Below are 57,671 nucleotides of genomic sequence, written 5' to 3'. Positions count from 1 at the left end.
TGGCTTCCGGTTTCAAAATTGTCCTTTTACTGACGCTCGTCAGCGCTTATGGTATGCTGGCCAGTTTCTCCTGGCAAGGCTATAAACTGGTTTCCATCAGTTTTTCAACCCTTTTTATGGTTGTGACTTTTCGTTTTACCTACCTCGTATTTCATGGAGATCTATTAAAAAACCGTGTAAGTGAAACGGCTTATATCCTCCTCCGGGGAAGCCTGATCTTATTATGTCTTTCAGCGCTGGGGCCATTCGCCTTGGCCCCTTTGGCTGCATCGGGGCTTAAAAATACACCGTACTACCAGGACGCTATCTACTTTTACCTGCATTTCCAAATGAACGGGTTTATGTTACTGGCAGTTTTGGGACTATTGGCTGCTGCTTTACCGGTCAAGCCATTAGGAAGACGATCAAGGCGATGGCTATATCTTTTTGTCTTTTCCGCGATACCGCTTTATTTTATTTTTACCTTATGGAGCAAAACCGGTAAAGTTAGCTGGATATTGGCTTGTTCGGGCGCGGGCTTGAATCTGGTCAGCTGGCTGGCGCTCTGTCTTAATTTCAAAACGCTATGGCGCGATTTGTCTTTTATAGAACGAGCGGCTGTCATAGGCCTGACTTTCAAATGTATTTTTCAGTTATTTGTCTGTATTCCCGCTATCGGTGATTGGACTTTTCTCAATCGTAACCTAATCATTGGTTACATCCATTTGCTTACCCTGGGAATAATCATGCCGCTGCTGATCGGGCAATTGGTAAGAAAAGGCATAATCTGGTCCTGTAAATTAATTACCATCGTTAACATCCTCTATGTCATCCTCGTGGTGGCCTACCTCTGCGTGCTCTTTATCCAACCCTTGTTAGCGCTGTTTTCCATCACAATCCCATCTTACCAATTCCTGTTATTTTTACTTTGCCTTTCCTTTCTTCCGGTCGGCATTTTATTGTTTTTAAAGACGAAAAGCAACGTCTAAGAGCCAGATGTGATGAGAATCACTTTTTTAATAAACAATAAAAGATAAATTTGTCTTTTATTATTCAACAATTTAGAAAATGGAAATATTAGACATTCTGGACGTTACCGTGATCGAACCACGGTTTAAACATCCAAAGATTTTTGACAAGTTCGATTCATTGTTAGCCGGCGAGGCTTTTATTATTCACAATGACCATGATCCTAAACCTTTGTACTATCAGCTCTTAGCCGAAAGAGGCCAGGTATTCATTTGGGATTACCTGGAAAGCGGGCCGGAAGTATGGCAGGTAAAGATCGCCAAAAAGACCGAAGCGGAACACACGGAAACCATCGGAGAGATCGTGGCTAAAGATTATCGTAAAGCGCAGATCTTTAAAAACATGGGCATCGACTTTTGCTGTGGCGGTAAAAAAACCATCGCTGAAGTTTGCGAGAAAAAAGGGATCAGCCCTGAGGAAGTAGAGCGCCAGTTAGCGGCCGTTAATGGTGAAGAAGCCACCACCAGCGAAAACGATTTTCAGAACTGGGACCTGGGCTTCCTGAGTGAGTATATTATCAATACCCACCATCGTTATGTACGCGAGAATACGGCTTTCATCCTGGAGATAGCGCAAAAAGTGGCCCGCGTCCATGGCGAAAGGCATCCTGAACTTATCCAGGTAGCCCAGTTATTCGAACGGATCGGGAACGACCTGACCCTGCACATGGTCAAAGAGGAAAAAATACTGTTCCCTTTTATCAAAGAACTGGCGCAGGTTTATAACTCAGGCGGTATGCTACCTTCTGCAAACTTTGGAAAGATCTCCGTACCGATACAGATCATGGAGTCTGAACATGAGCAGGTAGGCGGCGATTTTGAAACCATAAGAACAATCACTTCAAATTACCAGTTGCCTGTGGACGCCTGCAGTTCTTATACCATCCTGTTCAAGAAATTGGAAGAATATGAAAACGATCTGCATCGTCACGTCCATTTGGAAAGCAATATCCTGTTCCCAAAAGCCATTCAGCTTGAAAAGGAGTTATCTTAAAGGATAATTATATATTTAGGTTTGTAAAATCAACAGCACAAAAAATGATACTATCCAAATCATGTGAATACGCCATTAGGGCGACGGTTTATGTCGCACTTAAAAGCAGAAAGAATGAAAAGACAGGCATCATCGAAGTTGCTGAAGCAATTGGCTCGCCCATGCATTTTACAGGCAAGATATTGCAAACGCTCGTCCGAAAGAAGATCCTTTCATCGGCAAAGGGTCCTACCGGTGGTTTTTATGTTGAAAATGGACAGGACCTTTTCCTTATCGACATTGTACGGGCCATCGATGGCAATGGCCTATTCACCTCTTGTGTACTTGGGTTAGAGAAGTGTTCAGAAACACAGCCCTGCCCAATGCATGAACAGGTCAAACCCATCCGGGATCTGTTAATGACCGAGTTCAGCAAGAAGCCGGTTACCGAGCTGGTCGAAGAGTTCCGGCAGCATAAATACTTTTTGAAATAAAAAAATTTGACTCAATAAAAGACATTTTTATCTTTTATTAAAAACATGATATAAACTATATATTATAAAAGTAAAACTTAATAAGATATGGCTTGTTCCTGGCTTTAAATATGATTTAAATCATATTTAAAGCCAAGGGCGGTCACTTCTAAGCCCACTACTTCCTCCTACTTTTATCGTACTTAAAAAACCAAAAATGAAAAATTTAAAGACCTTACTTCTGACGCTGCTTGTAGCAGGTATGAGCTTTTTATATGCGTGTGGTCCGTCAAACGGCGACTCCGCGACTGAAAGCACTTCGGCAACGACGCCGGCGGCAACCGCAGACATCGACCCGGCGGCTAAAAGTGATAGTAAAGGTGTCGGCAGGTTTACTGATGTAAAACTGGTTGCTATCGATCCAGCAATGGCCGACAAAGGCCTGGTCGTTTTCAATGCGAAATGCGGAGCCTGTCATAAAATGACCGACCAGAAGATTGTTGGCCCCGGTCTGTTGGGCGTTACCAAAAGGCGCACACCGGAATGGATCATGAACCAGATTACCAACCCTGTAGAAATGGAAGCGAAAGATCCGGTTGGCAAAGCGTTGCTTGAAAAACACCTGACCCAAATGACGTTCCAGAATGTAACGGATGACGAAACCCGTCAGATCCTGGAATACTTTAGACAAACTGATAGCAAATAACATTTAAACTCTTACCGATTATGAAATTTTCACCTTATAAATTACTGGTACCTGCACTGGCTTTGTTGGCAGGCGTTACCATTTATGGCTGTAAACCGGGAAAAGCCGGCTCATCAGTCGATGCCGATGCAGCGCAGAAAGTATACGTAGCCCCGGGTAAATACGATGAAGTATATGCCTTTTTATCAGGCGGGTTTAGCGGGCAGGTTGCTGCTTATGGGATCCCTTCCGGCCGTTTATTAAAAGTAATTCCGGTTTTCTCGCAAAACGCTGAAAACGGATATGGCTATTCGGAAGAGACAAAACCGATGCTGAATACTTCACACGGCTTCGTTCCCTGGGATGATTCTCACCATCCGGAGCTTTCGAAAACAAACGGCGAGGACGATGGCCGATGGCTATTCATTAACGGGAACAACACCCCGCGTATAGCCAGGATTAATCTTGCTACTTTTAAAACGGTAGAAATACTTGAATTGCCCAATATCGGTGGAAATCACGCTTCTCCGTTTTGTACAGAAAACACAGAGTACGTAGTGGGTAACACCCGTTTTAGCGAGCCTCTTGATAATAGTAACGGCGATGTGCCTATTGACAGCTACAAGAAAAATTTCAAAGGAGCTGTATCTTTTGTTAAGGTTGATAAGGATAAGGGAGCCATGAATCTTGCATTCCAGTTGATTGTACCTCCATTTAACTATGACCTGGCGCACGCGGGTAAAGGTACCTCACATGATTGGATATTTTTTACTTGTTACAATACAGAACAAGCAAACACGCTATTAGAGGTAAATGCGAGTCAGCGGGACAAAGATTTTATAATGGCAGTGAACTGGAAAAAGGCGGAAGAATTAATAGCCACGGGAAAGGGTACTAAAATAACTGCCAAATATGCGCACAACGTCTATAACGAAAATAGCCATACCGCCACTTCCACTATTGAAACGGCAACCCAAACGCTTGACGTTACCAAATTTCCCGGCTTGGTTTATTATATGCCTTGCCCCAAATCTCCACATGGTGTGGATGTGAGCCCTGATGGTTTAAGCATTGTTGCCAGCGGCAAGCTCGCGGCGATTATTCCTGTTTTCTCCTACCAAAAAATGTTGGACGCAATTGATAAAAAACAATTTGATGGTATGATTGCCGGCAACATACCGGTATTAAAATATGAATCAGTTCTTCGTGGGGAGGTTAAAAAACCGGGGTTAGGCCCATTACACACTGAGTTTGATGATAAAGGCTTTGCCTATACCACGATGTTCGTTTCTTCAGAGGTTGTAAAATGGAAAGTTGATAACCTTGAAATTATTGACAGGATACCGTCTTATTATTCTCCGGGCCACTTGTCAATTGTCGGCGGAGATTCAAAAAAGCCGTTTGGTAAATACCTGCTTTCACTAAACAAAATTACCAAAGACAGGTACCTGCCAACCGGCCCGGAATTGGCCCAGGCTTGTCAGCTCATTGATATTACAGGGAACAAAATGAAGCTCTTGCTTGATTTTCCGACTATTGGCGAACCGCATTACGCGCAAATGATCCCTGCGGAAAAAATCCTTAAAAACCAGGTAAAATTCTTCAAGCTGGAGGAAAATAAAAACGCTTATGTAACTAAATCCGAAAAAGACACCAGGGTAGTCAGGAATGGCAACCGCGTGGATGTATATATGACAGCAATCCGCTCACACCTGGCGCCAGATAACATTGAAGGTATAAAAATTGGAGACGAAGTTTACGTACACGTAACCAACCTGGAGCAGGACTGGGACGTACCGCATGGCTTTGCAATTAAAGGGGCAAGTAATGCAGAACTGTTGATCATGCCAGGTGAAACCTGCACCCTAAAATGGGTTCCGGGCCTGGTAGGGATTGTTCCCTTCTACTGTACCGACTTTTGTTCAGCGCTTCACCAGGAAATGCAGGGCTATTTCAGGGTATCACCAGCAGGCTCCAATGTACCCATTAAATTCTCTATCGGCGAAAACCCGGTAACCCAATAATTACAGATCAAAGTGTATAGTGCTTTCCAACACTATACACTTTGTTAACCCTCTGATCATGAAAACCCATACAAGAGTGTTGATCTTCATCAGCTGTTTGCTGATGCTGAGCGCTTATTTTGTTCCGTTATGGCATATTTTACTGGAGGCTCCCCAATATCCTGAAGGCCTGGAAATGAAGATCTGGCTGAACGGATTGACGGGTAGTATCGATCAGATCAACGGCCTAAACCATTATATCGGCATGAAATTTATTTCGGTCGACGATTTTAAAGAATTTAAGATACTTCCCTATGTCTTTGGGGCGCTGACGCTCATTGGTATTGCCGCAGCCATCGCCAAAAGCCGGAAACTTTTATGGGTATGGTTCATTGGTTTATGCCTGTTTGCTGTCGCTGGCTTTGGAGATTTTTATCTATGGGAATATAGCTATGGACACAAACTAAATCCGCACGCTGCAATCAAAGTAGAAGGAATGAATTACCAGCCGCCACTCTTTGGCTACAAACAACTGCTCAATTTCACTGCCGGTTCGTTACCCGATACGGGTGGATTCTTAGTAGGGTTAGGCGGGTTACTGGCTGCAACTGCACTTTTTTATAAACCGAAAATTTCTCCAAACAAGATCAAATGAAAAGGTTAAACATCATTACAATGCTGCTCTGCTGTCTTTTGACGGCTTGCAGCCACGGGCCCGACCCGATACGCTATGGTAAAGATGCCTGCGCGCATTGTAAAATGACGATCATGGATAAGCGTTTCGCTGCTGAACTGATCACCGCCAAAGGCAAAGTATTCAAATTTGACGCGGCTGAATGCATGGCCGGTTTTTTAAAGGAAAATTCGGCCATCGCTAACGATACTAAAAGTGTTTTTTTAGTGAACGATTTTACCGGTTCGGTGCAGTTTTCTGATGCCCGCAAATGTTATTTCCTCCGGGATAGTTCGCTGTCCTCTCCTATGGGTGGCAACCTGGCGGCTTTTCTTTCCAGGCCGGCGGCAGAGGCCGCAAAAAAGGACAGGTCGGCGGAGGTGTATGACTGGTTGCTGTTATTAAGTAAAAACAAATAATGAGATCGCTGATCTTTAAAATAGGTTGGCTGTTTGTCATGCCGTTTCCTGTACTGGCACACACAATCATCGTAGCTCCCGGAACAAAAGTGGCCACGCTCAAGCAGGCGGTAACCCTCGCTAAAAATGGCGATACCCTACGTGTCGAAAAAGGAACCTATACCTCCCTGAATACGATAGTGGATAAAGAACTGACCATTTTAGGGCAGAACCAACCAATCCTGGATGCCCGTTTCCAGGAGGAAGTGTTGACGATCACTTCCGGTCATGTTAAACTGGACGGTTTTATCATCAAGAATTCCAAGACAGGTTCCATGCGCGATTTTGCTGGTATCCGCTTAAGTAATGTGGAATTTGTGACCATCAGCAATAATACGCTCGTCAACAATTTTTTCGGGATCTATTTATCCAATTGTAAACATATCCAGGTTTTGCATAATCATATTACCGGCTCCAACAACATCGAGAATTCCGGGAACGGCATCCATTTATGGAAATGTAAAGAAGTACTGCTCAACGGAAACTACGTGACCCGCCACCGGGACGGGATCTATTTTGAATTCGCCAAAAAATGCCTGATCGAGAATAATTTCAGTGAAAAAAACATCCGTTACGGCTTGCATTTTATGTTCTCGGATAATGATACCTATCGGCACAACACCTTTAAAAACAATGGCTCCGGGGTATCTGTGATGTATACCCGGCGCATCGCCATGCTGGACAATACGTTCATTGAAAACTGGGGCAGTTCTATCTATGGTGTATTGCTCAAAGAGATCACCGATGCGCGGATCGAAGGCAACCATTTTATCCGGAACACCACCGGTATCTATATGGAAAACTCCGACCGCATTACGGTGACCCATAACGATTTTATATCCAATGGCTGGGCCATGCGGGTACTGGCCAGCTGTAACAAGGATAATTTTACCCAAAACAACTATAAAGGAAACTCTTTTGACGTGACCACAAACGGAACTTTAAAAGAGATCTATTTCAACGACAACTACTGGGACAAATACGAAGGCTATGACCTGAATAAGGATGGTACCGGTGACATTCCGTACCGCCCGATAAGCCTTTACGCGCAGATCATCGAACAGAACCCGCAGAGCGTTATGCTGATGCGAAGTTTCATCGTCAACCTGATCGATAAGGTAGAACGCGCCATTCCTTCCATTACGCCCGAATCTGTTAAAGACGAACAACCAAGAATGAAACCATGGAAAAGATAATAGCGGTTAAGGGACTTAAAAAATCATTTGGGCGACTGGAAGTACTCAAAAATGTAAGCTGCGACTTTGCAAGCGGCGGGGTAGTGTCTATCCTCGGGCCTAATGCTTCAGGAAAAACCACGCTGATCAAATCTATCCTCGGGATGGTTATACCGGATGGCGGAGAAATCCTGTTTCAAGGCAGGTCTATTCTGAACACCTTTGATTATAAAAGGAATATCGGGTATATGCCCCAAATAGGGCATTACCCCGATAATATGAAGATCGGCCAGCTTTTTAAAATGGTTATGGATATCCGGCAACAGGACGCGGTTGACACAGAACTGCTCAAAGCTTACCAGCTGGAAAGCATGTATCAAAAAACCATGCGCACCTTATCCGGCGGCACATTACAAAAAGTAAGCGCCGCGCTGGCATTTATGTTTAATCCTGATGTACTGATCCTGGATGAGCCGTCTGCAGGGCTTGACCCATTGGCCGCTGAGGCGCTGAAAGAAAAAATACTGGAAGAAAAATCTAAAGGCAAGCTGATCCTCATCACCTCACACATCCTGAGCGAAGCCGATGAAATATCCGATCATATCCTCTACCTTTTTGAAGGCCAGATCAAATTTTATAAAACCTTAACAGATCTGAAACTGGAGACCGGCGAGCAGAAATTAAGTAAGGCCCTAACACAAATTTTAAGTTCTCGATAATGCTAAAGATCGCGAAATATATCATCCTCGATATCGTACGCAGCAAGGTATTGCTGGCGTATACGCTTTTATTACTGGCGATCAGCCTAACCATTTTCCTATCCGATGCTGATGTAACCAAAGGCCTGGTAAGTATTACGACGATCATCCTGATCATCGTTCCGTTGGTGAGTATTGTTTACGCAACTACCTATTATTTCAATGCAGCAGAATTTACAGAAATGCTGGTATCGCAACCCATCAGCAGGCGAAATATCTTAATGGGAAAATTCATCGGGATCAGCAGTTCGATCTTGCTTGCCTTTTTTATTGGCGTATGTATTCCCGTTTGCCTGTTCGCTTTTTCGACAACCGGCATCACACTCATGATCTCGGGCTGCCTGCTTACACTAACCTTTATTTCGCTGGCTTTCCTGACATCAACCATTACCCGTGATAAAGCCAAGGGTATTGGGTTAGCTTTAATGCTCTGGTTCTATTTCTCGATCATATTTGACGGGCTTGTTTTATTGTTCCTGACCATTTTTGCCGACTACCCGCTGGAAAAGGCGATGATCGTTTTGACAGCATTAAACCCGATAGACCTTGCCCGTATCCTGATCCTGCTGCAACTCGATATTTCTGCGCTAATGGGCTATACCGGGGCGCTGTACCAGCAGTTTTTTGGGAGCGGTATCGGGATCGTATTCTCCCTGTTGATGCAAATAATATGGATCATTGTGCCATTATTTTTTGCACTTAAAATATTTAAAAAGAAAGACTTATAATGAAAAAATTGATCACTGTTATTGTGTTTACACTTGCTTTTTTAGCACTACATGCAACGAGCCGCTATCAACATGAAAAAGCTTCCGGGGAATTAGCGCTGAACAACGGCAACAAATGGAAGATTGACCAACCGACCGGAAATAATGTTGACCGTCTCCGGCAGATCGTCAAAAAAGTCAATGGCAATACCTTAACTGATTATCACCAGGCAGGCACCTCGTTACAGGCAGGTATCGATCAAATGATCAAAGAATGCCGGATGAAAGGCCCGGATCACCTGGCCCTGCATAAATGGCTGGAACCGCTGATGGAACAGGTTAATCAACTTAAGCAGGCGACGAACGCAACATCAGCCAAAACCTACTTTAGTGGGGTAAAAAAACGCTTAACTCTATTCAATCAATATTTTAAAGTATAAACATGTTAAAGCGGTTAACGGCTTGGCTTTTGATTTTCTCGGTGCTCACCGTTAACTACTCCCGGTTGTTCGTTTACGCCGGATTCAAGTTAAACCAAAGCTATATCACCGCCAAACTGTGTGAAAACCGCAATAAGCCTTTCCTGCATTGCAACGGTAAATGCTACCTGATGAAAAAGATAAGGCAAGCTGAAGACAAACAAAACAATGCCGAAAATCAGGCGCAGAAAAACCTGTTTCAGGATGATTATTTTGTCAACAATTTCTTTCACAACAGCACCTTATGGCGGATGGCTATTGAAAACGCGTTCCCTCTCACAGGGAATTGCAGCAAACTTCCAGGCATCTTACTCTCCATATTCCGCCCACCCCAATTGAGTTAATTCTGAATTAAATCTACCCACATGGAGGAGTCTTTTGGCACCTCCAATGGATATTCTATGCACGGACAGTCTCTTCGGACTGAAGAACAATTTTCAACGATTAACAAACCGCAAGCGGTTTTACTCAATATATATTCCAATGAATACGCTAAAAAAAATAGCGTTGCTTATCATAACCACCGTTTTAGCGGTGCAATGGGCAAACGCACAATATATATATAAAGGCCATATCGCCGACAATACCACTAAACAGCCGCTGGAATGCGCCTGTATCCGCGCAAATGGCAAGTTATGCTGCACCAATAAAACCGGGGACTTTCAGCTTTCGCTTTCATCGGAGACGGCCACTTTGACTATTACTTATATCGGTTACACGACAAAAGTTCTCCCCTTGCACAGTTCAACTGTTCCGGTGACCATTGCAATGGATAACGGGCAGGTTGACCTCAAAGAGGTGGTGATCATCCCCTCGCTGATGTGTAGCCCTTTTCACACGCTGAGCACTTTAGATCTGCGGTTACGCCCGGTCAACTCCTCACAGGACCTGATGCGCCTGGTTCCCGGCTTGTTCATCGCGCAGCATATGGGCGGCGGCAAAGCGGAACAGATATTTGTACGGGGCTTCGATGCGGATCATGGCACCGACTTGAATGTTTCGGTCGACGGAATGCCGGTCAATATGGTTTCCCATATCCACGGACAGGGTTATGCCGACCTTCACTTTCTGATCCCGGAAACGGTAAAGAATTTTGATTTTGGCAAGGGCCCGTATTACTCCGCTTATGGCGATTTGGCCACAGCAGGCTATTTAAGCTATACCACCAAAGACGCTATTGACAGGAGCATGATCAGCCTGGAGGGCGGGCAGTTCCATACCCTTCGCATCACCGGACTGGTCGATCTGTTAGGGAAGCAAGCCGCACCAAACGGAAGAACAGCTTATATCGCCGGAGAATATAATTATACCGACGGAGCTTTTAAGCTACCGGAACATTATAAACGGACCAATCTGTTCGGGAAGTACACCCAAAAAATAGGAGCAAATAATAAGTTAACACTAAGCGCTTCTACCTTTAGTACCAGCTGGATCGCTTCCGGGGAAATACCCGAACGGGTAGCTGCTGCTAATACGGTGGCGCTGGACGAACAGGGAAACGCGGTCAGAATCCCGGCTGCTTCTGTAACCATGGACAGGTTTGCCACCCTCGACAGCGCCCAGGGAGGTAAGTCAACAAGGATCAATGCCATAGCCCGCTTAACTACCGACCTGAAAAACGATTGGACTGTGGAAAATCAGTTATACTATACCCATTACACTTTTTCCTTGCATGTAAATTCCACTTTTTTCGCGGCAGACAGTGTTAACGGCGACGAGCGCCAGCAAGCGGAAACACGGGATATGTTCGGCTATAACGGCAAAATCAGTAAACGCAAATACTGGGGCAATAACCTCCTGACTTCCATCATTGGTTTAACCAGCCGCTTTGACCGCACCTATGGCACCGTTTATGACCACGTTACCAAACAATACCAATTCCTGGATAACATCACCCAGGGCGACATCCGACAAAACAATACGGCCATTTACCTGGATGAAACACTGGAAAGCGGTAAATGGCAGTTCAATACCGGTGCGCGGCTGGACTACTTTAAATTCACTTACCATGATTCCACTAAAAACAGTTTCGCGGTAAATCCGAAACTGAATGTTCAGTATACGGTTAACGAACAAATTCAATTTTATCTGAAAGCGGGTAAAGGGTTCCATTCCAATAACGCGATTGCTGTCATCGCCAACAACGGGCTGGAAACTATTCCGTCAGCATATGGCCTGGACCTGGGGCTGAATTGGAAGCCAATGCCGCGTTTGTTCGTCAACGCCGCTGTTTGGTACCTGTACTTATCGCAGGAGTTTGTTTACACCGATGATGGTGACATCGCGCCGGGTGGTAAAACCAAACGTTCCGGCATTGATATTTCTGCCCGGTACCAGCTGGCCAAATGGCTTTTTGCCGATCTGAATGTCAACATGGCCAATCCAAGATATGCCGACAGTACAAAAAGCACCGGCTACCTTGCGCTTGCGCCTACGCTGACCAGTACCGGAGGCCTGGATTTTAAATTTAATAACGGCATTAACGGCGGACTGAGTTACCGGTATATGCACAACCGCCCCGGAAATAACACAAATACATTGATAGCCGATGGTTATTTTGTTACCGACCTGAAGATCAATTACAGTAAAAAGCGCTGCGAGTTCGGTTTTACCGTAGAAAATCTACTGAACAAACAGTGGAACGAATATGCCGTTGAACAGGTAAGCCGGCTAAGAGGTGAAGCAGCACCTGTCGATCAGATGAGTTTTACACCGGGGACCCCATTCTTCGCGAAAGCCCGGATAGCTTTTTTCTTTTGACAAATTATCCTATCATTACCAACCGAATATAAGAACGAAAGGCCATGAATAAGCTCCAGAAAGAATGTAACCTCGAAAAATGTTTTCTCTGCAGTAATACCGTTCCCGAATGGCGCGAAACCATCAATCTCCATAAACAAAACCTGAAATTCAAAAAAGGAGAGGGGATATTCAGCGAGGGGCAACCGGTAACGGGCATTTATTTTGTTTATTCCGGCGCGGCAAAAGTTCATAAGAAATGGGGAGACGACAAAGAACTCATCATCAGGTTTGCTGCTGATGGTTCCATACTAGGTCACCGTGGGCTGGGTAGCAAACTCGTCTACGGCGTTTCCGCCACCGCTGTTGAGCCGCTGGTAGTTTGTTTTGTGGACATCAAGTTCTTTGAAGCTTCGCTGAAAACCAATAGCGACCTAAGTTATAAACTCATGGTACTTTTTGCAGAAGAACTGGATGTTTCCGAGCGGAAAATGCGCGACCTGGCGCATATGCCGGTTAAAGGGCCGGTGGCACAGTCCTTGCTTTCGCTGGAAGAACAGTTTGGCAAAGACTCGAATGGCTATATCAATTTGACACTATCCCGACATGATCTTGCTGCATATTCAGCTTCTACCTATGAAACGGTGTTCCGGGTTATCATGGATCTCACAAAAGATGATATCATAGCACTGACGGGCAAGCAGATTAGGATCATCGATAAAAAGCGACTCGAGGAATCCACAACAAGTTAGTTGACCATGCTTCAAAAGTTAACTCTTCATGCAAAGCGCGATGCTTGCAAGTAATTATTCATAATGCTTAAGAAAAATAAAACTGGATTTTTTCTTTCTGGATAAAATCAAAAAAAACACTTAATTATCAATCAGTTATATCATTTACTTACCGATACAGAAAGTAATACTATACTGATTATAAGTCGATTACAACATTTAGTAACAAATGAATAACAAAAAAGAATATATTCATTATTCCACTGAAGATCAATATGTTAATAACTTTTTCAAGCACTTTCTGCCAGGCAATACCATAGCACTGAATATGAATTAGTTAAGCTATTCTGAGCAACAAAAAATCGTATAACCAACACTTCAGTTCCTGTGGATCATGTAATGGTTTAACCTGCAAAATATCGGCTATATGTTGTTTTTTTATAAAATTTTTGTCACGGATTGGAATACTTTATCTATTATCACCCGTTGTTCACCGGCCATATGAACCTTCAGGAGTGCTATTGCTTAAATGCTTTGATATTTAATGTGGCTCCGGATAAACCGGCTGAACTAACCGTTAATTTAATGTCACCGGCACCGTGAGTGCTTTTTATTACAACCAAAGCACGTCCGTGCCAGGCTTTGTGCGCATTTCCAACATATGGGTCTGTATCTTTCATATCTGCGTTGGCTACTCCGGCAATTGATCCGGGGCCTTCAATTTTGAAAAGCAATCGGTTCACTGCATCTGGCTGAAGTATACCGTCCTTGTCGGTTATCTCTATGGCAACATAAGACAAGTCCTGTCCGTTAGCTATTATCTCTTTCCGATCAGCAGTTAGTTTGATTTTGGCAGCGTCACCGGAGGTTTGCAAAACGGTCGATTCAACCTCCTTATCGTTATCCACACCAATTGCTTTAAGCTGACCAGGCGAATAAGGCACATCAAATTCAGCTTTATGTTCCTGTTCTTCCGTCGTTGGCTTTTCGCCAACGAGTTTATCGTTGAGGTATAGCCGTACCTTAGGGTACTTTGAATAAACCTCTACCTTAATGGCCTTTCCCAAATACTCGGGCCAGGTCCAGCTTTCCCAGGTGGGCCATACAGACCACCAGGTTGTTTTAATTTCCAAAGGATCAGGTTCGGGCTCACGAACAGCCATGTAGAGTTTTTCGGTATTATTATATAACAGGTTACGATAGTGCGAAATCGGCTTTCTCCACCCAATCACATCAATATCGCCACAATACGCGCCATGCCACGGAAAAAAATCATGTTCCCAGTGTTCGCCAGGGACATCGCCCGAATAATACCAGCGGCCTATCCCCGATTCTCCAAGATAATCCATAGCTGTCCAAACAAAATCGCCAAGCACATACTTGTTGTTTTTTACCAGCTTCCAGTTGGCAAAAGCATCCTTGGGATACGACTCTGTTTGAACAATCATCCGTGAGGGAACCCGCTGATGATCTGAAGCCGCACTCCACAAATGATAATTATAGCCAGCCACATCATGCGCTGCCATGAGAGAGTCCATAATCGCCCATTCCTTACCATTTTCCACAATAGCAGATGTTACAGGGCGTACGGTATCTATTTTTCTTATCGCTTCTGCAAGCATTTTGGCTGTTTTTACAGCGTCGGGGCTGCCCCTCTCCACTATTTCGTTACCGATGCTCCACATAACAATCGAAGGGTGATTACGATCCCGCAAAACCATGGCATCCAAATCGCGTTTCCACCACTTGGCAAAATATTGCGCATAGTCCTTTTTGTTTTTGCCAATTCTCCAACAATCAAACGATTCGTCAACAACCAATAGGCCTAACCTGTCGCAGGCATTTAAAAAAGCTTCGGAAGGTGGATTATGTGAAGTTCTTACCGCGTTAAATCCGGCTTCTTTGAGCAACTCAACCTTGCGCTCCTCTGCACGGTCAAAAGCGGCAGCGCCCAGGCAGCCATTATCATGGTGCACACACCCACCATTGAGTTTTACTGTTTTGCCATTAAGCTGGAAACCGTTTTCAGGCGTAAATTTTATGGAACGTATGCCAAAACTCGTTTCCGTTTTGTCAACTACATTTTTATTTAGAATGATACTTATTTGAGCATCGTATAAACGGGGTGTTTCCGGTGTCCACTGCTGCGGAGCTGCTACAATGATGGTTTGGGCAACTTCTTTCTCACTATTGGCAGCCAGTTTAACCTCTATTTTATTATTTCCTGCATTTTTAGAATTTTCATCCTTTAACAAGGTGCTAAGAGCAATACTTTGAGGCAAATCACTTTCATTTTTTACCAATGTTTTAATTTGAACAGTCGCTTTTTGGGAAGAAACAGCAGGGGTTGTAATGGCAACTCCCCAATTGGCTATATGCACAGCATCAGTAACATTCATCCAAACATGGCGATAAATGCCCGAACCACTGTACCACCTGCTGTTTACTTGTTGCGAATTATCTACCCGCACCGCTATTACATTTTCATTATCAAAATCTAAATAAGGCGAAAGGTCATAACTAAAGGATGAATAGCCATAAGGGTAAACTCCAAGCGATTTTCCATTAACAAAAACTTCAGAGTTCATGTAAACCCCTTCAAAGTAAATGGACACTTTTTTACCTTTCCATTCACCCGGAGCTTTGAAAGTTTTCCTGTACCAGCCAATACCTGCCGGGAAATATCCGCCAGCGCCTCCCATAGGATTTTTAGGACTTATTTTGCCTTCGATACTCCAATCATGCGGTAAATCAAGGCTCCGCCAACTTTTATCGTTAAAATTCCTTGATTTTGCCGAAGCAGTATCGCCCTGAAAAAACCTCCAGTTATAGTCAAATAGTCGTTTTCGTTCGATACCATTTTGATTTTGAGCGAGGCTGAAAGTACTGCCGGCCAAAAGCAAAAAGAAGGCCATAAATATCGTTTTCATAAAAATGAGCATGTTTTTGAATTATAGAATAAGGTATTTAATAATAGTCTTAAGCACTAAGTCAAAAGAGAATAAATTTAGCTTTTTACTTACCACTTAGTACTATTAACATTAGCTGTGAGGCCATCCAATATTTATTTAACGAAAATTTTCACTTTCTGAATTACGTTTCGGGATGAATTACCTAACTGAAGGATGTATTCACCGGCTTCTGCATTCCATGCTTTTTTTGTTTCGTCATAAAAAGCCAAATCTCCAACCTTTACATCCAGTTCAACTGTTTTCGTTTCGCCTGGTTGCAGAAAAACTTTTTTAAAACCTTTAAGCTCTTTTTCAGGACGCAAAACAGAACAAACCGGATCGCTTACATACAATTGCACAACTTCGGCCCCATAACGGTTGCCTGTATTTTTGATAGTAAATTTTGCGTGGATGGTTTCATTTTTTCCGTAGGTTTTTTTATCAGCCGAAAAATGGCTGATGGAAAAATCAGTATAAGAGAGCCCATAACCAAAAGGAAATTCCGGTTGAATTTTCTTAGTGTCATACCAGCGGTATCCAACCAGTATGCCTTCTTTATATTCAGCTGTCATGTCTTTACCCGGGTAAGTATTTAAAGCTGCTGCAGGAGAATCTTTTAACGATACAGGAAAAGTAAATGGTAATTTGCCTGATGGGTTTACAACACCTTTTAATACGTCGGCCAGTGCATTACCGGCTTCTGAACCGTTAAACCACGACCAAACAACCGCATGGTTAGATTTTTTGATTTCATTCAGATTATACGGGGCGCCGGCCATGATTACGATAATGGTATTTGCATTAACCGCCGTAACCGCGTTAACCAATGCCTGTTCCCCAAAAGGCAGTTCCAGGCTTTTACGGTCATGGGCTTCACTTTCATATTCGCGATTGGAGCCGATACATAAAATGGCAACATCGCTGGCTTTCGCAAGTGCTACCGCCTCGTCAATCAGCTTTTGATCAGGCCAGTCATAGCCACTATTTTGTTTGTCACTATTACTGCCCAGGTAGTTTGCCTTATAGCCCTGGGCAAAGCTGATACTGGCCGTTTTACCGAACCTTGATTTTATACCGTCTAATGCTGTTATCTCATGTTGCGCTTTTACGCCGGCCCCATAACCGCCTAAAGCAAATGTGCGGATGGCATTATCGCCGATGACAGCAATGCTTTTAATGTTACCCGTTTTTAAAGGCAACAAATGGTTGTCGTTTTTTAGCAAAACGATGGACTCCGAGGCAATAGCATAGGCGGCTTTGGCATGCGCCGGTGTAGCGATAGATCCTTTAGGATGGTTGGTACTCATGGAGGTGTGGTACATCATCCACAAAATCCTGCGTACTTTATCGTCAATCGTTTTTACCGGAACCTGGCCCTCCTTAACAGCTTTAAGTAAGGGTTGGGCAAAATACCATTGATCATACGGTCCGCTTGATCCCATCTCAATATCCAGCCCGTTGTTGGCCGCTGCAACGGTATGATGCGTCCCGGACCAATCTGACATGACCACTCCTTTAAAGCCCCACTCATTTTTCAGCACTTTATTTAATAAATAGTCATTCTCGGAACACCAATAGCCATTCAGCTTATTGTAGGCCGACATAATGGTATAGGCATTACCCTGCTGTACGGCTGCTTTAAATGCCGGGAAATAAATTTCGCGCAAGGCCCTTTCATCAACTATGGTGTTTACGCTATCGCGGTTAAGCTCCTGGTTATTGGCAGCAAAATGTTTTATACAGGCTGCTACATGCTGACTTTGAATCCCTTTTACAGACTGAACAGCCAATTGGCCGTTTAAATATGGATCTTCCGAATAATATTCATAGGTGCGGCCGCATAGGGGCATTCTGCAAATATTGAATGCAGGTGCAAGCATTACAATCTTTTTACGGGCATTTGCTTCCTCGCCTATAACTACGCCGTACCGGTTGGCCATTAGGGGGTTCCAGGTGGCTGCTATTGCCGAGCCATTTGGCAAAAATGTAGCCGAATCGGTTGTCCAGTTGGCCGATGCCCAATCAAAGCGCTTTATTTCTTCACGTACACCTAAGGGGCCGTCATCGCACGTAAGCTCGGGGATACCTAAGCGGCTTACGCCAGCGGAAGAAAACAGCGCGTTGCCGTGAAGCATGTCTATTTTTTCTTCCAGCGTCATTTTGCTGACGATGCTGGTGATCTTAGCTTTAAGCGCAACCTCGCTTTTGTTTTGTGCCGAAACGCCGCCGGCCACGAAAAATGCCATAAAACAGGCAATGGTATATTTCATAAATTATATTTCTTTTCTTCTTGTCGGTGCTATTTACCTGCGGCTGTAAGTTTACTGGCAAATGCTTTTAATCCCGGCGATATAGCTTTACCGTAAATTGCTATTCGTTACAAATAATGTGGCTATAGCACTCAAGAGCGCCGTTACTGCTATATTAGCCCGTGATTATTTTTTACCCTCTGCAACTAAAAACACAACCGACTGTGGCGGCGCCGAAATTTTTATACCAGCTTGTAAGCTGGCCGGACTGGCAGTAAGCGTTGAATAATTTGATGGCCCGCCTGCTGCACCGTCGGGAAACTTTTTCATATTAATTTCCCTTAAACTTTCTATTGTAAACTACTAACCGGTATTGGCTATGCGGATAAATAAACCCGGTGTAGTGTAAAAGATGCCTGTGCCTTTTGGTAAAGGCCACAGGCATTCATTTAATTGGCGCCTGTCTTGATGGCAGCAATAGTACGTTGATCTTTTACAGTATAATTTCGTCTGTCCAAAGCACCACCGGTATCCCAAAAAAATGGCAGCATGCCGTTGGATTTCGCTTGTTTCGTAACATAGGTATTCCAATAATCTACTGCGCCCTCGTGCGTTGGCAGATCTAAAGGAACATGTGCACTATTGTCACGCCTGTAGGCGCCATACTCACCTAAAAGGACGGGAATTCCCTTGTCGACAAATTTTGTCTTCATTCTATTGAAAGAGGCATCAACATCACTTTCTTCGCCCCAGGTGGCATTTCGTTCAGGTTCGATAGTTGAATGGTGCCCAGCGCCCCAATAATAAAACATTTTACCCCAGCTGGCATCATTGTCCAGCAGGCAGCAGAATTGAAACGGCGAGTAATAATGCACCTCAACCATTAACCGGGCTGCCGCCTGGTCCTGCGGAAGGGATGTCATATAATCACTTGTTTTTTCCATGTTGGTAGAAGGGCCCTGAAGCACCAATACCCGATAGGCGTTTTTACCGCCGGTTGATCTGACTGCGTTAATAAAGGTTTGATGATAGGTAGAAAGTATTGCTGTTGCCGCGGCATCATCTGCAGCCGGCTCATTGGCGCTGGCAAACATCAGGTGTTCGTCAAAATCGCGCATGGCCGTTGCAATTTGTTCCCACAGCGCCTTTTGTTTAGCGTTAACAGAATCTTGCTTTACCTTGGTAACGTTATTTTCAAGCCAGCCGCCATCCCAATGTATATTGAGTAAGACATACATATCATTTTTTATGCAATACCCCACCACTTCTTTCACCCTGTTAAGCCAGTTGGCGTCTATTTGTGCAGTTGCCTGGTTACTTAGATGGCCCATGTTCCAGGCACATGGAAGGCGTATAGCGTTAAAGCCCTGCTGTTTTACAAATTTCACATAATCTTCGGTGATAAGCGGATTGCCCCAGCCTGTTTCGCCACCAGAAGCTTCCAGCGTATTACCGATATTCCATCCTAACTTTATTTTAGCGGCCAACTGAACAGCATTACTGCTCATTCCGGTTGCGTCGGCCGCTTTTGGCGAGGTATTATAAGTTGGATAGATAGTGGTTGCCTGTGACACCGTTACCCTTCTTGCCTGGCCATTAGACGAACTAACTTCTAAAACAATGGAGCGTGTTAGCCCTGTAGCATTTTGTGACAGCGTTGTTAAATGAATTACAGTACTGCCGCTGTTACCAGATGTTGTATTCAATTGCAGCCACGAAGAACCCGGATTGCTGATGTTCCATGTGGCATTGCTCGCAACAGAAAAGTCCTGCGTTCCGCCTTCGGGCGTAAATGTAATTACAGACAGGTTAACTGTTAATTCTGCTGTTGGATTATTCGCCTTTTTACAGGAAAAAAAAGAAGCAATCGCAACAAAAAACAACACTCTTAAAAAATTCATTATTTTCATTTTTGTAATATTTAAGCACTTTTATCAGAACCACACATTTTGCGCACTTCTCAGACTATTTATGACCAAACAAATAAGGACGACACCCGTCTGAGAAAGGGCTGAACCAATGAGGCCTAAAAAAAATGCCGGGACCTCTCAGTAAAGGCCCCTGACATTCACTTATATTCAACTAAAACTCTCTCTTATTTAATTTTTACTACCCTGATATTGTCAACAGCAATCTCAGAAGTTTTGATGGTAGTTGTGCCATCGTTAATAAATGTAACATTGATGGCACCTGCTCCCTCGGCCCCAAGCAAATCGGTCAGGCTGGAAGGTGGGGTGCCCGTACCGTTATTTGTTCTGAAGTCTGATAGTAGTATGGTTACCGTTTGCCAGCCCTTGGTAGTAAATGCTGTCGTTGAACCGTTAGCATTCTTCCAGGGGCGGTAAATGGCCGAATATGTCCAGGAGTAATCTTTAACAATCTGGATAGCACCGGCCGACCATGGCGTTATTACAGATACTTCAAACTTTAAAGCATAATGGTCCACTGTATCCTTTAAGTTGGCTTTAGGTACCCACTGCGCCCCATTCGTATTGATAGACCGCCCGCCATTCCACCAGGATCCGTCTCCCGCAGGAATGTTAGTTGATTGCAATAGTCCATAATTGCCATTATTACCCGGATACGCAGCTGAGCTGTTAGATGTGCCCGATCCCCATGAAAAGTTATTTACATTATCATAATTATTCAACACGCCTGTTACAAAGTCATGTACCTTATAAACAGAGGTAGCCGAGCCTGATTTTGTTGTAACACTTACAATACCGCCTGTTTGCGTAACACCCGCAGGTACTGCCAGGCTGATGCTGGTACCATCATTTGACGGTTTATAACTGGTAATATTAACCCCGGCATAGGTAACGCTTTTTATAAAGAAAAAGCTTAGTCCGTTGATTTTAACCGAGTCGCCAGGATTGGCATCTTCATTAGAGACGCCGGTAATTGTAGGCGCTGGTGCAACAATAGGGAACGAAAACATAGTTTGCCCATGATTGGTAACGTACTGAATAGTATTCAGCTTATCTGAAGGTACCGAGGGGAACGCGATAACCGCCGGGATTAAGACGATTGCACTGGTATCTGAAAACCATGCATCATTAAATGAGCCTTTTACGCCGTCAAAATTAATAGCGAGGGCGCCCTTTAAATTTTTTCCCGAAATTACAACCCACTGGCCTGTACCTACGCTACTTAAAAGTGAATCGCCGGGATGGGCCACATAATTGCGTATAGCGGTAATTACCGGGGTGCCTTTTGATGGTGAAGCATCCTTTTTACAGCCTGGCTGCATAATAGCCACCGCGGCAAGCAAGGCAAGAAGCAGGCAACTTTTGGTATGATAAATTAATTTTTTCATGATGTATAAATTATATCAATGATTAAGAATGCTGTTAATAATAAGCTACAGGTTCCTCCAGCAGCTTTGGATCGGCGGTTTGATCATTTGCCGGTATAGGCAGCGTAAATGTCGCCGCTGTGGCCGGGGTGATGATCAAACCATTGGCCGATGGCGTTTTAACGCCTGTAGCTTGATTGTAGGTAAATTGTTGCCTTTTTTGACCGTTAAGAGAATTAATTGCAGCCTGCGGTTTATAGTAAGATAGACGGACTAAATCAAACCAATACTGGCCTTCAAATGCCAGTTCAATCCGCCGTTCTTTCCAGATCATATCAGGCGTAATACTCGTAACCGTGCTTACCCCGGCCCTGCTGCGTACAGCGTTAAAGTACTGCAGCGCTTGTGCGTTGGTAGTAGAAGCGTTGTTGCCTAACAGGGCTTCGGCATATACCAGGTATACATCGGCCAGGCGTAAAACGGTGTTATGCTCGATGGACGACCATAGGTCCATAGTAGGCGAATTATTATCTGCAGCAGTACCAACAATGTGTTTTTTTACATTTACACCCGTAGCGGTATACCCGCCGTTTGCGGCGTTAAGCTCTGGATATTTATCGCCGGTAAGCATATATGTGGCTTTGCGGCGCACGGAGTCATCCATGCTATACTCGTTGGCCAAATCAAGGGTTGGGCCAATGGCACCGCCCCAGCCACCGCCGCCGGTAACCAGGCTGCCGCTGGGGGCAAATTGGGCCTGTATAGCGTTACCCTGCCCGTAGCCTACACCTGGCGCCCATTGAAACGCGAACAACGATTCGGGATTATCATTATACTGGGTCCTGAAAAGGTTGTAATAGCTTGGTAACAACGTTAAACCACTGGTGTTGCAAACATTGCCGGCGTAATACGCGGCACTGTCAAGGTCAGATTGTTTGCGGGTACCGCTTTGACCCAAACCAGCCCGGGTTAAATAAACCTTTGCCAGCAAACCCTGCGCCGACCATGTAGTTACGCGTCCTGGCTGATCTGCCTTTGGTAAATTAGCTGCGGCATATCTTAAATCATTGATAATAAACTTATAAACATCAGTAAGCTTATGACGGGGCACCAGCGGGTTGGCTATCAGCTTATCATTATCTTCAATAATTGGCACGGCGCCCCACAGTTGCGCGATAAAGAAATAAGATGTGGCACGTATAAACTTCAACTCGCCAAGTGCGCCCTTTTTACTGCTTACGGCCACACTATCCGGAAGACTGGTGTTAATGGCTTTGATATTGATGTTGCAATGGGCAACTATGTCGTAAAAAGACTGCCACGACTGGGTAATATAGGAGTTTTGGCTTGTTATAGAAAAGGTAGTAAACTGAACCAGATCGGCGTTATAAGGCTGCAGCATATTACCGCTCATGATATCGCCAACACCAAGCAGCGGAAAATTGTTCCAGTTAGACCAGGGCTGGGCATAAAGTGCCGCGGTAGCCAGTCTTAAATCCGAACCACTTTTATAAAAGTTATCTTTGGTTATACCGGTTAAGGGTGGCCGGTTAAGGTAATCCTTTTTGCAGCTGCTTATCATAACGACAAACAGCAGTACCATATTTATTTTTATGAGTTTCATCATCTTAAATTTTAGTTATTTAGCGATACGTTAAGACCAACTGTGTAAACACGCGGCTGAGCATAATATCCGTTATCAATACCCGCTGCCAATGGGTTCCACGAACCAATTTCAGGATCATAGCCGGTATATTTGGTAACCGTGAAAACGTTGGTAACGTTAACATACACCCGTAATGACCGTAGTTTGATCTTATTTAAAATGTTGTTTGAAAAGCTGTACCCCAAGGCGATACTTTTACATTTTAAAAACGACCCATCTTCGATGTATTTGTCAGAAAAACGCTGGTTGTCGTTACCACTGCTCTGGCTTATCCGCATAATATTGGTAGATGGGTTTGTGATATATACGTTGTTAATGTCTGATGCAGAGCCAGCCGGGTCAATCAGCCCGATCTTAGCATAGTTGAGCACGGAAGGGAAATAGCCAAAATTTTGGTTAGGATTCTCGCCGTTTACCTTTATCTGGTTATAAACTTTATTGCCGTAATTGCCCACCATAAAAACATTCAGGTCGAAATTTTTATAGTTAAAGCTGTTATTGATCCCGAACTGGAACTTGGGTAAAGGCGATCCTAAAAAGGTTTGGTCACGGGCGTCAATTATCCCGTCGCCATTAATATCCTTAAAAATAACATCACCTACCCAAACACCGCCCGATCCGGGTGTTATAGGTATCGAGCCGCCACCGTTTTGGGATAACGCCGGATATTTTGTAAAGTCGGCGGCATTTTTGTAAATGCCCAATACCTGGTAACCGTAAAACTCGCCGATTGACCGGCCAACTACAGTTTTGGTTACTGAGCCGTTTATTGCGGGGGTACCATCAACCAAAGCGAGTACTTTGTTCACATTCCTGGAAAAGTTAATATTGGTGTTCCAGTTAAAGTTCTTTAATTTGACGTTTTGAGTCGACAATGTAAACTCGAAACCCCGGTTGCCCACTGCCCCTATATTTACATAAGGCGCCTGAACTGCTCCCGGCGAAAATCCGCCCGAAGCGAATGTGCCGGAGTAGTAAGGCATGGTAAGGCTTAGTAACAGGTTATTTGTTTTGCGGTAATACGCGTCGACAGAAAATCCTATCCGCCCGTTTAGCACAGACGCATCCAGACCAACGTTGTACGATCTTGTAGTTTCCCACTTGATATCAGGATTCCCCGTTGTGCTGGTTATCTGCGAGTTGCCCGACAAGCCGGTGGGTATTGTGCTCAATGTTGAACCATAAGCATATTCGGCGATATTTTGATTGTTTACCAGGCCATAACCAACCCTAAGTTTAAGATCATTAATAGCCCTTACACCTTTAAGAAAGCTCTCGTGGTTTATCTTCCATGCCAGCGCGCCAGAGTAAGTAGTATTCCACCGGTGTGCTTCGGCAAATTTTGATGAGCCGTCATGACGTACCGTAGCCGTTAACAAATACCGGTCATCATAGGTAAAGTTGGCCCGGCCAAAATAGGCTTCTAAAGATCCCTGCCCTTTTACACCGGTATTGGTAGCGGTTGTTGCATCGCCGCTGCTTATCGTTTGCACGTTATTACTTGCAAAATTGGTGCGCGTACCCGAAACACCGCTGCTTTTGAGCAATTGGGCTTCGTGGCCCGCCACTACGTTAACATAGTATTTTTTGGCAAACGTATGCTGGTAAGTTAAATAATTGGAAATTGAATTATAAAAATTTTGCGCGCTTGTTGCCGTGCCGCTATTGGTGGTTTTGGAGTAAGCACCCATAACATACGATGGATTGAAATAATCCTCAGTGGCAAAGTCAAAGTTTCCGGCTACTTCATTGCGCAGGGTAAGTTCACGGGTAAATTGTATTTCGGCATAAGCATTACCCATTAATTGGTAACGGCTTTTAAAATCCTTTACAATAGTAGCTATCGCAAAAGGATTGGTACCAGTTGCTCCATAAATGTTAGGATCATTACCACCCCACGTGCCATCTGGGTTTACCACTTCCACATCGGGTGTTTGGTTAAGGGCCTGCAAAATTACCCCGGTATTGGAAGTAGCCACATTTTCGGCCACGTGCGCCATATTCAGGTTTACGCCAACCTTTAACCAGTTGGTGGTTTTGTTATCGATGTTTGCTTTTATCGAAGTCCGTTTAAAATCAGAGCCCAGCGCAATCCCCTGTTGTGAAAAATAGGTGCCCGATAAATAATATTTTGTTCTGTCATCACCGCCGCTGATAGCTATATTATGGTTTAGCATTGGCGCTGTACGGTACAGGGCTTTTTGCCAGTTGGTACCTACCCCCAGGTATTGCGGATTGGCAAACTGCGGCCGTTTATCGTAACCGATGATGTCGCTCTTTTCATTCATGAAAGTGGCGTATTGGCGCAAATCCATAGCATCATAATACTTGGGTAATTTTTGCCAGCCCTGGTAACCGTCATAGCTGATAAGCGGCGGCCCGGCGGCTCCCTTTTTTGTGGTAATGATAATCACACCATTGGATGCCTGGGAACCATAGATAGCAGTAGCAGAAGCATCTTTTAACACATCGATAGAGGCGATATCCGAAGGGTTTATACTGGATAGTGGGTTGGTTCCGTTACCAGGTATAGCCGACTGTCCGTTTGGCGGTATTTGCACACCATCAATAACGTATAATGGCGGCGCGCCTAAGAAACCGCCCAAACCGCGAATCTGCACATTTACATCACCACCCGGCTGGCCCGATACCTGCTGTATTATAACACCTGCAACTTTGCCCTGCATGGCCTGATCAAAAGTTGTTGGCTGGGTTTTAAGAAGGTCGGCCGATGTAATTGACGATATAGAGCCGGTAAGGTCGTTTCGCCTTTTGGTGCCGTAGCCAATTACAACAACCTCGTTCAAATCGTTGGTTGATGATTTAAGCACTACGTTGATAACCGTCGAAGAGCCTACATATATTTGCTGGGTAGCAAAGCTTAAAAAACTAAATACCAGCACATCGCCAGGTTTTGCATTGATGGCATAGCTGCCATCAGCATTAGATAAAGTACCGGTTGATGCATTCTTTACTTTAACGGTTACACCGGGCAATGGTCCGGTATTGTCGGCACTGGTAATTTTACCAGTAATTTTTATGGTTTGCGCGTAGCCTGTGAGGCTTAGCAACAGCAAAGCCATTAATAGCAGTGCACCATGTCTTAATCTTTTTCGTAAATTTTTTTCCATGTTAATTGGGGTTCATAATTAATTGATAATTGGCTTGTTTATTTGGCTATTTGGTTAACTTCTCGGCATTATTTTCCTCCCATCGCTTTTATAGTTAAATTGAATTTATTACCTCCGTGCAATGGCCGAATGGCACACGCTAACATTCAGATTAAATAAGATAATTCATGTGAAAAGCCCGTTATTGTTGCAGGCAGCGCATGCTGCCCGATTGTATATGCGGTATTACTGATGGCTCCCGAACGATTTTTGGTAACTGCCAGGCAGGCAAATAACAGGCGCTAATAAGTACACGTTTTGGCATAATGCTCAGTTTAATCAGGTTGTTATTAAAATTGGTTATGTTCCTGCATCATTACATAATGACAGGCCTGCGGCAGCTATGTTGAATTTATGCCGCTTTGTATAGGTTAAAATTACAAGGGGCACCGCAATCGATTGTTTAAAAATAGGGGCACAAATGTTAAGGCGCCTTAACTACCTTATTTTAAGATAGTTAAAGTATTAAACATTGATTTAATGATAAAAAATGTAAAAAAAACCGACGGAAAGGTTAACAAAATGGGCCAAAAGAAAGGTGAAACCCAAGGCCATACGCCGCAATTATCAGGCTTTATCAGCCTGTTGCTTACTTTTTTGCTGATACGCCGATGGAAGACAATTGAATTCGGCTTTAAAAGAGCGTACAAAATACTTCTGGCTTTTAAAGCCTACCTTGTATGATATCTGGGATATGGTTAGCTGCGAGTTCTCGAGCAATTGAGCGGCACGCTTTAAACGGATAGACCTGACCAATTCTACCGGAGACTTTCCGGTTAAGGTGAGCGCCCTTTTATATAGGGTAACGCGGCTCACACATAATTCGCTACTGAGCTCTTCTACCGAGAAATCGGCATTATCGATATTTTTTTCGATAATCAGTAAGGCTTTTTTAATAAAAGCCTCATCGAACGACTCGGGCGCAACATCTGTTGGCTTGACATCAAGCTGTTTTTGATAGGTTTTGCGCATATCCTGCTGTATGGCCAGTATATTTTTTAGTTTGGATAGCAGGATCTCGAAGTTGAATGGTTTGGTGAGGTAATCATTGGCACCTGTTTCAAGGCCCTTTAACTGTTGCTCCTCGCCGGTTATAGCGGTAAGTAAAACAACCGGTATGTGCGATGTCCGTTTATCGTTACGTATTTTACGGCAAAGGTCTATCCCATTCATTTCGGGCATACTTATATCGCTAACTACCAGGTTTGGATGCAGGGCCAGGGTTTTTTGCCAGCCTTCTTTGCCGTTAGCGGCCTCTACAATATGAAAAAAATCGTTTAAATTGTCTTTTAAATAAAAGCGGAAGTCTTCATTGTCTTCAACCAGTAAAACAGTTAGTTTTTTAGCTGCAGCAACACCTCCTGATTGTTGCAAGACCTGTCCGCCGGCCTCTGAAAGTTCTGCCAGGCTAGGTCCATCGTCGGACCATTGTTCTTCCGCCTCAGCCATTATGTGCGCAGGCAGTAAAATAGTAAAATAGCTTCCCTGCCCAGGTTCGCTTTCTACACATATTTCGCCATTATGCAGCTTTACAAATTCCTTTGTTATCGACAGGCCAATACCGCTACCCTGGTTAACCATAGATCCGGGAATATCGTTTTGAAAAAAACGTTCAAAAATTTTATCCTTTTTATCCGCGGGAATGCCTATGCCGGTATCAATAACCTTTATTTCGAGCAGCTCTTGACCGGGTGTTTGTTTGGTTGATAATAATACGCTTACATGCCCGCCTTCGGGTGTAAATTTAAATGCATTGGAAAGGAGGTTAAATATGATACGTTCTATTTTATCATGGTCAAAATTGATCTGCAGGTTTTCAATTTCCGAATCGAATACAAACCCGATATGTTTCTTTTCGGCAATATCCGAAAAGGAATAAGACATTTCCTTGATAAAGCTAACAATATCGCCGTTCCGGGCGTGTAATTTAAGTTCCTGCACTTCCATCTTCCGAAAATCAAGCAACTGGTTTACAAGATTTAACAACCTTTTAGCGTTTCGCCTTATCATATTCAGCTGCTCGCCCCGCTCTTTATCGGCATCAATGAGCATTTTATCAACAGGGGCCATAATCAATGATAATGGCGTTCTGAACTCATGACTTACATTGGTTAAAAACTTAGTTTTCAACTGATCAAGCTCCTGCATACGCTTAACCTCCTGCCGTTCCTGTTCAATTAACAACTTTGCCTCCTGCTTCTCTTTTTCGGCGATAAACTCTCTTCTTATTTTTTGTATTCCGCGCCGGCGTATCAAAAAAAGCGTTCCGGTTATCAGCAACAGGTAAATGACATAAGCTAAAGTAGATTTCCAGAACGGGGGCAATACCTTAATTTTTAATTTTATATAGCTGGGTTTCCATTTCCCCTCCTGGCCAATAGCACGTACCTTAAAAATATAATCGCCCGCATCAAGGTTTGTGTAGGTAGCTTTCCGGGTGGCATTGTCTGCAGTAAGCCACCCTTTATCGAAACCTTCCATCATGTACTGATGCGTTATTTTATTGGGGTTAAAGAAATTTATCGCGGCAAATTCAATGGTAAACACATTTTCGCTGTGATTCAGCGTTATCTCCTGTGTGGCCGAAATTGCTTTAGATAATACGACATGGCCGTCAACTGCTTCATTGGCTGCTACGGTTTTGTTGAATAGCTGAAAACCGGTGAAAATTAATTTAGGCTCATCGATATTCGGGTGTATACCCAGTGGATCGAAAATATTGAAGCCGTGCGAGCCGCCAAATACCAATTCTCCCTTATTGGTTTTTAAAGCTGCATTTATACTGAACTCTCTGCCCTGCAGGCCATCTGTTTCATCAAAACTTTCAAATTCAAACTTATAGGTACCATTGCCAGGTTGCAGTGTTATGCGGCCAAGCCCCTTTGATGTACTTAGCCACATTGCGCCCCTATTATCTTCCAATACATTCAAAACCTGGTTGTCGGGCAACCCTTCCTTTTTAGTCAGCGAGATAAAACGATTGGTTTCAGGGTTTAATATGCTCAGTCCGTCCCTTGTTGCTATCCACATCAGGCCGCGGCTATCCTGTGTGATACTATTAATGTTATCGCCAATCAAACTGTTAGGGTCGTTGTTCTTTTTATTATAATGTATAACGCCATGTCCATTTTTTAATATTTTATCTATGCCAAAATATCCCGCCACCCAAATGTCTCCCCCCTTATCCTCAAATAAAGCGGCTGTATATGGGCACCTGATTTCGGTTTGGCTGAACGGATGATAAAATATATTTTTCGCGCGGTCAAAAATTTCCAAACCGCTATCAAAAGTACCTATCCATAACCGGTTTGATGAATCTTCCAGGATATTCCACACCCGGTCATCAGCAATGCTCGTGGGTACCTTGTCATTATGTTTGTAGTGAATAAATTTTCTTCCGTCAAAATGGTCCAGCCCGCCAAAATAGGTACCTATCCATAGTTGCTGATCATGGTCGATACATAAGCTTACAATAATATCACTGCTAAGGCTGTTCGGGTTTCCCGGATCGTGTTTAAACTGGGTAAACTTGGCTGTTTTGCGATCAAAATAAATTAAACCGCCTCCATTGGTACCAATCCATAAATTACCGTTTCTATCCTCCACGAATTTATTAACGTCTTCAAACTTAAGGCTCGAGGGGTCTGAGGCAAAATGCCTGTATAAGGGAAACCTGATAATATTTTTATGATAATAACTTACCCCTTCTCTAAGGGTACTTGCCCATATGATGCCTGTGTTGTCTTTATAAAGCAATGCCGTGTTCTGTCCCAATGATTTTGCATCATCTTCCCTGTTCAGTAAATAAGTAATTTTGCCACTTTTTTTATCTAATACGTTTATTCCGCCATGATCAGTAGAAATCCATATAAGGCCGTTGTCGGCCTGAATAATATTAGTAATAATGTTCGACGTAAGTGGTGTCTCTGCCGATTCTTTTGCAATCTGCCGGAACTGTCCCGTCCGGGGGCTATAATAATAGGCATGGGAGTCTATATTCGGGTTAAACACCCAAAGATCGCCATCACCGTCGATAGTTACCGAGTAATTCCTACCCTTATTATTAGCAGCTTTTTTAAAAATATCTGTATGGTACGTAATTGCATTGCGTTTTACGTCAAATAGCTCTACTACGCCGTCGTCATAAGCAAGCCATAAATTGCCTCCTGAATCCTGCTTAATGTCTGTAACAAAATTTGAATATAATGACGGGCTGGAATTATGGTGATGATAGTAACGTGTGGCATTTTTTTTCAGTTCATTATACCTGTAAAGGCCCGAATCGGGACACAAAAACCAGAAGTCGCCTTTCCCGTTGCGAAGTATTTTGGAAACGCTAGGATACCCGGGAAGTTTGAAAGAATAAACCACTGGCAATACATCATTGTTAAACTGCTCCGTTTCGGGGTCATAAAACGAATATCCGCCCCGGGTTGTTATCCATAATTTTTTGTCGGGCCCTTCACAAATATTAATGATATAATCGTCATTAATGGAGTTTTTGTTATTTACATCGTGCTTAAATATCTTAAAAGTATAACCGTCATAGCGGTTAAGGCCCGAGGCCGTACCAAACCACATGAAGCCTTTGGGATCTTTAAATATGCAATTAACCTGGTTGTGAGATAGTCCGTTGCTTATATTGAGCCGCGAAAACTGGTATTGGCTGTTTTGTGCAAAATTGTTGGTGTAAGCAAAAAACAACACTGAAACGACAATATAAAGTTTTACACGCATTAAAATTTAGTTGAAATCTTCGAAATCGGGAACCTGGCGCCTTAGCAAGCCGGTATACTAAGGTAGTATAAAAGTAAGAAAAGTTGCAATTAAAGATATAAAAGTCTCCATTGCTGTATTTAGCCACGGGGAATAAATAAACCCAACTTTGAAGCCAGTGAGTTGCCAACGCTATGGTACGGACCATGCCCGAACTCTCCGATACCGAAACGATAAACACTTATTTAGATACCATTTTATCAATTTTATTTCAGAAAGAGCGGCTATTTATACAAAACCTTTACAAACGCCACATTTTCTTGACAAATTAACATTGAGCGCCCTATTTTCTAACTTTTGTGCCCCCATCATTCAATTATTTCTTCTGTAGTTTTACTACTCAATTAATAAACCTGGTACCAATTCAAATATTGCTGATTAAAATATAGCTGTTATTCCAACGGCTATGTATTGTTCACTTTAATTGCATTGTTTTCATTAATTGTCCTTCTGCATCGAAAAACAAGATTTAACCAATTAAACAAATAAACCGGATCAGACCCGTTTTATCCTATCGAAAAATGATACTAATGTTAAACTCCGCCTTATGCGGAATGGCAACTGCCTTTTCATTATTTTTTTTAATACCCCGTTGGCCAAAGGCAGTTATAAACATAACTGCCCATACCAATAGCTATATAAACCTTAAAGGCAATGATATATATATCCTCGTTTTACATGGTTGCCTAACATTTCCATACGCAATTAACCAATTTATTAATACAGGCAAATTTAAATGCCGCCAGTCTAACCATTTTTTTTATGAAGAAAACTTTAAGTTATTTTTTATGCATTCTTGCAATCCCGGCATTGACAAGATGTTCGAAGCAACAAACCGCTTCTCCGGATGTTAAGCCGCCCGTTAAAACGAGCACCAAAAAGCTGACCGCCACCAGTTATCCGAGTTACAATATTTCGCCGCTTCCGCCCGATCAAACAGGCGTTGCCAGTACGGCAACTCAGTTGGCTGCAAAGTTCCAGTTAGGGTGGAATATTGGAAACACCCTTGAGGCAACAGGCGGCGAAACAAATTGGGGTAATCCGATGGTAACCCAGGCACTTATCGACCAGGTTAAAAAAAGCGGTTTCACTGCAGTTCGTATCCCTTGCGATTGGGACCAATATGCTAATGCAACCACGGCGCAAATTCAGCAGGCATGGCTCGACAGGGTGAAGCAGGTTGTTCAGTACTGCGTTAACGATGGTTTGTATGTTATATTAAATATACATTGGGACGGCGGATGGTTGGAGAACAATTGCACCACCAGCGCACAGGCCGCCGTCAACGCCAAACAAAAGGCATTTTGGGAGCAGATAGCCACTCAAATGCGTGGTTTTGACGAACACGTGATTTTTGCAAGCGCCAATGAACCAGCTGTATCAGATGCTACAGGGATGGGGGTTTTACTGTCTTATCATCAAACGTTTGTTAATGCTGTTAGGTCAACAGGTGGTCACAATAGTTACCGGGTACTGCTTGTACAAGGGCCTGCCACTAATATCGACCTATCAAACAGTTTGATGAATACCCTTCCTACAGACCCGGCGGCCAACCGCCTGATGGTTGAAGTACACTATTATACCCCTTTTAATTTCGCCGGTTTGTCTGCGGATGCAAGCTGGGGCAATATGTTCTATTATTGGGGTAATGGCTATCATTCAACAAGCGATGCTTCACGAAATGCCACCTGGGGCGAAGAGTCAGATGCCCCCGCGGAGTTTCCGCTCATGAAGACAAAGTTTATTGATAAGGGCATCCCGGTAATATTGGGAGAATACGGGGCGATCCGCAGGTTCCAAACGCTTTCGGGGGATGCATTAACTTTGCACCAGGCCGGCAGGGCATACTATCTTAATTATATAACGCACCAGGCGTTGAAATATGGCTTGCGTCCATTTTATTTTGACGATGGCTCACAGGGAAATAATGCATTCAGAATTATTAACAGGCAAACTAACGGAGTTGCCGACCAGCAAGGTTTAGCCGCGGTGGCACAAGGCATTCAAAATGGTACATCCTCAACCATCCAGGTTGGACAAGTTTACCAGATTTATAATAGGAACAGCTTTAAAGCTCTGGAAATTGCTGGCTGGGGTACTGCAAATCAGACGCCGGCCGGCCAATGGGACTATTTAGCCGGCGCAAACCAACAATTTAAAATTGAAGATGCCGGGGGCGGTTACTACCGGTTAACCCCTATGCATGCCACCGGAAAATGTTTGGAAATGTATGGCTTTGGTACCGGCAATGGCGGTCAGGTAGATTTATGGGATTACAACGGCGGTACAAATCAAAAATGGTCAATTCAGATAACCGATAATGGTTATTATAAAATTACCAATGCAAACAGCGGAAAAGTATTGGACGTTGCAGCATCTTCGCTCAATAACGGCGGTGCACTTGACCAATGGACCTACTCCGGAGGCCGTAATCAGCAATGGGGGTTTGTGAAAATATAAGGTAGTATAAATCAACTAAATTATTTCACCAATTGCCAAAAATCTCTAATGCCTCTGTTTTAAATGAGGCGTTAGAGATTTTTTTGTTAGATATTGATGGTATGAATGACTTGTGCTGGTCAATCCAAATTATTCATTCAAATAAACTAAAACTATGGTAAATCGTTTGTTATTATATCCATAAGGATGAAGAAGTAAAACAGAGACTTGCCAAAAGGGGTGAGCAAAAACCGGGTGAGCAGATGCACATACAGATCATTTTCAGCAGGAAAGATATTACCGACAGCATCCGTTTAAGCCTGTTTTGCTAATTGATTTGGAGTCGTTCTTACTGCTACCTTACTACCGCCCGCACACGGCCCAGGTTTTGAATGCGGGCATAAGGTTTTTTTGCATCTCCCTGCCGTTGAGGCGTAGCTCCATTAAAAGGCTTAATTGTTCCACCGAGCGCTTAAATCCCGTGCAGTGTGGGATCAACAAAAACTCACTCACAACTATATTAAGCGAAAAATAACACTAATTAGCGGCAGTTTTGAGTACCGAAAAGTATTAACATAGTCAACAATCTACTTTTTCATCCAGAAATTACACCTGAGTCTTTTATCCCCCCACAACTTTTCGAACTGATCCTATTTTTGAGTGTTTCGGTAAATTAAAAAAGCCTGTAATCATATGATTTACAGACTTTTAATGTGTTTCAATAATCTTATCCGCGGTGAGGGAGGGATTCGAACCCTCGGTACAGTTTCCCGTACGTCAGTTTAGCAAACTGATCCTTTCGGCCTCTCAGGCACCTCACCAGTATTTTTTTAACTTGTCCCCCGTTTTCGGGATTGCAAATATAGTAATTCATGTTTCCCATCAAAAAAAAAGTTCGGATTTTTAATAATCTATCCGCACATGGTAAATACTCATCAGCATTCGCTTAAATATTTCTTTAATCGTTTCTATATCTTTCAGGGTTATATTACTGTCCTTCAACTGGTTCTGATCCAGTTTGTATTTTACAATCCTATCTACCAAAACGCTTATCGATTCTTCGTCAGGTTCCTTTAATGAGCGCGAAGCGGCCTCAACCGAGTCGGCAAGCATCAAAACACCGGCCTCTTTGGTGAAAGGAATGGGCCCGGGGTACCTAAAAATGTTTTCATTGATGAACTTTTCAGGAAAATTCTTCAATGACGACTGGTAAAAATAGTCTACCCGGGTATTACCATGGTGGGTGCGTATAAAATCGATAATCACCTCGGGCAGGTTGGCTTTGCGGGCCATCTCAATTCCTTTACTTACGTGCCGGATAATTACCTGCGCACTCTCTTCATAAGGCAACTTATCATGCGGGTTAAAGCCCGAACTTTGATTTTCGATGAAAAACAGCGGGTTTTCCATTTTACCTATATCGTGGTACAATGCGCCGGCCCTAACCAACAATGCATTGCCTCCTATGCTGTAAATGGCATTCTCGGCTAAATTGGCTACCTGTAACGAATGCTGGAAGGTACCGGGAGCTGTGAAGGCCAATTCACGCAGTAAAGGCGCGTTGGTATTGGTAAGCTCAATAAGCGTAATATCCGATGTAAGCGAAAATATCTTCTCAAATACATAAATCATTGGGTAGGCCAGCAGGGTAAGCAGCACACTCACCACAAAAGGCAAAAAGTCCATCCAGTCAATCTCCAGGAAGGTGCCTTCCCTGATAAACGAAATACCCAGGAAAGCCACAAAGTAGGTAAACACAATAATCCCGGCCGAAATGAGGAACTGCTCGCGGCGGATCAGGTTTTTGATACTATAAATAGATACCATCCCGGCGGTTATCTCATAGTAAGCAAACTCGAAACTATTGGGTACAAAAAAGCCTGCAATTAAAACCACCAGCAAATGAATATTAAGCGCCAAACGGGTATCAAACAAAATACGGATGATGATTGGTACTATACAGTACGGTATGTAATACAGGTTTACCGGGAACTGGAATTTAATAGCGGCCGATAGCGTAGCCAGCATAGCCGTAATTACCAGTAATATTAAACTTACCAGGCGGTTATCAGCATAAATATCCTTACGAAAAAGGTAAAGGAATATCATCAGCAATGATATGGCTATTGATACCAGCAAAAACTGCCCCAGCAACACCAATACACGGTTGCCGTTTACGCGGGCGTTATTTTCAAAAGCTTTTTTGTACGATTCAAGTTTTTGATAAACATCATCGTTAATGATGGAACCTTTATAAACTATTACCTCGCCTTTTTGCACCATTCCGCGGGTGATAGACAGTCCGTCGTACACTTCTTTTTCAAGCCTTACGGTCAGGTTATCATCATAGCTTAAATTATTCTGGATGCGGTTTTGCAGCAAATCAAGCATAAAAGCCCTGTCAATATCTGTTCGCTTACTCAATACTTTATCGCAATAAGCCAGCGCACTTTCCCTGGTAAAAAGGGTATTTGTGTTTTTATCGGTTGCTACGTTTTTATTTAAAATAGTAATGGGATAGTTGTTGGCATGTTGCAGGTACTTATCATTGAGTTTTAAAATGCCTGTTTCATACAAATTTGTTAACAAGGCTATCCCGGCATCAATATACTTCGATTTAAGTTTATCATTAATTCCCGCATTATGCCACTTTATTTCCAAATCGGTTTTAAAGCCGTCAATCTGCTGGCCTCCCGCGGCCGCATCAAGCTGGTATACCGGGGTGATGCTTTCGTACGCAGTTTTCTTCTCGTTATCAATTTCCTGGGGGGTTTTTAGGATAGCAAAATTATAGGGCGATACCAGGTCCTTTTGGTTCCAGATGCGTCCTTTTTCGTACTCATAACTAAATTTTGCCTGCTTGGGTAAAAAGAAAACGATAAGGCAGATGCTCACCAGCATCATCAAAAACTTAACGTTGCGGGCATATTTGCGCATTAAGGCTTTTTGCCGCGAGGTAGATAGTTTTGCCATGTATGTAATTAACCGTGCAAAAATAACTTTTTTGAAACAGAGTTAAGAATCAAGAGTCAAGAATCAAGACAGGACTTGTAAGCGGAACATACCGCCTAACTTTATTTACATGCCTGATTTATCAAATTATGCTTTTTATCTTGATTCTTGACTCTTAATTCTTGATTCTTTTTCCCTGATTTATTTGCATTTACAAAATAAAAAATGATATCTTTGTGATATCATTTTAAAATCAAACTAAATCACCATGGACTCCGAAAAAACCATCAATCCTCCCTCTGGCTTTGCGGCTTTTGCCTTACTGCTTGTTGTATTGGCTGTAGCTGCTGTTTGCTTATTTATTGGCGAAGAGCCCATAGGCGCTATATTAGGCGTACTGGGTTTTGTTTTTATACTACCCGGCCTGGTTATAGTAAACCCCAACGAATCAAAAGTGCTTACCCTTTTTGGTAAATATGTGGGCACAGTAAAAAAAGACGGCTTTTTTTGGGTAAACCCTTTTACTGTAAAAAGAAAAGTTTCATTGAGGGCATTTAACCTTAACGGGCAGCAACTAAAAGTAAACGACAGCATTGGCAACCCTATTGAAATTGCTGCTGTTATTGTGTGGCAGATAAAGGATACCGCCAGCGCCGTATTCGCTGTCGAAAATTATATCCAGTATGTAAACATACAAAGCGAGGCTGCTGTAAGGCACCTTGCCAACTCGTTCCCCTATGATAACCTGGAGGACGAAACAGCTACCATCACCTTACGCGGAGGTGCCGAGCAGGTAAGCCTTTTACTTGAAAAAGAATTAAATGAAAGGCTCGACCGCGCAGGTATTGAAGTACTGGAAGCAAGAATATCGCACCTGGCCTATGCGCCAGAGATTGCACACTCGATGTTACAGGTACAACAGGCTTCGGCCATTATTGCCGCCCGCAGGCTTATTGTTGAGGGTGCTGTAGGCATGGTGGAGATGGCGCTGAACAAGCTGTCAGAAAAAAACATCGTAGAGCTTGACGAAGAAAAGAAAGCGGCCATGGTAAGCAACCTGCTGGTTGTGCTATGCGGCGACAGGAGCGTTAACCCCGTGGTAAACACCGGCACTTTATATCATTAATAATATGGAGCAATTCAGAAGTTTTGACCAGTTACGCACCAACCAGCTTATCATCATCAGAAATGGCTTTTTCAGGCCATCGTTTGAACTTAGCGACGGGCAATTTAGCTATGGCAAGCTACACCACGGCAACATATGGAAAACTATTACGATCCTGGAATCGGCACAAAAAACGTGGATCATAAAACGCAAGGCAATTTTTAGCCGCACTTTATTGATAAAGGATGTTAACGAAATAGAATTGGGGGCTATAACCCCCGAAATATTATCCCGTAAGGTAAAACTGAGCATGAACAATGGTTTTGAAGCCGCATATGCATACAAAAAGCTTTTTACCCGCACATTCAGCTTAACAAGCGATCAGTATGGCGACATTTTAAGTGTAAAAACGGCTATGTGGGGTTTCAAAAAGCCATTTGAGGTATCGGTAGACCTGGATAAGCTGAAAAGCATCCCCGATATGCCATTGCTGGTGCTATTAGGGGTAAATTTAATTTTAATAAAACAAGCACAGGCTGCAGCCGCAGCAGGCACTGGGGGTTGATATGGCTGAGAAAAAGGCATTTGTATTACGCATTAATCCCGATGTATTAAAGGAACTGGAAGCCTGGGCTGCCGAAGAATTCAGAAGCACCAACGGGCAAATAGAATACCTGATGCAGCAGGCACTGCTTACACGTAAAAAAGGGGCGAAGAAGAAAAAGGAGTAATTTTTTAGTTCATAGATCATGGTTCATGGTAAAATCTCGTAAAATCTGAGTTTCGGCCATGAACCATGATCTATGAACCATCAACAATGATCTATGATCTATAAGCCACGAACCATTTATTATGCATGCATAGCTTTCAACTCTCCCCAAAATAACTAAATTTGCCCTACCAATTTTAATGAGGGACACATGAAAGAAGTAGTAATAGTAGCCGCCACCCGTACGCCTATTGGCAGTTTCGGTGGCAGCTTAGCCGCTATAGGCGCCACGCAACTTGGGGCGCTGGTAATCAAATCGGCAGTCGAAAAGGCCGGGTTAAAGCCAGATCAAATACAGGAAGTTTATATGGGGAATGTAATGTCGGCCAATTTGGGCCAGGCACCGGCTACCCAGGCGGCTATATTTGCCGGCCTACCCTATTTGCCTGCCACTACGGTTAATAAAGTTTGCGCTTCGGGCATGAAGGCTATTATGCTTGCTGCACAAAGCATAGCCATTGGCCAAAACGATGTTGTGGTTGCCGGGGGAATGGAGAGCATGAGCAACGTACCCTATTACCTGGATAAAGCCCGCAACGGCTATCGCTTAGGCAACGGGCAAATTATTGATGGCCTGGTAAAAGATGGCCTTTGGGATGTATATAATGATTACCACATGGGCTCAGCAGCCGAGCTTTGCGCCGTTGATTGTAACATCAGCCGCGAAGATCAGGATGCATTTGCCATTGAGTCATACAAGCGCGCACAATCAGCCCAGGCCGAGGGTAAATTCAAGGATGAAATAACTCCTGTTGAACTAAAAGATAAAAAAGGCGATGTCACCCTGTTTACCGATGACGAGGAACCCAAAGCCGTTAAGTTTGATAAAATCCCTTCATTAAAACCCGTATTTAAAAAAGATGGCACGGTAACGGCTGCCAATGCATCAACCCTAAATGATGGCGCGGCGGCTTTGGTATTAATGAGCCGTGAAAAAGCCGATGAACTGGGCATTAAACCGCTTGCCCGTATTGTATCCTATGCCGATGCGCAGCAGGCGCCCGAATGGTTTACCACCGCCCCATCAAAGGCTATTCCGTTGGCATTACACAAAGCTGGTTTGTCATCAGATCAAATCGACTTTTTCGAGATAAACGAGGCATTTTCTGTTGTAGCTATCGCCAATAACCAATTGTTAAAGCTCGACCCCGCAAAAGTTAATGTAAATGGTGGTGCAGTTTCATTAGGCCACCCGCTGGGCGCATCGGGTGCACGAATCATTGTTACCTTAATTAACGTATTACAACAAAACCAGGGCAAATTTGGTGCAGCCGGAATTTGTAACGGCGGCGGCGGCGCCAGCGCAATGGTTATCGAAAATTTACGTTAGTAGGTTTAAATAGCAGGTGAAAAAAATTTGCGAAATATGGAGGAGGAATGACGCACATTGCATGGCGGCGAAGACTCACCCCGACATCGCTGCGCTTGTCACCCCTCTCTCCGCTTCGCGCATAGAGGGGACAAATAAAACAAAAATGTGCTCAACCCTCTTTGCGGCGTAAGCCGGAGAGAGAGTCGGCCAGCGCAGCGTAGCCGGGGTGAGTCGTGACCAGCGTTCGAAGCCAATGTTTGATAAATATCGGGTAGCCCGTCGAAGCATAGCGGGCAAAGGCTCTTCGCACATCCTTCGACGGGCTCAGGATGACAGGCCATAGCACATTGAACGTCCGATACCTGTAACAACATATTTATCAATATATAGCTATATTAGTACAAAAATCATACTAACACCGTGATCAAAAAGCTTCTCCTATTTCTCCCCGCGCTTTTATTGAGTATCCATACCTATGCCCAACACTCTGACGAGAACGCGCATATTAAACAGTTAAAACTTTACGAAGACACCTTAAAAACATTAGGTAAAACATTTATTAACGACGAAACCGACCTGGTGCGGAAAAATGCCAACTATAAGTTTATTAAAACAATGGTTAGCGCGTTAAAAGTACCCAACTCGTTCCTGTATCACTTTGATTCTGTAAAAACCATCAGTATCATCAATTCGCCCGATAACCGCTTCCGTATTTTTACCTGGCCTATTATGAACGAGGATGGCAGCTATCGTTTTTACGGCACCATACAAATGAATACCGGCGGCTTTTTAAAAATGTACCCTTTAGAAGATTACTCTCCCTTTTTTAAAAACCCCGAAGATTCCGTGGTAAATAACCGCAAATGGCTGGGCGCGCAGTATTATAAAATAGTACCTGTTTACGCCGCCAAAACCTACTACATTTTGTTAGGCTGGAAGGGCAATACGGTAAAATCGACCAAGAAAGTAATTGATGTGCTTTCATTTAATGATGCCGGGCCGGTATTTGGCATGCCGGTATTTGATGGCAACGGCAAAACCCGCAAACGTGTAGTATTTGAGTATGCCCGCCAGACCTCGATGTTGTTAAGATACGTACCAGAGCAAAACCTCATCGTGTTTGACCACCTTGCCCCGCCTGATGCCAAAGGAAAAAACAAACCCGAAACCTTTGGGCCCGATCTTACTTACGATGGGTATAAATTAAAGAATGGCCGTTGGGTGTATGTTGAACAGCTGGATATGCGCAACGTGCCTGATAATTCCAGCAATACTATCGATCCCCAATATGTCGACCCAAAAAAACAAGCACTACGTGATAAAAAACTTGTTCCAACATCACATTAATTTTAGAATTATAGCCACGTTACCAACTAATAATCAAAACAATCCACAGATAGCTTGTAACACTTTCGGTATAAAATTTTGATTTAAAAGATTTATACTACTTTAGCAAAACTTTAAGTTGACAAATAAATGCAGGAAAAAACAGCAGCACAATCACGATCGATAGGTAAAATTCCAAGGGCAGTACCATTCATTATAGGCAATGAATTTGCAGAGCGTTTCAGTTTTTACGGAATGCGGAGTATCCTGGCTGTTTTTTTAGTTCACCAGTTTTTCAGCCATGAAAATTCGGTTGAAGCCAATGCCCACTCCAATAGTATCAACCACATGTTTTCTACCCTGGTTTATGCTACACCCCTGCTTGGAGCCATCCTTGCCGACTGGTTTTTTGGCAAATACCGCGTTATCCTCATCGGGTCGCTTATTTATACCATCGGGCACTTCCTTTTATCAATGTTTGATACCAACCTGGCCGGCTTCCAAACCGGCTTAATTATTATAGCATTTTCTGCAGGCGCCATCAAATCGTGCGTATCGGCCAACGTTGGCGATCAGTTTGACCACAGCAACCAACACCTCATGAGCACCATTTACAGCTGGTTTTACTTCAGCATCAATGCAGGCTCGATGGTAAGCTTATTCCTGATCCCTTTAATTTACGATAAATTTGGCGCCGCCTGGGCATTTGGCGTACCGGGTATATTAATGGCATTGGCCACTTTAATATTTTTCTCGGGCAGCAAAAGCTATGTAAAGCTTCCGGCCAAGGGCATTAACAAAGATAATTTTGTATCAGTAAGCTTTTACACATTAATGTGTAAGCTAAGCCCAAAAGCACCGGGAACAGCCTGGGAACAAGCCGAAGCCAAATACGGTTATGATAAAGTTGACGGCATTAAAGCTGTTTGGCGCATTATGGCTGTATTTGCTTTTATCCCGGTTTTTTGGTCGTTGTGGGATATGAATAGTGCCGAGTGGGTGCTGCAATCTGTCCACCTCGATTTAAACTTAGGTGTTTTCGGATGGAAGATTCTGCCATCTCAAATACAAACAGTAAACGCCGTTTTCCTGTTGGCAATGATACCGCTTTTCAATTTCTTGTTGTATCCACTGGCAACTAAACTGGGCTTAAAGCTCACTCCGCTTCGTAAAATAGGCTTTGGTTTATTGGTTACAGCAGGCAGCTTTTTAATCATCTCCTTACTACAGGAAAAAGTTGATAAAGGCCTGCACCCATCTGTTTGGTGGCAGATTTTTGCCTACGCCGTATTATCAGCAGGCGAAGTATTGGTTTCATTAGTAGGCCTGGAATATGCGTATACGCAATCGCCGGTATCTATGAAGAGCACCATGACGGCTATCTGGTATTTTACCTATTCGGTAGGCTCATTCTTCAATACTATTGTTAATAACAGCATTGCAAACCATGGTTATTTTGCCCGTTTTACCGGCGCATCTTTCTTTTGGCTTTTCACAGGTATCTGCCTTGCCTTTTTTGTGGTATTTCTTTTTGTAAGCCCACGATTAAAGGAAAAAGCGTACCTGGTAGATGAAGTGCTGGCAAAAGGATTAGATATTCATGACGATAAAGTAACTCCAATTCATCCCGATAACCCAATTGTATAATAAAATCCGTTGTTTTGTGTTTTATTTCATCAAACATCAGAAATAGCGCGTGCCAGATAGTATTATAATTATACCTACTTATAACGAGAAGGAGAACATTGAGCGGATGATCCGCAAAATATTTTCCCTCCCGCATGATTTTCATTTGCTCATCATCGATGACGGATCGCCGGATGGCACCAACGTTATTGTAAAAAATTTAATGAATGTATACCCCGAGCAGCTTTTTATAGTGGAGCGGGCGGGGAAACAGGGCTTAGGCACTGCCTATATCCACGGTTTTAAATGGGCCATTGAGCGCCATTACGATTATATTTTTGAAATGGATGCCGATTTCTCGCACAATCCGGATGATTTGCTAAAGCTGCGGCAAGCCTGTATTGATGGTGCCGATGCGGCCATAGGCTCGCGCTACAGCACTGGGGTAAACGTGGTAAACTGGCCCATGAGCCGTGTACTCATGAGTTACTTTGCATCGGTATACGTGCGTTTTATTACCGGGATAGATGTGCATGACTCCACAGCCGGATTCATGTGTTACCGCCGGAAAGTGCTGGAAACCATACAGCTTGATAAGATAAAATTTGTGGGCTACGCCTTCCAGATCGAGATGAAATACACTACCGTTAAACACGGTTTTAAACTGGTAGAGGTACCCATTATATTCATCAACCGTACCCTCGGTACGTCCAAAATGTCGTCGGGCATATTTGGCGAAGCTATTTTTGGCGTAATAAAAATGAAACTCAACAGCATTTTCAGGAAATACCCGGAGGGATGATATGAGATGTGAGATGTGAGATATTAGATTTGAGATAACAGCCTCAATGGCAATTTAAGTGTAGTAAAACATTTGAAAATCCATGTCATTCCCCTGTGTCATATCTCGAATATTAGAATTTCACAGCTGAACATGTAAAAAATCTGTCTCATATCTCACATCTCACATCTCAAATCTAATTAAAAAAGCTAATTTCGTTGGTAATGAACGAGCACCTTGATCCGGCACCGGAACGCCTCAGCAATACCGAGCGTGATATCGAAAAAGTTTTACGTCCGCAGCAGTTTGAGGATTTTACCGGTCAGCATAAAATATTAGCCAACTTAAAAATATTTGTACAGGCGGCCCGCCAGCGAGGCGAGGCGCTTGACCACGTATTGCTGCACGGCCCTCCGGGACTGGGCAAAACCACTCTCTCGCACATCATCGCCAACGAAATGAGCGTAGGCATCAAAATAACATCGGGCCCCGTACTGGATAAACCCGGCGATCTTGCGGGCCTGCTTACCAACCTGGAAACAGGCGATATTCTTTTTATTGACGAGATACACCGTTTAAGTCCACTGGTTGAAGAGTATTTATACTCGGCTATGGAGGACTTTAAGATAGATATTATGCTGGAGAGCGGCCCCAACGCCCGGTCTGTACAAATATCACTTAACCCATTCACCCTGGTAGGGGCCACTACCCGTTCGGGCCTGCTTACCGCGCCTTTAAGGGCCCGGTTTGGTATTAATGCCCGGCTCGAGTATTATGACGCCAAACTGCTTACTACCATTGTACTGCGGTCGTCATCTATCCTAAAAACACCTATTACCGATGAGGGGGCTTATGAAATTGCCCGCCGCAGCCGTGGTACACCCCGTATAGCCAATGCGCTATTACGCCGCACCCGCGATTTTGCCCAGATAAAAGGTGATGGCAATATTGATACCGCCATAGCCAAGTATGCCCTAAACGCCCTTAATGTTGATGAGCATGGCCTGGACGAAATGGATAACAAAATATTGAGCACCATTATTGATAAATTTAAAGGCGGCCCCGTTGGGTTAAAAACCATAGCCACCGCCGTTGGCGAAGATGAAGGTACCATTGAAGAGGTTTACGAGCCATTTTTAATACAGGAAGGCTTTTTAATGCGCACAGCCCGCGGCCGCGAATGCACCGAGAGCGCCTATAAACATTTGGGCAAAATAAAACTTGGGGGCAACCCATCGTTATTTTAAATTTCAGACGTTCACCTTCGGAGTTTAATTGAAGGTGAAGTTAAGTCACCCTATCCGCGGATATGTACAATGCTATTAAGGTAAGGAAAACATTAAAATTTCAGTTTCGCGCAAAGACGCCAGGACGCTAAGGAAAAATAAGCAAATCACTTTGCGGCTCTGCGTCTTTGCGCGAAAAAACTCTTAACTTAATAGTATTGGGGAGATTTAGAGGGGGCTTTTAGTAAGTTTGCGAACAATTATCTACCGATACTACTATGAAAACAATGTTCAACCATGGGGTTAAACTCTTTTTTACCTTGCTCTTTGTTAGCTGCGCAGCTATAACCATGGCGCAAACAACCATCCCTGCGCCTACCACCCCGATGGTGCCCAATAAGCCGGAGGCGTTACCGCCAGATACAGTAAAAAAGCTGGGAAAGGATACCGCTTTAATAAAAAAGGACACCGTCCCGGTGAAAAAAACACCCACCGGGCCAAAAGTAGGCATAGCCGGCCTAAACCACGATCATATCCACCTGATACTAAACGAATACCGCAACGGCAACGTTAATATTGTTGGCATTGCCGAACCGGATAAAAACCTTTGGGCCAAGTATGGCAAAATGTATGGCGTACCCGATTCCTTGTTTTTTGAAGATTTAAAAACCATGTGCCTGGCCCGCAAACCCGCAATAGTTTTAGGTTACAACGCGGTTGGCAAACACATAGATGTGGTAGAAACCTGCGCGCCGCTGCACATTTCGGTAATGGTTGAGAAACCTTTGGCCGCCACGCTTGAACAAGCCAGGCGCATGGAATTTCTGGCGCTTAAATATTACATCAACCTGCTTACCAATTATGAAACTACCTGGTACCCATCGGTACAAAGCGCTTATAATACCGTTAAAACAGATAGCGTAGGCATCATCCGCAAAATGGTGTTTCACGATGGCCACCAGGGCCCGCGCGAGATTGGCTGCAGCGAAGATTTTTTGAGCTGGTTAACAGATCCCATACTTAACGGTGCCGGCGCGCTAAACGATTTTGGCTGCTATGGCGCCAATATGATGACCTGGCTGATGCAGGGGCAGCGGCCAATAGCGGTTACAGCGGTGGCCAGGCATTACAAGCCATCGGTATACCCCAAGGTTGAAGACGATGCCACCATTATTGTTGAATACCCTAACGCCACCGGCATGATAGAAGCATCATGGAACTGGCCATACGGCATTAAAGACATGGAGATATTTGGCGCCAAAGGCTATATCCACACCTTTGATAAAGACAGCGTTGAAGTAAAAGTTAACAACAGCGTGCGCAGCTTTAAGGCGCCGGCTTTACCAGCGCCGGCCGATGCACCGGTACCCTACTTTACGGCCGCGCTTAAAAATCCCATTAAATCGCATAACGACCGGTCGTCGTTAAGATATAATATGATAGTGATGCAGATATTGGATGCAGCAAAAAGATCGATAAAAGAAGGTAAACGGATAGTGCTGTAAAATAGAGTCAAGAGGTTAGAATCAAGAGATAAGACAAAAATGTCTTGATGTCGAATTGTATGATTAACCATTTTTAATTATTTTACTGGTTGTTTTAATTTAGCCCCAGACATAAGGATGGAGTGGAGGCGAACCGGGTAGTTTTAAAGATTGAGGCACCCGGTTTTTCGGGCTGCTTTACCCGAGTTTTTGCGCAAAAAAATTCCTTTTATTTTTGTGTAAATAAATGCACCATTTGTATCAATAAATAGCGCATTTATTGCTGAAAAGTTGGGATTAATTACCTTATTTTTCACCCATTTATGTACAAATAAAGGGCAGTTTTGAAATATAAAAGGAAGCGTGTAAATTTGTACTGTTTACCCACAAATAAAAACGGTTTCTATGCTGTTTTAGCCCCAGGTCTTAAGTTCTAAGCCAAAAAAGAAAAAATTCAACTTTAGACTTACGACTTAGTACTGTTGACTTAACGCTACAGATAAAACACTTCGTTATCCGATTCTAAAAACTTCAGATCGGTCGGGCGGTCAAATATTCCGAACACTGATGCCCCGCTCCCACTCATGCTGGCATAAATTGCACCGGCCTCATAAAGGGCCGCTTTAACGCCGCGGATCCCGATATGATTTTTGAAGATGGAAGTTTCAAAATCATTTTTGATATACTTTTTCCAGTTGGCTATAGGCTCTGTTATAAGGTCCAGCAGGGAATCTTTAACCGGGGTTGGTTTTATACCGCTGAAGGCCTCAGAGGTAGAAATATGAATATCCGGCATTACCAGTACAATTTTGTAAGCCGATAGATCGAGTTTTATTGTTTCAAACTCATCCCCCCGCTCAAACGCGAATACGGGTTTATTTTCAATAAAAAATGCGCAATCGGCGCCAAGGCGGCGGGCATAGCTGGTCATTTCATCTACCGAAAGGCAAAGGTTAAACTGCTCGTTCATCAGCCTGATAAAAAAAGCCGCATCAGCCGATCCTCCGCCCAACCCGGCTCCTATTGGAATATTTTTATGCAGATGAATGCTTACGGGCGGTATGTCAAAGTCTTTTTTTAGCATGTGGTAGCCCTTTACGCAAAGGTTATCCTCGGCCCTGCCAGGAATATCAAGCCCGGACGAGGTAAAAGTAAGCTCATCACTCTCAACTACTTCCAGCGCATCTTTAATGTTAACGGGATAAAAAATGGTTTCGAGGTTGTGATAACCATCCGGGCGGCGTTCGGTAATATTCAGGCCTATGTTAATTTTTGCGTTGGGAAAAAGGATCATATTTTTAGTGAGTGGTTGATTGGGGTGAGTGGTGAGTAGTTATTAACTTTTGATAAATCCCCAGCCTACCCTGTCTCGTCTTAAATTAAAAAGGACATAATTGTCGCGCCGTAAAGTTATCATCTTCCTATTGATTAGGAATGATTAACAAACCTGTATTTTTACACATATTTAGGATAGTTAGTCTTATTTATTTTCCTTTGTACCTCGTTCATTGGTTCACTGGTTCATTAGTTCATTGGTAGCATAGCGTTTAATTTGCATGGTCGTCTCCAAAAAGTGGGGTGTTAAAAGCGGGATACCAGCGAATATTAAACCAACAGACAAGACCAATGAACTAATGAACCAGTGAACTAATAAACTAAAAAAATGAACTAAAAAAATGAAACAGTATCTCGATTTGATGAAGCATGTATTGGAAACCGGCGCGCAAAAGCACGACAGGACGGGTACCGGTACAGTAAGTGTGTTTGGCTACCAGATGCGTTTCAACCTTAAAGATGGTTTCCCCATGGTGACCACCAAAAAGCTGCACTTAAAATCAATCATCCATGAGTTGATATGGTTTTTAAGCGGCGATAGCAATATCCGTTACCTGAAAGAAAATGGCGTACGCATTTGGGACGAATGGGCCGATGCCGATGGTAACCTTGGCCCTGTATACGGCGTGCAATGGCGCAGCTGGCCAACACCTGATGGTGGCCATATTGACCAGATAGCCCAGGTGGTTAACCAAATTAAAAACAACCCCGATTCGCGCCGCATGATTGTTTCTGCCTGGAACGTAGCAGAAGTAAACCAAATGGCATTGCCACCTTGCCATAGCCTGTTCCAGTTTTATGTGGAGCCCCCTAACCCCCTGAAGGGGGAATTAAAAGGCAAGCTGTCGTGTCAGTTGTACCAACGCAGTGCCGATATATTTTTAGGTGTGCCTTTTAACATAGCGTCCTATGCGCTGCTTACCATGATGGTGGCACAGGTTTGCAATCTGGATTACGGCGATTTCATCCATACACTTGGCGATGCCCACCTATATAACAATCACCTGGAACAGGTTAACCTGCAATTGAGCCGCGAGCCCCGCCCGTTGCCAACTATGAAGATTAACCCGGAGGTTAAAGATATCTTCGGCTTTAAGTTTGAAGATTTTACGTTGGAAAATTATGATCCGCATCCGCATATTAAGGGTGTTGTGGCGGTGTAGTCATTGGTCATTGGTCATTGGTCATTGGTCATTGGTCATTGGTCATTGGTGAGAATTTTTGAGGTGTGCGATTGTTTGGATAGTTTGAAAATTAAAAATTTGTAGATTTGACTATGACTGCGGTTCAGATAAAAGAAGAAATACAAAAAGCATTGGATGATATGCCCGAAACCGCATTGGCCGATGTTTTAAATTTTGTAAAGCAATTTCAAACACATCCGTTTGAACAATCAACCCTCGATAATAATTTAAAAAAGATCATGAGCGAGGATAAAGGTTTATTGGAGCGCTTAGCCAAATGATCTCCATACAATCAGTTTTATATATTCACTCCCAATTAATTAAAAATTTTGGCGGTGGCGAAGGTGTAAGAGACCAGGGTGGCCTGGAAGCCGCCATCGCCCGGCCATATGCTACTTTTGACGGCATTGACTTGTACCCCGAACCCATTGATAAAGCTGCCGCTATTTTTGAGAGCTTAATTATTAACCATCCCTTTATTGATGGCAATAAGAGAACTGCCTACACGCTACTCAGATTAATGTTATTAAGTTTTGATTGGGATATCGAGGCATCTGAAGACGAAAAATACGATATGACAATAGCGGCAAGTACCGGACAGTTAAAGTTCGACGAGATAAAATTGTGGCTATCAACAAAAATCATTACCCAGAAAAATAAATGACTGTTTCTATCATAGTAGCTATCGCCAAAAATCGTGCGATCGGCAAAGACAATAAATTACTTTGGTATCTGCCTAATGATTTAAAGCATTTTAAAGATGTTACCACAGGGCATACCGTTATCATGGGCCGCAAAACATTTGATTCGGTAGGCAAACCATTGCCAAGGCGGCGCAATATTGTGGTTACCCGCCAGGACATCAGCATTGAGGGTTGCGAAGTGGTAAAATCAATTGAAGCAGCATTGGCGCTTTGTGCCGGCGAGGATGAAGTATTTATTGTAGGTGGTGCCGAAATTTACAGGCAGGCCATCCCGCTGACAAACCGCATATATCTCACCATAATTGACCAGGAATTTGAAGGTGACACTTTTTTCCCCGAGTTAAACACAGAAGACTGGCAAGAAACACAAAGGGAAAATTTTGAGCCCGATGACAAAAACAAGTATAGCTATTCGTTTATCACACTGGAGCGTCGCTAACATTTTTTGTCATCAATTTGTTTTAATTTAAAATTTTCTGCTTGCGAAATTTTATTAGATTTGCCGTCTTAATAAAAAATAGCTTATAAACTAATTAATTACATATTACAAATTCGATGCAAGGTAAAGGGGTTATTAAATTTTTCGCCATTCTGTTGGCAGTTGTGTGTATCTACCAGCTGTCTTTTACATGGGTGGCCCAAAAAGTTGAGAGTGATGCCAAGGCATACGCAAAAGGAAGTACTGAAAAAGAGAAGGCTTACCTGGACTCAATGTCTACACAACCGGTATATCCGATATTCAAACACACTTACGCTTTTGTACTGCAAAGGGAACTTGCATTAGGTTTGGACCTTAAAGGTGGCATGAACGTGACGATGCAGATTCAGCTTGATGAGCTGGTACGCAAAATTGCGAACAACAACCCCGATGCAACATTCAACCAGGCTTTGGCAAACGCCGATAAACTGCAGGCTGACGCTAAAACCAGCCAGAAAGATTATATCGCGCTGTTTGTAAGCGAGTATGAAAAATTGAATCCGGATGGTAAGCTGGCCACTATCTTTTCAACAAAAGATAACCAGGACCACTTAAAGTTCAACGCCACCAACAGCGAAGTTGAATCTTACCTGAAAGATTTGGCCAATACCGCCGTAAAACAATCATTCACGGTTTTAAATACCCGTATCAACCAGTTTGGTGTAACCCAGCCTAACATCCAGTTAGAGGCAAGTTCAAACCGCATCCTGATTGAGCTGCCTGGTGTTAAAGAACCAGACCGCGTTCGTAAACTGTTATCAGGAACGGCAAAGCTGGAGTTTTATCAAACATTTGATAACAGCGAAGCATACCAAACCATTATAGCTGTTGATAACCTGTTTGGTGCAAAAAACAAAACCGCTGCTAAAACCGATACTTCCAAAACAACTGCAACGGCGGCTGCTAAAACAGATACCGCTAAAAAAGCAGGATCGTTATTAAGCAAGGTTCAAAAAAGTGCTGAAAAAGACACTTCGGCAAGCGCTTTAGCAGGCAAATCGCAATTGGCTGCGCAACATCCATTATTGTCCGTAATGTCGTTAAACCTATATCCAGGTCAAAACGGTCAGCAGCAATTAGGTACCGGTCCTGTTGTTGGTTATGCTTTGTTAAAAGATACCGCCAAGGTTAATAGCTACCTGCATAGCAAACTTGCGCAATCGGCTATCCCACGCAATATGAAATTCCTTTGGGATGTAAAACCCATGAAGGATGCCAAACAAAAAGCATTTGCTTTATACGCCATTAAATTAAGCGGCGCCGAAAACGGCCCGGTACTTTCTGGCGATGTGATTACCGACGCAAGAAACGATGTTAATCAAAAAGGCAGCCCCGAAGTTGTGATGATCATGAACTCGGAAGGTGCCCAAAAATGGCGCGCCGTTACTGCCGAGGCTGCTGCTGCAACTACTAAGCGTGCTATCGCCATTGTGTTGGATGATAACGTATACTCGGCCCCTAACGTTCAAAACGAAATTTCGGGTGGTGTATCATCAATTGAAGGAAGCTTTACGCAGGAAGATACAAGGGATTTGGCCAACGTGTTAAAAGCTGGTCGTTTACCTGCTCCTGCGCACATCGTATCTGAAGATGTTGTAGGTCCGTCGTTAGGTAAACAAGCTATCGCCGCCAGTTTGCTGTCATGCGTACTGGGTTTGGTAGTAGTACTTGTTTTCATGATTGCGTACTATAACCGTGCAGGTACTGTCGCAGTGGTTGCGGTTATCATCAACATATTTTTCCTGATGGGTGTACTAACCAGCTTAGGCGCAGTGCTTACCGTACCGGGTGTAGCTGGTATCGTACTTACCTTAGGTATAGCGGTAGATGCCAACGTATTGGTGTATGAACGTGTACGTGAAGAGCTTGCTTTAGGTAAATCATTAAAAATAGCTGTAGCCGATGGTTTCAAACACGCGCTGCCATCTATCCTCGATTCACAGATCAGTACGTTCCTTACCGGTTTAATCCTGTTCATCTTCGGTTCGGGCCCTATCCAGGGTTTTGCAACTACATTGATGATCGGTATTATCACTTCACTGTTCTGTTCACTGTTAATTTCAAGGGTTATATTTGAGTGGATGTTGGATGAAGGCTGGGATATTAAATTCAGCAACCCATGGAGTTCACATACCTTTAAAAATGCTAACTACGCGTTTGTTAAAAACCGTTTCAAGTTTTACATTTTCTCGGGTACGTTTATCATTGCTGGTATTATTTCAATATGTGTGCGTGGCTTTAGCTACGGTGTGGATTTTGAGGGTGGCCGTAACTTTATAATTACCTTCCCTAATAAAAACATAACAACCGAGCAAATACACAGTGTTGTAGATCCATCTTTGTTAGGCCGCGGTACCGAGGTTAAAACCGTAAATGCCGATAAAATCAGCATCACTACAAATTACCTTATCCAGCAAAATACCCCTGCGATTGATGTACAGGTAAGAAAAACGTTGATTGAAGCGCTGGCAACCAAACCAGAAACTAAAATAAGCGATAGCGATATCCAGGGTCAATCGAAAGTAAGCGCTACCATAGCCGAAGAATTAAAAACATCGGCTGTTTACACGGTATTGATCGCCATCCTCGTGATCTCGGCGTATATCTTTATCCGTTTCCGTAAATGGCAGTTTAGCTTGGGTGCGATGGTTGCAACCGCGCATGATGCCTTGCTGGTATTATCGTTCTTCTCGTTGTTCAACGGAATATTACCGTTCTCGCTGGATATCGACCAGGCGTTTATAGCGGCTATCCTGACAGTTATTGGTTACTCCATTAACGATACGGTGGTGGTGTTTGACAGGATCCGCGAGTTTCTTGACCATAAATCAAAAGATGAACAAACGGAAGATGTTATTAACCGCGCTATCAACAGTACCTTAAGCCGTACCATTATTACCGCATTAACGGTAATCTTCGTACTGATTGTGTTGTTCATCTTTGGTGGCGATGTTATCAAAGGCTTCTCATTCGCATTATTAATCGGGGTTATTTTCGGTACATACTCGTCTATCTGCGTGGCAACACCGGTGATAGTTGACTTTGGAAAAAAAGACCTGAAATAAAATAATCTTAAATTATGTAAAAGGCTCCAAAGAACATTTGGGGCCTTTTTTTTAGCCCAACCTCAACCTAAAAATGGCCGACGGATGGGGTTGCAGATTGCTTATAATGAAGTATAATTGCATCATAAAACAATAACAAACATTGCCATCGGCATGGGTATTGTGCTGTTGGCTATGAAATAGACAGACGCCCCTTCGCGTCTGCCAAAACAGACAGAAGTGCAAAACTTGCACTTTAAAACAGGAACACAAATAACCCCTCACATGAACACATCAGATAGTTCAAAATTCCCTTTAGTAGTAATAGTTGGTGGAGGCTTTGGCGGCCTGCAGGTAGCTAAAAAACTGGCAGATAAGCCTGTTGACGTGCTGATGCTTGATAAGCATAATTACCACACCTTTCAACCCTTGTTGTACCAGGTAGCCATGGGAGGCCTCGAATCCGAATCGATCGCCTTCTCCCTGCGTAAAAATTTTTCGGGTCAAAAAAATTTCCGCTTCAGAATAGCCGAAGTATTAAAGGTTAACGCCGCCAATAACACTATTGATACCACGATTGGCCCAATAGCTTATGATTACCTGGTAATAGCCACCGGATCAACCACCAACTTTTTTGGCAATCACGATATCGAAAAGTTTTCGATGCCAATGAAGTCAATCCCGGAGGCATTAAACTTACGATACTCCGTACTCCAAAACATAGAAGAAGCCCTGCTTAAAACATCCAAAGATGAGCGCGAAGCACTCCTCACTTTTGTGCTGGTTGGGGCCGGACCAACGGGCGTTGAGCTATCGGGCTCATTAGCCGAACTCCGTAACCACGTGCTGACCAAAGATTATCCCGAACTTAAAAAAGAGGATATGAAGGTTTACCTGGTAGATTTTTTACCAAAGGTACTGGGCCCATTCTCTGACCAGGCGTCAAACGCTGCCAAGGATTTCCTTACCAAAATGGGCGTGGAAGTATTGTTAGGTGTAAAGGTTGAAAGCTACGATGGCAAAGAAATAAAATTTGAAGGCGGCAAAACCATCCGCACCAAAAACGTGATATGGAGCGCCGGCGTTATGGGCGTGGTACCCGAAGGTATCGAAAAAGGCAATATTGAACGTGGTAACCGGATAAAGGTTGACAGCATTTGCCGCATGGTGGGTACCGAAAACATCTTCGCCATTGGCGATGTGGCAGCCATGATAACCGACGAAACGCCTAAAGGCCACCCCGGTGTAGCGCAGGTAGCTATACAAATGGGCGCGCACGTGGGTAAAACCATTATACAGCTCATTAACCATGAGCCTACCGCTCCGTTTAAATATTTCGACAAGGGCTCATTAGCCACTATTGGCCGAAACAAAGCCGTTGCCGATTTAGGCAAGATAAGGTTCCAGGGATTTTTTGCCTGGCTGGTATGGATGTTTGTACACCTGATATCACTTTTAGGTGGCCGTAACAAGGTAATTGTATTCATCAACTGGGTATCCAGCTATATTAACTACAATGGCGGCACCAGGCTCATTATCCGCAAGTTTGAACGTGAAGGCCTAACCGACGATGAGCATTTGCCGGAGACGGTAGATTAGTTTTGAGCGGTGAGTTTTAAGTAATGAGTTTAAAGAAAACGGCTGATTTGGGGTTAGGATAAATTATTCTGAACTTTGATTTGGAAGTTTGAGCCCTAAACTCAAAACTCACCACTCAAAACTCATGACTATAAAAATAACCGAGTGCCCCCGCGATGCCATGCAGGGCATTGTGCATTTTATCCCTACGGATGTAAAGGCCGCTTATATCAACCTGCTTTTGCAGGTGGGCTTTGATACTATTGATTTCGGGAGTTTTGTATCGGCTAAAGCAATACCACAATTACAGGACACGGCGGAGGTGTTGAGTAAATTAGATTTAACCAATACACAGTCGAAACTATTGGCCATAATTGCCAATTACCGTGGCGCCGAAGAAGCAGTGAAGCATCCCGAAATAACTTACCTTGGATACCCGTTTTCAATTTCCGAAACATTTCAGCTGCGCAATACCAATACTACCCTACCCCAGGCTTTTGACAATGTACAACGGATGCAAGAATTAGCAGTAGCCAGTAATAAAAAACTACTTGTTTACCTGTCAATGGGTTTTGGTAATCCGTATGGCGATGAATGGAATACCGGCATTATTCATAAATGGACGGAGAAACTGGTAAAAGAAGGCATTAATAACATAGCCCTGGCCGATACAATCGGCATTTCGGAAGCTGACCAGATTAGCAGCATTTATCCTGAACTGTGCCTGGCATTCCCCAAAACCGAATTCGGCATCCACCTGCACAGTACGCCCGATACCTGGCAACCCAAAATAGAAGCTGCTTACCAGAGCGGCTGCAAAAGGTTTGACACTGCCATTAAAGGCTACGGCGGCTGCCCCATGGCCGCAGACGACCTTACTGGCAACATCGCAACCGAAAACCTAATTGGGTATCTCGAAAGTCAAAAGGAGCCCACAGGGCTTAATATGGACAAATTCCGGGAAGCGATGGAATATTCGGGGAGGGTGTTCTTGTAGATGTGCAGATTTCAGATGTGCAGGTGTGCAGATGAAAAAGCGATGATTTAGACGTTGGGCGTTGCCTGCGGCCCGGGTTATACGCTCGTGCACATGGCCTTAGGCGCAGGCCTGTATCCGCTGCTACCCCTAACGCTTAATGTCTTAACCGAAGAACATTTAGTATTTCAAGATGTACAAATTTAACATCTGCACATTTGAAATCTGGAATTTGCACATCAGGCAACAGCCTTCGCCACCTTTGCCTTCACCGTTTTATCAAAATTCTCCATTACCAACACTGCGGCGCCAACAAGTTCGGCATCAAAACCCAATTCAGAAACTAACAATTCGGTACCGGCAGATAAACGCGGGATACAGTATTTGTGCAGGGCCTGTTGGATAGGTGCCATCAATATTTTGGCCACTTTTGCTCCACGGCCGCTCAACACAATAATAGCCGGGTTCATGATATGGATGAGGATAGCCAGGGCTTTGCCTATTTTGTAGCCGGCATCTGATAGCAATTCTATAGCAAACTGATCGCCGTTGTTGGCGGCATCCAGCAGGGCATCGCCCATAAGTTTGGAGTGATCGTTGGTATTGTGTTTTAAACTGGTTATACGGCCTTGCTGAATACCTTCTATGGCTTTACGGGCTACTACCAGCATCGATGCTTCTGCCTCCAGGCAACCACGTTTACCGCACTCGCACAATGAACCATCTTCGGATAGTGGGATATGGCTTAACTCACCGGCAAAACCGTTATGCCCACGGAATAATTTCCCATTTACAATCATACCTAAACCAATACCCCAGCCCAGGTTAATTACCATTACTTCGGTTTGCGACTTGGCAATGCCGAACTTTTGCTCGGCCAGTGCTATCAGGCTCGAATCATTGTCGATATAGGTGGTAATGCCGGTATGTTCGGTAAGGTAAGCGGTAAGGCTTCCGTTGGCATCAAGGTAAGTATAATTAATGCCCTGGGTTACATTGATAAAGCCAGGCATACCGATACCGATGCCCGCAATTTTGCCCTTGGCTACACCCGATGTTTTGATGTAGCTATTAATCTGGTTAGTAAGTATAGTTAACGCATTGGGGTTGTTGAGCAGTTTAAGCTCAAAAGTAAGCATATCGGCCACAGGGCTGTTTTGCAAATCGAACAACTGGATGCGCGCGGTTAGCTGATCGAGCGCTACGGCCAGTATATACATGGCGTTGGCCTTAACAGAATACATGAGCGGGCGGCGGCCACCGCTTGAAGGGGCGTACCCATGCTCAACCACGAAGCCTTCATGCATCAGTTCATTGATGGCCTTGGCTATTGACGGAATGCTTTTATCAAACAAGTCGCTCAGTCCGGCACATGACATCGCTTTATTAAAATAAAGCCTTTTGATGATCATATTTTTGAGCTGACTGCCCTTCACACCTTTATTTTCGAGTTCCATTCAACAATATAAGAGTTAAAGTTTTTAAAAGGCTATGCCTAAGTAATTAAAGTTTATAAAATTATAAATAAAGTACAATATAACAACTGTATTTATTACGGTTTTTAACGGCTTGGTTAATTGGGTAAAAGTAATGAATTGATAATAAATAAATTAATCCATGTGATTTGTAGGAATCACCGGTTTAAATGTCCGGTAAACAATGGTGTCATCAATAAAACGTTTAACCTGTATAAAAGTTCGCAGGTTTATATCGTATTCGATTTATTGTCTTCGGGCAATTCTTAACATCAAATAAAATGGTTGACGGTTTATATGGGTAACACAGATACAGTTGCTGATTAGTTTCTAAAGATATATTTTGATGACACATCGGGGCTTGTTGAACAGGAATCAGAGGCGTAGCCTCGGCCAATTTTGTAGCCATGGGTTTTAACCCGTGGAAAAAAACAAAGAAAACGATTGAGAGCCGTAGGTTCGATCCATATGAGCAACGCGTATATATCGTTTGAACAAATTGAAAATCCCTGGATTTACATCCCACTATGTGCCGTGCCGATGGCACTCTTGTTCTCCTTTGACCAGTCATCCACGGGTTGAAACCCGTGGCTACAATATGTGTCGGACCGATGGCCCTTAGGAAGAGAGCTATGTAGAAGTCAATTGAAATCTAACAACCCGTACAAAACGTTATCGAGCCAATAAAATTAACTGGACTATCTGGCAAAGTATTTTTTGTATTCCGCTTCCACATCCACCATATCTACATTATGGGGTTGTTTTTGGGGATTGAAGAAGTAAAGGTTTGATATAAAAGCAACAGTATCTAACTTAATTTTGTGAACGACACCGTTGGCCTGTTTAAACTCAAGGTATTCATAAGCAGGATCGAGCTCTATAATTTTGACAGGTTGTTTTTTAAGAAAA

The 57,671-nt window shown here is 43.5% G+C and carries 45 protein-coding genes and 1 tRNA gene (2 of these 46 only partly in view); 32 read left to right on the top strand and 14 right to left on the bottom strand.

All coding sequences use genetic code 11. The features are described 5' to 3' along the window. The 14 genes from AC1RM2_RS26820 to AC1RM2_RS26755 form a co-directional block, all read left to right on the top strand. Positions 1 to 968 carry the 3' portion of a hypothetical protein gene (locus tag AC1RM2_RS26820; RefSeq protein WP_492988178.1) on the top strand. It extends 208 nt beyond the left edge of the window, so 968 of the gene's 1,176 nt are visible here — the last part of the coding sequence; the start codon falls outside the window, past its left edge; it ends in the stop codon at positions 966 to 968. Between the two features lie 79 nt (positions 969 to 1,047). Beyond that, positions 1,048 to 2,001, top strand: coding sequence for an iron-sulfur cluster repair di-iron protein (ric, locus tag AC1RM2_RS26815; protein WP_492988177.1), 954 nt, complete (start codon positions 1,048 to 1,050; stop codon positions 1,999 to 2,001). Between the two features lie 44 nt (positions 2,002 to 2,045). After that, positions 2,046 to 2,474: an RrF2 family transcriptional regulator gene (locus tag AC1RM2_RS26810; RefSeq protein ID WP_492988176.1), complete on the top strand. Its 429-nt coding sequence runs from the start codon at positions 2,046 to 2,048 to the stop codon at positions 2,472 to 2,474. 196 nt (positions 2,475 to 2,670) lie between these two features. Then, positions 2,671 to 3,159, top strand: a complete 489-nt coding sequence (locus AC1RM2_RS26805) for a c-type cytochrome (protein ID WP_492988175.1) — start codon at positions 2,671 to 2,673, stop codon at positions 3,157 to 3,159. A gap of 20 nt (positions 3,160 to 3,179) precedes the next feature. Further along, complete coding sequence (gene nosZ, locus AC1RM2_RS26800; protein WP_492988174.1) at positions 3,180 to 5,162, top strand: Sec-dependent nitrous-oxide reductase; 1,983 nt, start codon at positions 3,180 to 3,182, stop codon at positions 5,160 to 5,162. Between the two features lie 58 nt (positions 5,163 to 5,220). Further along, complete coding sequence (locus AC1RM2_RS26795; RefSeq protein WP_492988173.1) at positions 5,221 to 5,796, top strand: hypothetical protein; 576 nt, start codon at positions 5,221 to 5,223, stop codon at positions 5,794 to 5,796. Further along, positions 5,793 to 6,233: a nitrous oxide reductase accessory protein NosL gene (locus tag AC1RM2_RS26790; protein WP_492988172.1), complete on the top strand. Its 441-nt coding sequence runs from the start codon at positions 5,793 to 5,795 to the stop codon at positions 6,231 to 6,233. The genes AC1RM2_RS26795 and AC1RM2_RS26790 overlap by 4 nt, the downstream gene beginning before the upstream one ends. Beyond that, entirely contained in the window at positions 6,233 to 7,468 is a 1,236-nt protein-coding gene (locus AC1RM2_RS26785; RefSeq protein ID WP_492988171.1) for a nitrous oxide reductase family maturation protein NosD, read from the top strand. The genes AC1RM2_RS26790 and AC1RM2_RS26785 overlap by 1 nt, the downstream gene beginning before the upstream one ends. Continuing rightward, on the top strand, positions 7,456 to 8,166 hold the full coding sequence (locus AC1RM2_RS26780) for an ABC transporter ATP-binding protein (RefSeq protein ID WP_492988170.1): 711 nt from the start codon (positions 7,456 to 7,458) through the stop codon (positions 8,164 to 8,166). Before AC1RM2_RS26785 ends, AC1RM2_RS26780 begins: the two co-directional genes overlap by 13 nt. Further along, positions 8,166 to 8,933, top strand: coding sequence for an ABC transporter permease subunit (locus tag AC1RM2_RS26775; RefSeq protein WP_492988169.1), 768 nt, complete (start codon positions 8,166 to 8,168; stop codon positions 8,931 to 8,933). Before AC1RM2_RS26780 ends, AC1RM2_RS26775 begins: the two co-directional genes overlap by 1 nt. Beyond that, positions 8,933 to 9,352, top strand: coding sequence for a hypothetical protein (locus AC1RM2_RS26770; protein WP_492988168.1), 420 nt, complete (start codon positions 8,933 to 8,935; stop codon positions 9,350 to 9,352). The genes AC1RM2_RS26775 and AC1RM2_RS26770 overlap by 1 nt, the downstream gene beginning before the upstream one ends. 170 nt (positions 9,353 to 9,522) lie before the next feature. Next, entirely contained in the window at positions 9,523 to 9,735 is a 213-nt protein-coding gene (locus AC1RM2_RS26765) for a hypothetical protein (protein ID WP_492988167.1), read from the top strand. A gap of 139 nt (positions 9,736 to 9,874) precedes the next feature. After that, positions 9,875 to 12,151, top strand: coding sequence for a TonB-dependent receptor (locus AC1RM2_RS26760; RefSeq protein WP_492988166.1), 2,277 nt, complete (start codon positions 9,875 to 9,877; stop codon positions 12,149 to 12,151). Positions 12,152 to 12,195: 44 nt separating this feature from the next. Then, the gene (locus AC1RM2_RS26755; RefSeq protein WP_492988165.1) at positions 12,196 to 12,882 is read left to right on the top strand and encodes a Crp/Fnr family transcriptional regulator; all 687 of its coding nucleotides are present in this window, start codon (positions 12,196 to 12,198) and stop codon (positions 12,880 to 12,882) included. A gap of 497 nt (positions 12,883 to 13,379) precedes the next feature. Here AC1RM2_RS26755 and AC1RM2_RS26750 read toward each other — a convergent pair whose 3' ends face one another. The 9 genes from AC1RM2_RS26750 to AC1RM2_RS26710 all read right to left on the bottom strand — a co-directional run bounded on the left by AC1RM2_RS26750 (position 13,380) and on the right by AC1RM2_RS26710 (position 30,929). Beyond that, a complete protein-coding gene (locus AC1RM2_RS26750) occupies positions 13,380 to 15,791 on the bottom strand; it encodes a glycoside hydrolase family 2 TIM barrel-domain containing protein (protein WP_492988163.1) in 2,412 nt (803 codons plus the stop codon). A 134-nt stretch (positions 15,792 to 15,925) separates the two neighbouring features. Beyond that, entirely contained in the window at positions 15,926 to 18,082 is a 2,157-nt protein-coding gene (locus tag AC1RM2_RS26745; protein ID WP_492988162.1) for a glycoside hydrolase family 3 C-terminal domain-containing protein, read from the bottom strand. A 165-nt stretch (positions 18,083 to 18,247) separates the two neighbouring features. Then, complete coding sequence (locus tag AC1RM2_RS26740) at positions 18,248 to 18,391, bottom strand: hypothetical protein (protein ID WP_492988161.1); 144 nt, start codon at positions 18,389 to 18,391, stop codon at positions 18,248 to 18,250. 119 nt (positions 18,392 to 18,510) lie between these two features. Beyond that, positions 18,511 to 19,971: a cellulase family glycosylhydrolase gene (locus AC1RM2_RS26735; RefSeq protein ID WP_492988160.1), complete on the bottom strand. Its 1,461-nt coding sequence runs from the start codon at positions 19,969 to 19,971 to the stop codon at positions 18,511 to 18,513. Between the two features lie 185 nt (positions 19,972 to 20,156). Continuing rightward, positions 20,157 to 21,377 carry a glycan-binding surface protein gene (locus AC1RM2_RS26730; protein WP_492988159.1) on the bottom strand — a complete coding sequence of 407 codons (1,221 nt, stop codon included), beginning with the start codon at positions 21,375 to 21,377 and terminating at the stop codon, positions 20,157 to 20,159. Between the two features lie 34 nt (positions 21,378 to 21,411). After that, positions 21,412 to 22,983: a RagB/SusD family nutrient uptake outer membrane protein gene (locus AC1RM2_RS26725; RefSeq protein ID WP_492988158.1), complete on the bottom strand. Its 1,572-nt coding sequence runs from the start codon at positions 22,981 to 22,983 to the stop codon at positions 21,412 to 21,414. Positions 22,984 to 22,991: 8 nt separating this feature from the next. After that, complete coding sequence (locus tag AC1RM2_RS26720) at positions 22,992 to 26,153, bottom strand: SusC/RagA family TonB-linked outer membrane protein (RefSeq protein ID WP_492988157.1); 3,162 nt, start codon at positions 26,151 to 26,153, stop codon at positions 22,992 to 22,994. 181 nt (positions 26,154 to 26,334) lie between these two features. Beyond that, complete coding sequence (locus AC1RM2_RS26715; RefSeq protein WP_492988156.1) at positions 26,335 to 26,457, bottom strand: hypothetical protein; 123 nt, start codon at positions 26,455 to 26,457, stop codon at positions 26,335 to 26,337. Positions 26,458 to 26,759: 302 nt separating this feature from the next. Then, positions 26,760 to 30,929, bottom strand: coding sequence for a hybrid sensor histidine kinase/response regulator transcription factor (locus AC1RM2_RS26710; protein ID WP_492988155.1), 4,170 nt, complete (start codon positions 30,927 to 30,929; stop codon positions 26,760 to 26,762). 801 nt (positions 30,930 to 31,730) lie between these two features. On the opposite strand from AC1RM2_RS26710, the gene AC1RM2_RS26705 reads away from it, so the two are divergent. Both AC1RM2_RS26705 and AC1RM2_RS26700 read left to right on the top strand, forming a co-directional pair. Further along, positions 31,731 to 33,428, top strand: coding sequence for a cellulase family glycosylhydrolase (locus AC1RM2_RS26705; protein WP_492988154.1), 1,698 nt, complete (start codon positions 31,731 to 31,733; stop codon positions 33,426 to 33,428). Positions 33,429 to 33,589: 161 nt separating this feature from the next. Beyond that, positions 33,590 to 33,739 (top strand): DUF5712 family protein, encoded by a 150-nt coding sequence (locus tag AC1RM2_RS26700; RefSeq protein WP_492988277.1) that lies wholly within the window; start codon positions 33,590 to 33,592, stop codon positions 33,737 to 33,739. Positions 33,740 to 34,141: 402 nt separating this feature from the next. Here the strand turns inward: AC1RM2_RS26700 and AC1RM2_RS26695 are convergent. After that, positions 34,142 to 34,228: transfer RNA gene (locus AC1RM2_RS26695), tRNA-Ser, on the bottom strand. 82 nt (positions 34,229 to 34,310) lie between these two features. Beyond that, positions 34,311 to 36,380, bottom strand: a complete 2,070-nt coding sequence (locus AC1RM2_RS26690) for an HD family phosphohydrolase (RefSeq protein ID WP_492988153.1) — start codon at positions 36,378 to 36,380, stop codon at positions 34,311 to 34,313. Positions 36,381 to 36,627: 247 nt separating this feature from the next. Here AC1RM2_RS26690 and AC1RM2_RS26685 point away from each other — a divergent pair, with 247 nt between their 5' ends. The 9 genes from AC1RM2_RS26685 (at position 36,628) to AC1RM2_RS26645 (ending at position 46,009) form a co-directional block, all read left to right on the top strand. Further along, the gene (locus tag AC1RM2_RS26685) at positions 36,628 to 37,485 is read left to right on the top strand and encodes an SPFH domain-containing protein (RefSeq protein WP_477389310.1); all 858 of its coding nucleotides are present in this window, start codon (positions 36,628 to 36,630) and stop codon (positions 37,483 to 37,485) included. 4 nt (positions 37,486 to 37,489) lie between these two features. Next, complete coding sequence (locus AC1RM2_RS26680) at positions 37,490 to 38,029, top strand: hypothetical protein (protein ID WP_492988152.1); 540 nt, start codon at positions 37,490 to 37,492, stop codon at positions 38,027 to 38,029. A gap of 1 nt (position 38,030) precedes the next feature. Further along, positions 38,031 to 38,195, top strand: a complete 165-nt coding sequence (locus tag AC1RM2_RS26675) for a type II toxin-antitoxin system antitoxin (RefSeq protein ID WP_274208497.1) — start codon at positions 38,031 to 38,033, stop codon at positions 38,193 to 38,195. A gap of 189 nt (positions 38,196 to 38,384) precedes the next feature. Further along, the gene (locus tag AC1RM2_RS26670) at positions 38,385 to 39,563 is read left to right on the top strand and encodes an acetyl-CoA C-acyltransferase (RefSeq protein WP_492988151.1); all 1,179 of its coding nucleotides are present in this window, start codon (positions 38,385 to 38,387) and stop codon (positions 39,561 to 39,563) included. 402 nt (positions 39,564 to 39,965) lie between these two features. Then, the gene (locus AC1RM2_RS26665; protein WP_492988150.1) at positions 39,966 to 40,892 is read left to right on the top strand and encodes a hypothetical protein; all 927 of its coding nucleotides are present in this window, start codon (positions 39,966 to 39,968) and stop codon (positions 40,890 to 40,892) included. A gap of 129 nt (positions 40,893 to 41,021) precedes the next feature. Next, the gene (locus AC1RM2_RS26660) at positions 41,022 to 42,518 is read left to right on the top strand and encodes a POT-type proton-dependent oligopeptide transporter (protein WP_492988149.1); all 1,497 of its coding nucleotides are present in this window, start codon (positions 41,022 to 41,024) and stop codon (positions 42,516 to 42,518) included. Positions 42,519 to 42,567: 49 nt separating this feature from the next. Continuing rightward, positions 42,568 to 43,299 (top strand): polyprenol monophosphomannose synthase, encoded by a 732-nt coding sequence (locus AC1RM2_RS26655; protein WP_492988148.1) that lies wholly within the window; start codon positions 42,568 to 42,570, stop codon positions 43,297 to 43,299. Positions 43,300 to 43,502: 203 nt separating this feature from the next. Beyond that, a complete protein-coding gene (gene ruvB, locus AC1RM2_RS26650; RefSeq protein WP_147052417.1) occupies positions 43,503 to 44,525 on the top strand; it encodes a Holliday junction branch migration DNA helicase RuvB in 1,023 nt (340 codons plus the stop codon). 257 nt (positions 44,526 to 44,782) lie between these two features. Next, positions 44,783 to 46,009, top strand: coding sequence for a Gfo/Idh/MocA family protein (locus AC1RM2_RS26645; protein WP_492988147.1), 1,227 nt, complete (start codon positions 44,783 to 44,785; stop codon positions 46,007 to 46,009). A 472-nt stretch (positions 46,010 to 46,481) separates the two neighbouring features. On the opposite strand, the gene ispE is transcribed toward AC1RM2_RS26645, so the two are convergent. Next, entirely contained in the window at positions 46,482 to 47,282 is an 801-nt protein-coding gene (ispE, locus tag AC1RM2_RS26640; RefSeq protein WP_492988146.1) for a 4-(cytidine 5'-diphospho)-2-C-methyl-D-erythritol kinase, read from the bottom strand. 382 nt (positions 47,283 to 47,664) lie between these two features. On the opposite strand from ispE, the gene AC1RM2_RS26635 reads away from it, so the two are divergent. From AC1RM2_RS26635 to AC1RM2_RS26605, 7 genes are all read left to right on the top strand, one after another. Then, entirely contained in the window at positions 47,665 to 48,486 is an 822-nt protein-coding gene (locus tag AC1RM2_RS26635) for a thymidylate synthase (RefSeq protein WP_492988145.1), read from the top strand. Between the two features lie 113 nt (positions 48,487 to 48,599). Next, entirely contained in the window at positions 48,600 to 48,788 is a 189-nt protein-coding gene (locus AC1RM2_RS26630) for a hypothetical protein (RefSeq protein ID WP_492988144.1), read from the top strand. Next, entirely contained in the window at positions 48,785 to 49,171 is a 387-nt protein-coding gene (locus tag AC1RM2_RS26625) for a type II toxin-antitoxin system death-on-curing family toxin (RefSeq protein ID WP_492988143.1), read from the top strand. Before AC1RM2_RS26630 ends, AC1RM2_RS26625 begins: the two co-directional genes overlap by 4 nt. After that, on the top strand, positions 49,168 to 49,650 hold the full coding sequence (locus tag AC1RM2_RS26620) for a dihydrofolate reductase (protein ID WP_492988142.1): 483 nt from the start codon (positions 49,168 to 49,170) through the stop codon (positions 49,648 to 49,650). Before AC1RM2_RS26625 ends, AC1RM2_RS26620 begins: the two co-directional genes overlap by 4 nt. Before the next feature lie 116 nt (positions 49,651 to 49,766). Continuing rightward, complete coding sequence (gene secDF / locus AC1RM2_RS26615; RefSeq protein WP_492988141.1) at positions 49,767 to 52,754, top strand: protein translocase subunit SecDF; 2,988 nt, start codon at positions 49,767 to 49,769, stop codon at positions 52,752 to 52,754. A gap of 264 nt (positions 52,755 to 53,018) precedes the next feature. Next, a complete protein-coding gene (locus AC1RM2_RS26610) occupies positions 53,019 to 54,332 on the top strand; it encodes an NAD(P)/FAD-dependent oxidoreductase (protein WP_492988140.1) in 1,314 nt (437 codons plus the stop codon). A gap of 124 nt (positions 54,333 to 54,456) precedes the next feature. Continuing rightward, entirely contained in the window at positions 54,457 to 55,308 is an 852-nt protein-coding gene (locus AC1RM2_RS26605; protein WP_492988138.1) for a hydroxymethylglutaryl-CoA lyase, read from the top strand. Between the two features lie 218 nt (positions 55,309 to 55,526). On the opposite strand, the gene AC1RM2_RS26600 is transcribed toward AC1RM2_RS26605, so the two are convergent. Next, positions 55,527 to 56,744, bottom strand: coding sequence for an ROK family protein (locus tag AC1RM2_RS26600; protein WP_492988137.1), 1,218 nt, complete (start codon positions 56,742 to 56,744; stop codon positions 55,527 to 55,529). A gap of 716 nt (positions 56,745 to 57,460) precedes the next feature. Beyond that, a protein-coding gene (locus AC1RM2_RS26595; protein WP_492988136.1) for a hypothetical protein crosses the window boundary here: on the bottom strand, positions 57,461 to 57,671 show its 3' portion. It continues 302 nt past the right edge of the window; only the last 211 of its 513 coding nucleotides appear in the window; its start codon lies beyond the right edge, outside the window; it ends in the stop codon at positions 57,461 to 57,463.

The sequence above is a fragment of the Mucilaginibacter sp. GW822-FHT03E02 genome (assembly GCF_058801545.1).
This window is presented reverse-complemented; position numbering and strand designations above follow the sequence as displayed.

Excerpts from the sequence above, each read along its gene's own strand:
- AC1RM2_RS26780 (WP_492988170.1), top strand. The coding sequence starts at position 7,456 with ATGGAAAAGATAATAGCGGTTAAGGGACTTAAAAAATCATTTGGGCGA.
- AC1RM2_RS26600 (WP_492988137.1), bottom strand. The coding sequence starts at position 56,744 with ATGGAACTCGAAAATAAAGGTGTGAAGGGCAGTCAGCTCAAAAATATG.
- AC1RM2_RS26760 (WP_492988166.1), top strand. The coding sequence starts at position 9,875 with ATGAATACGCTAAAAAAAATAGCGTTGCTTATCATAACCACCGTTTTA.
- AC1RM2_RS26785 (WP_492988171.1), top strand. The coding sequence starts at position 6,233 with ATGAGATCGCTGATCTTTAAAATAGGTTGGCTGTTTGTCATGCCGTTT.
- AC1RM2_RS26705 (WP_492988154.1), top strand. The coding sequence starts at position 31,731 with ATGAAGAAAACTTTAAGTTATTTTTTATGCATTCTTGCAATCCCGGCA.
- AC1RM2_RS26685 (WP_477389310.1), top strand. The coding sequence starts at position 36,628 with ATGGACTCCGAAAAAACCATCAATCCTCCCTCTGGCTTTGCGGCTTTT.
- AC1RM2_RS26630 (WP_492988144.1), top strand. The coding sequence starts at position 48,600 with ATGACTGCGGTTCAGATAAAAGAAGAAATACAAAAAGCATTGGATGAT.
- AC1RM2_RS26805 (WP_492988175.1), top strand. The coding sequence starts at position 2,671 with ATGAAAAATTTAAAGACCTTACTTCTGACGCTGCTTGTAGCAGGTATG.
- AC1RM2_RS26790 (WP_492988172.1), top strand. The coding sequence starts at position 5,793 with ATGAAAAGGTTAAACATCATTACAATGCTGCTCTGCTGTCTTTTGACG.
- AC1RM2_RS26670 (WP_492988151.1), top strand. The coding sequence starts at position 38,385 with ATGAAAGAAGTAGTAATAGTAGCCGCCACCCGTACGCCTATTGGCAGT.
- AC1RM2_RS26770 (WP_492988168.1), top strand. The coding sequence starts at position 8,933 with ATGAAAAAATTGATCACTGTTATTGTGTTTACACTTGCTTTTTTAGCA.
- ispE (WP_492988146.1), bottom strand. The coding sequence starts at position 47,282 with ATGATCCTTTTTCCCAACGCAAAAATTAACATAGGCCTGAATATTACC.
- AC1RM2_RS26625 (WP_492988143.1), top strand. The coding sequence starts at position 48,785 with ATGATCTCCATACAATCAGTTTTATATATTCACTCCCAATTAATTAAA.
- AC1RM2_RS26765 (WP_492988167.1), top strand. The coding sequence starts at position 9,523 with ATGAAAAAGATAAGGCAAGCTGAAGACAAACAAAACAATGCCGAAAAT.
- AC1RM2_RS26720 (WP_492988157.1), bottom strand. The coding sequence starts at position 26,153 with ATGGAAAAAAATTTACGAAAAAGATTAAGACATGGTGCACTGCTATTA.
- AC1RM2_RS26710 (WP_492988155.1), bottom strand. The coding sequence starts at position 30,929 with ATGCGTGTAAAACTTTATATTGTCGTTTCAGTGTTGTTTTTTGCTTAC.
- AC1RM2_RS26810 (WP_492988176.1), top strand. The coding sequence starts at position 2,046 with ATGATACTATCCAAATCATGTGAATACGCCATTAGGGCGACGGTTTAT.
- AC1RM2_RS26680 (WP_492988152.1), top strand. The coding sequence starts at position 37,490 with ATGGAGCAATTCAGAAGTTTTGACCAGTTACGCACCAACCAGCTTATC.
- AC1RM2_RS26725 (WP_492988158.1), bottom strand. The coding sequence starts at position 22,983 with ATGATGAAACTCATAAAAATAAATATGGTACTGCTGTTTGTCGTTATG.
- AC1RM2_RS26605 (WP_492988138.1), top strand. The coding sequence starts at position 54,457 with ATGACTATAAAAATAACCGAGTGCCCCCGCGATGCCATGCAGGGCATT.
- AC1RM2_RS26635 (WP_492988145.1), top strand. The coding sequence starts at position 47,665 with ATGAAACAGTATCTCGATTTGATGAAGCATGTATTGGAAACCGGCGCG.
- AC1RM2_RS26755 (WP_492988165.1), top strand. The coding sequence starts at position 12,196 with ATGAATAAGCTCCAGAAAGAATGTAACCTCGAAAAATGTTTTCTCTGC.
- AC1RM2_RS26795 (WP_492988173.1), top strand. The coding sequence starts at position 5,221 with ATGAAAACCCATACAAGAGTGTTGATCTTCATCAGCTGTTTGCTGATG.
- AC1RM2_RS26750 (WP_492988163.1), bottom strand. The coding sequence starts at position 15,791 with ATGAAAACGATATTTATGGCCTTCTTTTTGCTTTTGGCCGGCAGTACT.
- AC1RM2_RS26730 (WP_492988159.1), bottom strand. The coding sequence starts at position 21,377 with ATGAAAAAATTAATTTATCATACCAAAAGTTGCCTGCTTCTTGCCTTG.
- nosZ (WP_492988174.1), top strand. The coding sequence starts at position 3,180 with ATGAAATTTTCACCTTATAAATTACTGGTACCTGCACTGGCTTTGTTG.
- AC1RM2_RS26775 (WP_492988169.1), top strand. The coding sequence starts at position 8,166 with ATGCTAAAGATCGCGAAATATATCATCCTCGATATCGTACGCAGCAAG.
- AC1RM2_RS26675 (WP_274208497.1), top strand. The coding sequence starts at position 38,031 with ATGGCTGAGAAAAAGGCATTTGTATTACGCATTAATCCCGATGTATTA.
- AC1RM2_RS26740 (WP_492988161.1), bottom strand. The coding sequence starts at position 18,391 with ATGAAAAAGTTTCCCGACGGTGCAGCAGGCGGGCCATCAAATTATTCA.
- AC1RM2_RS26735 (WP_492988160.1), bottom strand. The coding sequence starts at position 19,971 with ATGAAAATAATGAATTTTTTAAGAGTGTTGTTTTTTGTTGCGATTGCT.
- AC1RM2_RS26660 (WP_492988149.1), top strand. The coding sequence starts at position 41,022 with ATGCAGGAAAAAACAGCAGCACAATCACGATCGATAGGTAAAATTCCA.
- AC1RM2_RS26645 (WP_492988147.1), top strand. The coding sequence starts at position 44,783 with ATGAAAACAATGTTCAACCATGGGGTTAAACTCTTTTTTACCTTGCTC.
- AC1RM2_RS26690 (WP_492988153.1), bottom strand. The coding sequence starts at position 36,380 with ATGGCAAAACTATCTACCTCGCGGCAAAAAGCCTTAATGCGCAAATAT.
- AC1RM2_RS26715 (WP_492988156.1), bottom strand. The coding sequence starts at position 26,457 with ATGCCAAAACGTGTACTTATTAGCGCCTGTTATTTGCCTGCCTGGCAG.
- ruvB (WP_147052417.1), top strand. The coding sequence starts at position 43,503 with ATGAACGAGCACCTTGATCCGGCACCGGAACGCCTCAGCAATACCGAG.
- AC1RM2_RS26745 (WP_492988162.1), bottom strand. The coding sequence starts at position 18,082 with ATGAAATATACCATTGCCTGTTTTATGGCATTTTTCGTGGCCGGCGGC.
- AC1RM2_RS26620 (WP_492988142.1), top strand. The coding sequence starts at position 49,168 with ATGACTGTTTCTATCATAGTAGCTATCGCCAAAAATCGTGCGATCGGC.
- AC1RM2_RS26610 (WP_492988140.1), top strand. The coding sequence starts at position 53,019 with ATGAACACATCAGATAGTTCAAAATTCCCTTTAGTAGTAATAGTTGGT.
- secDF (WP_492988141.1), top strand. The coding sequence starts at position 49,767 with ATGCAAGGTAAAGGGGTTATTAAATTTTTCGCCATTCTGTTGGCAGTT.
- ric (WP_492988177.1), top strand. The coding sequence starts at position 1,048 with ATGGAAATATTAGACATTCTGGACGTTACCGTGATCGAACCACGGTTT.